Annotated in this window: 48 protein-coding genes and 2 pseudogenes (1 of these 50 running past the window's edge); 23 read left to right on the forward strand and 27 right to left on the reverse strand. The window is 57.3% G+C overall.

Features of this window, described 5'->3' with window-relative positions; genetic code table 11:
• Positions 1 to 317: 317 nt before the first annotated feature.
• The 3 genes and pseudogenes from HMPREF3148_RS14080 to HMPREF3148_RS14090 form a co-directional block, all read right to left on the reverse strand.
• Positions 318 to 467, reverse strand: coding sequence for a hypothetical protein (locus HMPREF3148_RS14080; protein WP_005528097.1), 150 nt, complete (start codon positions 465 to 467; stop codon positions 318 to 320).
• Between the two features lie 103 nt (positions 468 to 570).
• Positions 571 to 951: a hypothetical protein gene (locus HMPREF3148_RS14085; RefSeq protein ID WP_236081484.1), complete on the reverse strand. Its 381-nt coding sequence runs from the start codon at positions 949 to 951 to the stop codon at positions 571 to 573.
• A gap of 150 nt (positions 952 to 1,101) precedes the next feature.
• Positions 1,102 to 1,350: pseudogene (locus HMPREF3148_RS14090) on the reverse strand (class C sortase); the annotation flags it as partial.
• Between the two features lie 410 nt (positions 1,351 to 1,760).
• Here HMPREF3148_RS14090 and HMPREF3148_RS10905 point away from each other — a divergent pair.
• From HMPREF3148_RS10905 to HMPREF3148_RS13585, 5 genes are all read left to right on the forward strand, one after another.
• Positions 1,761 to 5,117, forward strand: a complete 3,357-nt coding sequence (locus HMPREF3148_RS10905) for an exonuclease domain-containing protein (protein ID WP_049192333.1) — start codon at positions 1,761 to 1,763, stop codon at positions 5,115 to 5,117.
• 141 nt (positions 5,118 to 5,258) lie between these two features.
• Complete coding sequence (locus tag HMPREF3148_RS10910; protein WP_049192335.1) at positions 5,259 to 6,530, forward strand: Fic family protein; 1,272 nt, start codon at positions 5,259 to 5,261, stop codon at positions 6,528 to 6,530.
• A 223-nt stretch (positions 6,531 to 6,753) separates the two neighbouring features.
• A complete protein-coding gene (locus HMPREF3148_RS10915) occupies positions 6,754 to 7,593 on the forward strand; it encodes a PTS sugar transporter subunit IIAB (RefSeq protein WP_049192337.1) in 840 nt (279 codons plus the stop codon).
• Between the two features lie 9 nt (positions 7,594 to 7,602).
• On the forward strand, positions 7,603 to 9,180 hold the full coding sequence (locus tag HMPREF3148_RS10920; protein ID WP_005528103.1) for a PTS ascorbate transporter subunit IIC: 1,578 nt from the start codon (positions 7,603 to 7,605) through the stop codon (positions 9,178 to 9,180).
• A gap of 39 nt (positions 9,181 to 9,219) precedes the next feature.
• A complete protein-coding gene (locus HMPREF3148_RS13585) occupies positions 9,220 to 9,471 on the forward strand; it encodes a hypothetical protein (RefSeq protein WP_034656564.1) in 252 nt (83 codons plus the stop codon).
• On the opposite strand, the gene HMPREF3148_RS10930 is transcribed toward HMPREF3148_RS13585, so the two are convergent.
• The 3 genes from HMPREF3148_RS10930 to HMPREF3148_RS10940 all read right to left on the reverse strand — a co-directional run bounded on the left by HMPREF3148_RS10930 (position 9,468) and on the right by HMPREF3148_RS10940 (position 13,455).
• The gene (locus HMPREF3148_RS10930; RefSeq protein WP_049064072.1) at positions 9,468 to 10,784 is read right to left on the reverse strand and encodes an SLC5/6 family protein; all 1,317 of its coding nucleotides are present in this window, start codon (positions 10,782 to 10,784) and stop codon (positions 9,468 to 9,470) included. The two genes, HMPREF3148_RS13585 and HMPREF3148_RS10930, sit on opposite strands and share 4 nt — an antisense overlap.
• A gap of 15 nt (positions 10,785 to 10,799) precedes the next feature.
• Complete coding sequence (locus HMPREF3148_RS10935; RefSeq protein WP_049192338.1) at positions 10,800 to 12,080, reverse strand: arginine deiminase; 1,281 nt, start codon at positions 12,078 to 12,080, stop codon at positions 10,800 to 10,802.
• Between the two features lie 247 nt (positions 12,081 to 12,327).
• The gene (locus HMPREF3148_RS10940; protein ID WP_034656565.1) at positions 12,328 to 13,455 is read right to left on the reverse strand and encodes a helix-turn-helix domain-containing protein; all 1,128 of its coding nucleotides are present in this window, start codon (positions 13,453 to 13,455) and stop codon (positions 12,328 to 12,330) included.
• A gap of 123 nt (positions 13,456 to 13,578) precedes the next feature.
• Between HMPREF3148_RS10940 and HMPREF3148_RS10945 the strand changes: the two genes are divergently transcribed.
• Complete coding sequence (locus tag HMPREF3148_RS10945) at positions 13,579 to 14,826, forward strand: M20 family metallo-hydrolase (RefSeq protein ID WP_070509125.1); 1,248 nt, start codon at positions 13,579 to 13,581, stop codon at positions 14,824 to 14,826.
• A gap of 147 nt (positions 14,827 to 14,973) precedes the next feature.
• On the opposite strand, the gene HMPREF3148_RS10950 is transcribed toward HMPREF3148_RS10945, so the two are convergent.
• Positions 14,974 to 15,276 (reverse strand): hypothetical protein, encoded by a 303-nt coding sequence (locus HMPREF3148_RS10950; protein WP_046645139.1) that lies wholly within the window; start codon positions 15,274 to 15,276, stop codon positions 14,974 to 14,976.
• A gap of 492 nt (positions 15,277 to 15,768) precedes the next feature.
• Between HMPREF3148_RS10950 and HMPREF3148_RS13365 the strand changes: the two are divergent.
• The 4 genes and pseudogenes from HMPREF3148_RS13365 to HMPREF3148_RS10970 all read left to right on the forward strand — a co-directional run.
• Positions 15,769 to 16,050 (forward strand): annotated as a pseudogene (locus HMPREF3148_RS13365) (transposase); the annotation flags it as partial.
• Between the two features lie 406 nt (positions 16,051 to 16,456).
• Positions 16,457 to 17,647, forward strand: a complete 1,191-nt coding sequence (locus tag HMPREF3148_RS10960; protein ID WP_070509128.1) for an NAD(P)/FAD-dependent oxidoreductase — start codon at positions 16,457 to 16,459, stop codon at positions 17,645 to 17,647.
• Between the two features lie 59 nt (positions 17,648 to 17,706).
• Positions 17,707 to 19,116 (forward strand): 2-oxoadipate dioxygenase/decarboxylase, encoded by a 1,410-nt coding sequence (locus HMPREF3148_RS10965; RefSeq protein ID WP_065420608.1) that lies wholly within the window; start codon positions 17,707 to 17,709, stop codon positions 19,114 to 19,116.
• 30 nt (positions 19,117 to 19,146) lie between these two features.
• The gene (locus HMPREF3148_RS10970; RefSeq protein WP_049166756.1) at positions 19,147 to 20,670 is read left to right on the forward strand and encodes an L-piperidine-6-carboxylate dehydrogenase; all 1,524 of its coding nucleotides are present in this window, start codon (positions 19,147 to 19,149) and stop codon (positions 20,668 to 20,670) included.
• A 61-nt stretch (positions 20,671 to 20,731) separates the two neighbouring features.
• Here HMPREF3148_RS10970 and HMPREF3148_RS10975 read toward each other — a convergent pair whose 3' ends face one another.
• Both HMPREF3148_RS10975 and HMPREF3148_RS10980 read right to left on the reverse strand, forming a co-directional pair.
• A complete protein-coding gene (locus HMPREF3148_RS10975) occupies positions 20,732 to 21,871 on the reverse strand; it encodes a pyridoxal phosphate-dependent aminotransferase (RefSeq protein ID WP_070509130.1) in 1,140 nt (379 codons plus the stop codon).
• 53 nt (positions 21,872 to 21,924) lie between these two features.
• Positions 21,925 to 23,448: an alanine/glycine:cation symporter family protein gene (locus HMPREF3148_RS10980; protein ID WP_070509132.1), complete on the reverse strand. Its 1,524-nt coding sequence runs from the start codon at positions 23,446 to 23,448 to the stop codon at positions 21,925 to 21,927.
• 223 nt (positions 23,449 to 23,671) lie between these two features.
• Between HMPREF3148_RS10980 and HMPREF3148_RS10985 the strand changes: the two genes are divergently transcribed.
• The gene (locus HMPREF3148_RS10985) at positions 23,672 to 24,421 is read left to right on the forward strand and encodes a GntR family transcriptional regulator (RefSeq protein WP_080969992.1); all 750 of its coding nucleotides are present in this window, start codon (positions 23,672 to 23,674) and stop codon (positions 24,419 to 24,421) included.
• 95 nt (positions 24,422 to 24,516) lie between these two features.
• On the opposite strand, the gene HMPREF3148_RS10990 is transcribed toward HMPREF3148_RS10985, so the two are convergent.
• Entirely contained in the window at positions 24,517 to 25,821 is a 1,305-nt protein-coding gene (locus HMPREF3148_RS10990) for an amino acid permease (RefSeq protein ID WP_049166692.1), read from the reverse strand.
• A 267-nt stretch (positions 25,822 to 26,088) separates the two neighbouring features.
• Here HMPREF3148_RS10990 and HMPREF3148_RS10995 point away from each other — a divergent pair, with 267 nt between their 5' ends.
• Positions 26,089 to 27,324, forward strand: coding sequence for a helix-turn-helix domain-containing protein (locus tag HMPREF3148_RS10995; protein ID WP_141276880.1), 1,236 nt, complete (start codon positions 26,089 to 26,091; stop codon positions 27,322 to 27,324).
• A 134-nt stretch (positions 27,325 to 27,458) separates the two neighbouring features.
• Here HMPREF3148_RS10995 and HMPREF3148_RS11000 read toward each other — a convergent pair whose 3' ends face one another.
• Positions 27,459 to 28,487 (reverse strand): ornithine cyclodeaminase, encoded by a 1,029-nt coding sequence (locus HMPREF3148_RS11000; protein WP_005528121.1) that lies wholly within the window; start codon positions 28,485 to 28,487, stop codon positions 27,459 to 27,461.
• A gap of 618 nt (positions 28,488 to 29,105) precedes the next feature.
• Between HMPREF3148_RS11000 and HMPREF3148_RS11010 the strand changes: the two genes are divergently transcribed.
• Positions 29,106 to 30,125 (forward strand): YbjN domain-containing protein, encoded by a 1,020-nt coding sequence (locus HMPREF3148_RS11010; RefSeq protein WP_049063921.1) that lies wholly within the window; start codon positions 29,106 to 29,108, stop codon positions 30,123 to 30,125.
• Between the two features lie 31 nt (positions 30,126 to 30,156).
• On the opposite strand, the gene HMPREF3148_RS13735 is transcribed toward HMPREF3148_RS11010, so the two are convergent.
• From HMPREF3148_RS13735 to HMPREF3148_RS11025, 3 genes are all read right to left on the reverse strand, one after another.
• Entirely contained in the window at positions 30,157 to 30,303 is a 147-nt protein-coding gene (locus tag HMPREF3148_RS13735; protein WP_153246200.1) for a hypothetical protein, read from the reverse strand.
• A gap of 263 nt (positions 30,304 to 30,566) precedes the next feature.
• Positions 30,567 to 31,655, reverse strand: coding sequence for a trypsin-like serine protease (locus HMPREF3148_RS11020; protein WP_005528125.1), 1,089 nt, complete (start codon positions 31,653 to 31,655; stop codon positions 30,567 to 30,569).
• Positions 31,656 to 31,657: 2 nt separating this feature from the next.
• Positions 31,658 to 32,614 carry a DUF418 domain-containing protein gene (locus HMPREF3148_RS11025; RefSeq protein ID WP_070509134.1) on the reverse strand — a complete coding sequence of 319 codons (957 nt, stop codon included), beginning with the start codon at positions 32,612 to 32,614 and terminating at the stop codon, positions 31,658 to 31,660.
• A 302-nt stretch (positions 32,615 to 32,916) separates the two neighbouring features.
• Here HMPREF3148_RS11025 and HMPREF3148_RS13740 point away from each other — a divergent pair, with 302 nt between their 5' ends.
• Complete coding sequence (locus HMPREF3148_RS13740) at positions 32,917 to 33,072, forward strand: hypothetical protein (RefSeq protein ID WP_153246201.1); 156 nt, start codon at positions 32,917 to 32,919, stop codon at positions 33,070 to 33,072.
• Between the two features lie 140 nt (positions 33,073 to 33,212).
• Here the strand turns inward: HMPREF3148_RS13740 and HMPREF3148_RS11030 are convergent, their stop codons facing one another.
• The 5 genes from HMPREF3148_RS11030 to HMPREF3148_RS11050 form a co-directional block, all read right to left on the reverse strand.
• Positions 33,213 to 34,292, reverse strand: coding sequence for an ABC transporter ATP-binding protein (locus HMPREF3148_RS11030; RefSeq protein ID WP_049158651.1), 1,080 nt, complete (start codon positions 34,290 to 34,292; stop codon positions 33,213 to 33,215).
• A 33-nt stretch (positions 34,293 to 34,325) separates the two neighbouring features.
• Positions 34,326 to 35,648: an ABC transporter substrate-binding protein gene (locus HMPREF3148_RS11035; protein ID WP_049158652.1), complete on the reverse strand. Its 1,323-nt coding sequence runs from the start codon at positions 35,646 to 35,648 to the stop codon at positions 34,326 to 34,328.
• 62 nt (positions 35,649 to 35,710) lie between these two features.
• The gene (locus HMPREF3148_RS11040) at positions 35,711 to 36,532 is read right to left on the reverse strand and encodes a carbohydrate ABC transporter permease (protein WP_049166689.1); all 822 of its coding nucleotides are present in this window, start codon (positions 36,530 to 36,532) and stop codon (positions 35,711 to 35,713) included.
• The gene (locus HMPREF3148_RS11045; RefSeq protein ID WP_371440712.1) at positions 36,532 to 37,380 is read right to left on the reverse strand and encodes a carbohydrate ABC transporter permease; all 849 of its coding nucleotides are present in this window, start codon (positions 37,378 to 37,380) and stop codon (positions 36,532 to 36,534) included. Before HMPREF3148_RS11045 ends, HMPREF3148_RS11040 begins: the two co-directional genes overlap by 1 nt.
• Positions 37,381 to 37,546: 166 nt before the next feature.
• Positions 37,547 to 39,055, reverse strand: coding sequence for a PucR family transcriptional regulator (locus HMPREF3148_RS11050; RefSeq protein WP_070509137.1), 1,509 nt, complete (start codon positions 39,053 to 39,055; stop codon positions 37,547 to 37,549).
• 144 nt (positions 39,056 to 39,199) lie between these two features.
• Between HMPREF3148_RS11050 and gabT the strand changes: the two genes are divergently transcribed.
• The 3 genes from gabT to HMPREF3148_RS11065 all read left to right on the forward strand — a co-directional run bounded on the left by gabT (position 39,200) and on the right by HMPREF3148_RS11065 (position 43,379).
• Positions 39,200 to 40,528: a 4-aminobutyrate--2-oxoglutarate transaminase gene (gene gabT, locus HMPREF3148_RS11055; RefSeq protein ID WP_049158660.1), complete on the forward strand. Its 1,329-nt coding sequence runs from the start codon at positions 39,200 to 39,202 to the stop codon at positions 40,526 to 40,528.
• A 31-nt stretch (positions 40,529 to 40,559) separates the two neighbouring features.
• Entirely contained in the window at positions 40,560 to 42,041 is a 1,482-nt protein-coding gene (locus tag HMPREF3148_RS11060; protein ID WP_049146868.1) for an NAD-dependent succinate-semialdehyde dehydrogenase, read from the forward strand.
• A 126-nt stretch (positions 42,042 to 42,167) separates the two neighbouring features.
• On the forward strand, positions 42,168 to 43,379 hold the full coding sequence (locus tag HMPREF3148_RS11065) for an aromatic amino acid transport family protein (protein WP_070509138.1): 1,212 nt from the start codon (positions 42,168 to 42,170) through the stop codon (positions 43,377 to 43,379).
• Positions 43,380 to 43,616: 237 nt separating this feature from the next.
• On the opposite strand, the gene HMPREF3148_RS11070 is transcribed toward HMPREF3148_RS11065, so the two are convergent.
• From HMPREF3148_RS11070 to HMPREF3148_RS11090, 5 genes are all read right to left on the reverse strand, one after another.
• Entirely contained in the window at positions 43,617 to 44,390 is a 774-nt protein-coding gene (locus HMPREF3148_RS11070) for a nuclear transport factor 2 family protein (protein WP_049146864.1), read from the reverse strand.
• Positions 44,391 to 44,399: 9 nt separating this feature from the next.
• Entirely contained in the window at positions 44,400 to 45,776 is a 1,377-nt protein-coding gene (locus HMPREF3148_RS11075) for an NAD-dependent succinate-semialdehyde dehydrogenase (protein ID WP_049146862.1), read from the reverse strand.
• Between the two features lie 144 nt (positions 45,777 to 45,920).
• Positions 45,921 to 46,961: a histidinol-phosphate transaminase gene (locus HMPREF3148_RS11080; protein WP_049146860.1), complete on the reverse strand. Its 1,041-nt coding sequence runs from the start codon at positions 46,959 to 46,961 to the stop codon at positions 45,921 to 45,923.
• Between the two features lie 54 nt (positions 46,962 to 47,015).
• Positions 47,016 to 48,293: an amino acid permease gene (locus HMPREF3148_RS11085; protein ID WP_049063895.1), complete on the reverse strand. Its 1,278-nt coding sequence runs from the start codon at positions 48,291 to 48,293 to the stop codon at positions 47,016 to 47,018.
• A gap of 26 nt (positions 48,294 to 48,319) precedes the next feature.
• A complete protein-coding gene (locus tag HMPREF3148_RS11090; RefSeq protein ID WP_005528139.1) occupies positions 48,320 to 49,978 on the reverse strand; it encodes a thiamine pyrophosphate-dependent enzyme in 1,659 nt (552 codons plus the stop codon).
• Between the two features lie 137 nt (positions 49,979 to 50,115).
• On the opposite strand from HMPREF3148_RS11090, the gene HMPREF3148_RS11095 reads away from it, so the two are divergent.
• On the forward strand, positions 50,116 to 51,009 hold the full coding sequence (locus HMPREF3148_RS11095; protein WP_049063893.1) for a LysR family transcriptional regulator: 894 nt from the start codon (positions 50,116 to 50,118) through the stop codon (positions 51,007 to 51,009).
• On the opposite strand, the gene HMPREF3148_RS11100 is transcribed toward HMPREF3148_RS11095, so the two are convergent.
• Both HMPREF3148_RS11100 and HMPREF3148_RS11105 read right to left on the reverse strand, forming a co-directional pair.
• The gene (locus HMPREF3148_RS11100; RefSeq protein WP_049063892.1) at positions 51,006 to 51,677 is read right to left on the reverse strand and encodes a TIGR03089 family protein; all 672 of its coding nucleotides are present in this window, start codon (positions 51,675 to 51,677) and stop codon (positions 51,006 to 51,008) included. The two genes, HMPREF3148_RS11095 and HMPREF3148_RS11100, sit on opposite strands and share 4 nt — an antisense overlap.
• Before the next feature lie 99 nt (positions 51,678 to 51,776).
• On the reverse strand, positions 51,777 to 53,420 hold the full coding sequence (locus tag HMPREF3148_RS11105) for an LCP family protein (protein WP_172953425.1): 1,644 nt from the start codon (positions 53,418 to 53,420) through the stop codon (positions 51,777 to 51,779).
• Positions 53,421 to 53,590: 170 nt separating this feature from the next.
• Here HMPREF3148_RS11105 and HMPREF3148_RS11110 point away from each other — a divergent pair, with 170 nt between their 5' ends.
• From HMPREF3148_RS11110 to HMPREF3148_RS11120, 3 genes are all read left to right on the forward strand, one after another.
• Positions 53,591 to 54,499, forward strand: coding sequence for a glycosyltransferase family 2 protein (locus HMPREF3148_RS11110; protein WP_049063890.1), 909 nt, complete (start codon positions 53,591 to 53,593; stop codon positions 54,497 to 54,499).
• An 87-nt stretch (positions 54,500 to 54,586) separates the two neighbouring features.
• Positions 54,587 to 55,681 (forward strand): mannose-1-phosphate guanylyltransferase, encoded by a 1,095-nt coding sequence (locus HMPREF3148_RS11115; protein ID WP_005528146.1) that lies wholly within the window; start codon positions 54,587 to 54,589, stop codon positions 55,679 to 55,681.
• 506 nt (positions 55,682 to 56,187) lie between these two features.
• Complete coding sequence (locus HMPREF3148_RS11120) at positions 56,188 to 56,436, forward strand: WhiB family transcriptional regulator (protein ID WP_005528147.1); 249 nt, start codon at positions 56,188 to 56,190, stop codon at positions 56,434 to 56,436.
• 86 nt (positions 56,437 to 56,522) lie between these two features.
• Here HMPREF3148_RS11120 and HMPREF3148_RS11125 read toward each other — a convergent pair whose 3' ends face one another.
• Positions 56,523 to 56,993 carry a metallopeptidase family protein gene (locus HMPREF3148_RS11125; protein WP_049063009.1) on the reverse strand — a complete coding sequence of 157 codons (471 nt, stop codon included), beginning with the start codon at positions 56,991 to 56,993 and terminating at the stop codon, positions 56,523 to 56,525.
• Between the two features lie 94 nt (positions 56,994 to 57,087).
• Between HMPREF3148_RS11125 and HMPREF3148_RS11130 the strand changes: the two genes are divergently transcribed.
• Both HMPREF3148_RS11130 and HMPREF3148_RS11135 read left to right on the forward strand, forming a co-directional pair.
• On the forward strand, positions 57,088 to 57,585 hold the full coding sequence (locus tag HMPREF3148_RS11130) for a DUF3499 domain-containing protein (protein WP_080548590.1): 498 nt from the start codon (positions 57,088 to 57,090) through the stop codon (positions 57,583 to 57,585).
• 77 nt (positions 57,586 to 57,662) lie between these two features.
• On the forward strand, positions 57,663 to 57,671 hold the start of the coding sequence (locus HMPREF3148_RS11135) for a phosphomannomutase/phosphoglucomutase (RefSeq protein ID WP_049063007.1). Its footprint extends 1,359 nt past the window's final position; only the first 9 of its 1,368 coding nucleotides appear in the window; its start codon is at positions 57,663 to 57,665; the stop codon falls past the right edge of the window.

Here is a 57,671-nt window from a genome sequence, read left to right on the forward strand (position 1 = left end):
CTTCCTTCGGCTGCGTGCCACGGGCACGATCTCGATGCCATGAACCGCTATTCCCGGTAGGCACGAATCGCTGCGGCGCGCCAGAAGCAGAAACAAGCGCTCAGAGGTGATGGACACCGGTTCGAGAGCAAGCAAGGAAAAACCCAGAGCGCGGGGGTCCGAACCCTGGGTTCAAACTAGGCCGCGTAGCGCTGGTTCAGAACGCGCATCACAGCAGCGATCACTGCAGTGATCAGGCCGATCGCCTCGAGCGCAATCAGCAGCTTGCGCAGAATAGAACCGTCCGCCGAGCCCACATCGGGGCCGTCCGAACCGCCCTAATCCTGATCGCCGTCGCCACCGTTATCGCCGTTGGCCCTATCGTTGCCGTCACCGGCGCCGGAGATGTCCTCAACCTCGACCTCGTGGGCCTTGACCTCCACGGTGAGCGCCTCGGAGGTGGAAAGCTTCAAAACATCCCTGACCACGCCCTCATCTTTAACAACCTCCTAGCCGCCGAAGACCGTGCGTACCTGATGTTGACCGCGGGTCGGGAGGCCGTACTCGAAGCGAGCCTCCCCGGTAGCCTGGTCAACCGGCGCGGCTCCCAGGAACTTCTCGCCGACGAAGAAGGAGACTGTGGCTCTCTCCGTGATATTTTTCTTCCCCTTGGACTGTCACCGTCGCGATGAACGCTACCGCATCGCCGGTCAGCGGGGTTGCGTCCAGGTCCACCGAGTCATTTTCGCGGGTTAGCGTAGTTCCGGTCTCTGCCTCGCCTGTGCTCAGAATCTCAAACGGTTCGGCCTCTGTCTCAGCCTTGCTGAAGATTCGTCCATCCGCTTCGCACTCCCGAACCTCCGCGGTGATCTTCTGCAGACTAGCCTGGTCGATGACGTGCTCCACGCTCGCGTTGTCCTCAGCGTCGGTCTGCGCGGTGCCCATGCGAACCCCATTGGCGCGGAAGATCACCTTAGCGTCCTTCGTTACCGTTGGTGCCGCAGTGAGTCCGGAACATTAGCCCGTGGCTGCCGGGCACCTACGCGATCGATACGCTCCGCAGTTCCATCGCCGGTATCTACGAGGCCGACTACTGGAAGCTGATGTTTATGTTGGCGCTGTTCATCGTCCCGTCGCTGATTCTGGCGCTGGGCCTTCCGGTTCAACCTTGTCGTCGCGCGAGAGCTTCCACCGCCCACAAATTAGCAGCGCCACAATCACCGCCGCTGCCTCCAGGATGGCCCACATCCACCACTGCCAGTGTCAACCACTGCCGTCGAACACGGCTTCCTCGCCAGGTTCCTTCGGCACCTGGTGCCCCGTTCCCAGCAGGCGGTGCGTATTAATGCCGCACGGAGTGCACGTAGTCAGGCGATCGGGTGCGCTGAGGAAACAACAGGTCTCATTGACCTTTCGGTTCACGGGTCGCAGTAGGTCAGTGTTGTCTGCAACGGGCGACTTGCCCGGTACGGGCTTGCTGCTTCCATCGGGATGGTTGGCGGCTTATAACTCAATGTGCTGGCGGAAACCGTTAACGGCTCCTACAGGAACGAGCTAGTCCCTACTCGCAGGTGGGATGACGGTGTCGAGGTAGAAATCAAGGCAAATGCCTTGGAACAAAACTTGGGCCACTTCAATCTGATTGGAATTCGAGGTACTTCTGGGCCAGGCCGACAGACTCGAGACATGTCGACACATATGATGTGGTGTGCAGCTGATGTGGTGTGCAGCGCAATTGTGTAGCCCAACGCATTGATCCAACAAGCTAGAAGGAAGGCCCCATGGTTGCCCCTAAGCGATACGCCGTTGTTGACTTCGAGACCACAGGTTTTGGCTCGACTGATCGAGTCATCGAGATAGGTGTGGTCCTGTTGGACCACAACCGGGAGGTGGAATCAACGTGGGAGACTTTGGTGCAGCCGCAGCGGGATATTCCGAACTCATTCGTTCACCACATCACACCGACTGACGTTGTGGATGCGCCACTTTTCGGCGAAGTCGCAGGGGAATTCTTCGACCTTCTCAACGGGCGCACGGTGGTCGCACACAATGCGCCTTTCGAGGTGCGGTTCTTGCAGAGGGAGTTTTCTAATTTAGGGGTGGCGTGGCCCAACTACGGGGCGTGGGTGGTTGATACCAAGCGGTTGTTCCAGCAGACGTATCCAGGTGAGGATACAACCCTTGAGCACGCCTTGAAAGTTGTTGGGATCACAAATGCCCGTCCGCACTCGGCACTGGCAGATGCACTGGCGACTGCAGAGCTGTTTGCCTGGCTGGTTAGCCAGGGGAATGACGTGGTGATAAGCAGCAGAGCAATTACCCTCCCGCCGCACGAGTTTCCTGCCCGCGGCGCGCTTCTACCACGCACCGCATTGGCAGAAGATTTAACGCACAAGCGTGGTGAATGGCTGGCCCGCCTGGTAGATACTGCAGCACCTGAAGGCTCCGGAGACGCGGAGAAGTACAAGAAACTGCTCGCGGCAGCGTTGGTAGATAAGGAACTTTCCAAGTCTGAAATTGCCCAGCTGCAGAACCAAGCACAGCAGGAGGGGCTCACCAGCAATGACGTGATGAGTATTCATGAAGAATTCATCCGGCAGCTCGCCGTGGAGGTTTGGCTTGATGGTGAGGTGACAGAGGAAGAACGTGACACGCTGCTGTTGCTCAACGAGCAGCTGGGGCTGCCTGCCGATACCGCCGAGGCACTCCTTGCGGCCCCACAGCTAGGGGAAAGCGAACTGGGTATCAGCCTGTCTGCTGGGGACAGAGTGACGTTTACGGGGCAGTTCGATCTTCCCCGAGAAGAATGGGAACGTCGCGCAATGGCAGTAGGGCTAAGCATCGGAGGCGTGACGAAGAAGTCCGTGCTACTCGTTGCTGCGAACCCTGACTCCATGAGTGGAAAGGCGCGCAAGGCCAGGGAGTACGGCGTCCCAATTATTGGTGAGACAGCCTTTGCTCGTCTGTTGAGCAATATGTCTGGGGGCGGGCAACTCGTGGAGCAGGACCTGTCGGCGCAGCCTGCTGAACTTGATCTGACAGAAACCTACGGGATCTTCCCGTGGAGCACTGGCGTTTCTGGCACAAGTGCGCACACTGGCACAAAGGCATTGGCGGTGGAGTGGTGCGCCAAGCACCCAAGACGGAAACTTCTGGAGCTCTCACCCCAGTTGACGCCGTTTAGTGAGATCGAGGTGCAAAGTTCTTACAAGAGCGGGTACACACAGTGGTTTGCGCGGTTCCCACAACCGCTGGAGGCAACCGTGGAGGACTTGCGTGATCTTCCAGGAGTAGGCGAACACAAGCTTGTAGCCATGGTGGAAGCTGTGGTTCTTGCAGCCAGTGACAGTGGAAATGCCGCGGTGATCGATAGTATTGGTGCAGCGGAAAACCCTTATGGTGACATCCCCATTGGTGACAATCCTTTTAGCGACGATGACTCCGCTGGGCGCGCTGCTGAATTTTTGGGTCGAACGTCCGAAGAAATCCGCGCGTTGGACCAAGTCGCGTTGTACATCGGGTGGGCACAGCTAAATGGCGCGGTTGTAGAGGTTGCGTCGTTACCAAGTGCCGTCGCAGCCGAGGTCCCCATAATTTCTGCACACCTTGAGCACCAATCCCCAGTGCGGGCTTTGTTCCAACGCGCCGTGGATGAGCTCGATCGAGCCATCGGCGGTGATGAACGCAAACGCGGAATCGCTAACAGCCGGTGGCTTGGTGAGGCGACGTTGGATTCCATCGGTACCGCGTTTGGTCTCACGCGCGAGAGGATCCGTCAGTTGGAGCGACAATTGGCGGAAGATTTTGAGAAGGATAGTGCTCTCTTTAAAGAAGTCGTGGCGGCTGTGGGTAAGCGTGCCCGTCCAATCTTGCCTGTGGATGAGCTCCGAAGGGAGCTACCTGATCTCGTACGAAAGCCAGCAGGGTTTGACGCAACGTTCGGTGAAATTTTCACGGGCATTGGCAAGCAATGGGAAGTTGTTAACGGCTGGTTGGTGTTCAATGGCTTCACTCAGGCCTTGTCAGAGAGGTTAACAACGCTGGCGGACGACCACGGTATTGTTCGGATTGATGAACTCGCCGTGGGCTTAGAAGTTACGCCGGAACGGCTGGAGCAGTACATCGTGACCAACGATGAACTTAAGGTCGCAGTCTTGGACAACTACGTGCTGACAAAGGTCGGCAGCTACCAAGACCGTGCTGTGAGCGTGCTTGCTATAAACGGTGAGCCGATGACTGCAGAGGCGATCATGGATACCCTCGGGGGCGGCAGCCCACGGTCTGCTTCTAATCAATTCTCCATTGACCCTCGTCTGACAAAAGTCTCTGCCGATCAATGGGCGCTGACGGAGTGGGGACACGAGGAATTCAAGAGTATTGCTAGCTGGATCTCTACGCGCCTGGCCGCTAGCACCCGAACTCATACGGTTGTCGATGCCGCAGGCTCCTCGCAGGAAGTCCCTGCGATTGCTTTGAATGAGCTGCTAGCGCAGGCAGAGAGATTGCGAATTTCAGAACTCTCGATCCGCCAATATGCGGCCAATGGAGATTTTGAGACTCGCGACGGCATGGTTATTGCACGAGTGGATGAGTCTGGAAACGTCATGGAGGGCGATATCGCAGATGCCCGCGATGCCTATCTCCGTGACGGCGAGTGGAACCTCTTGCTGACAGTTAACAAGCACCACCTGCGTGGCAGCGGCTTCGCTGTGCCCGCGCCCATTGCTGCGTACTACGGAGTAAAAGTGGGCGAGAGCTGTGCGCTGAGTAGCCGGTTAGGTGAGGAGTTTGTTCGTGTCAATCGTCTTAAGCAAGTCTCGTTGTCAACGATAAAGCGGTTCCTCGACGAGCTCGGTGTCCGCGAGGGCCAGCGGGTGTGGCTCAAGCTGGGCAAAGAAAGGACCTTTGATGTCTCGATCGCACCTGCTGTCCAGCATCATGAGGCTGGGTTGGCTCGCCTCTATGACTTCGTGGGACTTGACGGCACGCTGATGCAGCCTGGTGAATCGACGGAAGATTCGCTAGCTCGAGTTAACGAGATACTGGGACTGAGCCCGCAGGCGCCGCGCCGGCGAACGGTGGCGGTCTTCCGTCATCGCCACCAGGACGAGATCGCTGACCTTATTCAGGAGCTCTAGGGGATTTCATGGAGCAAGGGGGCTGAAATAACGCAGTCCCGTGCATTGCTTAAGATTAAAAAGGGCGAATTTTTCATTTTAGGCGAGTTTTTGGGGTAGCTTAATTACAAAAATCGCGATTTTTAACGTTTAGGCGGTGTAATGCCTGTGGAAAAATACGAACCACTGAAAAAGGTGTTTTATCGTGCTACGAGCGGTGGCAGGGAGCTTGTTGCTGAGCAGCTCCGTGTGCGGCGTTCAAGTCCTGCTGCTTTTACCTGGCCCTATGAGGTGGGCAAGCACGGAGTTTTCTATGTTCACACCCGTGGTCTCGCAGAAAGGGTGGAGCGCGTCTGGCGCCAAGAGATTCAGATTGCTGCGTTGTGGCAGAAACTTCCAGTGACGGCTAGGGAACACTATTTTCACGAGCTGGTGGTCGATGAAATAAAGGCGACCAACGATATTGAGAACATTTCCTCCACCCGCAAAGAAGTCGCCGCCGCGGTTGAGGCTGAACGCAGCATGGGAAAGGCGTCGGAAGGCGCGCCAGTGCGACGATTCCGGGAAATGGTGCGGCAATACCTGGCCCTCCCCAGCGAATTTTTGGGGCGAGATGACCTTCCACCATTGGGTTTCCCCTCAAACTTGTCTGAGATTCGCTCGCTGTACGACTCCCTCGTCGGCGAAGAAGTAGACAAAGCCGATGCGCCCGATGGCGAGCTTTTCCGAACTGGTGATGTTTCGCTAAACGATGGAGTGCGTGAGCTTCATGCGGGCGCACGGGGCGAGTCCGCCATTCGGGCGCGCCTCGAGGTGATGCTCGATTCTGTTCATGAGTCTCGCGGGGTTCAGCTCTTCGCGGCCTTTGTGGAGCACTTCATGTTTGAACATACCCATCCGTTCTACGACGGCAACGGACGCATGGGGCGATTCCTCCTGAGCATTCGGCTATCACGGCTGCTTTCTACCCCGACAGCGTTGTCGCTTTCGGCGGAAATCTTTAGGCAGAAGAGGCGCTACTACGATGCCTTCACTACGGCAGAAGACCCCATGAACTATGGTGAGCTGACTTTCTTTGTCGAGGATATGGCTGCGATGGTCAATGCTGCCCAGGCCCGTTTGTTGTCCTCCCTCGAGGAAAGAAGCGACCGACTGAATAGTCTGGAACAGAGCCTGCGTGCGCTAGAGAGCGAAGGAGCTGCAAGCGAGCTGGCATTGTCAATCGCATTCTTGCTTGGACAGGTCGCGCTTTTTGGTCCACGTGCTGGCCTGAGCTTGGACGAGGTAGCCGGCGTTGTCCGAGTGTCTAAGCAGACCGCGCGTAAAGGGATTGCCGAGCTCGAGCGCCTGGGTTACGTCGAGTTCTTGTCGCGGCGCCCGCTCGTTACGGCACTTAGCACGCCGGGGTTGACGTGGCTTGGGCTCGTAGAGTGACGAGCCCCGTGATCAGTGTGAGCTAGCGGAGCCGGAGGTAATCAAGTCCTTGCGAAGGCGGCTTCCATTCTCGGTTGCGTGATAAAGGCAGAAACGAGTGTTGAGTGGCATGTGTCTAAATATTCGTCGACGGCTAGGTAAACGTTTGCATACCTGTTAATACTTTAGTTAGGGCTGGTCATATCTTTCGTGGCCGGCAGAGAGTAAAGGTAGGAGGACACTTATGTCCATGCTCAATGCGCTGCTCGCAGAAGGTGCAGTTGACCTGCACGGCCGTGCGAGTGACTGGCGTGAGGCCATTGAATTGGCGGGCGGCTTGCTCGTTGCGGCGGGCAAGACGGGCCCGGCATACACCGAGGCCATGGTGCAGTCGGTGGAAGAAAACGGACCGTACATTGTGGTCGCGCCGGGCTTCGCTTTTGCCCACGCGCGGCCGTCGGAGGCAGTGCGCGAAACGGCGTTGTCGTGGGTGCGCTTGGATCGGCCAGTGGAGTTCGGTTCCAAAGCCAATGACCCCGTGACTCTTGTCGTAGCACTTGCGGCGAAGGATTCATCCGAGCACCTGAAGGCAATGAAGGAGCTGGCAGGGCTGCTGGGGAAGAAGGACGTGCGTACGCGTCTGGATTCTGTAGAAAGCGAAGCTGAGCTGCGCCAGGTGCTTGTGGATGTGGCGAACGGTGGGGCAGGGGCGGCGTCGGCAAGCGCGGCTCTTGCAGCTGATCACAGTGACGCGCGAGATGGCGCCGAGCACCAGACCGCGGCTGATTCGGTGGCCACAAAGGGCAAAATCTACACCGTGTGCGGCAATGGCCTGGGCACGTCGTTGTTCCTGAAGAACACGCTGGAGCAGGTCCTCGATGAATGGGGCTGGGGCAAGTACCTCACCGTCGAGGCAACAGACACGATTTCGGCCAAGGGGCGTGCGAAGGAAGCTGACTTCTTGCTGACGTCCGGGGAAATCGCTGCAACGCTTGGCGACGTCGGGGTGCCCGTCCACGTCATCGAAGACTTTACGAACATGTCCGAAATCGATTCTGCTCTGCGCGAGCTTTACGACGTCTAAGGAGCACTCATGGATGTCTTGTTGAACATTGCCAACTTCTTGGTCAATGAAATTCTTTCCGTGCCGGCGTTCCTAATCGGCATCATCACCGCGGTGGGTCTCGCCGCGATGGGCCGTGGCGTGGGCCAGGTCCTCGGCGGCGCCATCAAGGCCACACTCGGCTTCCTCCTGGTGGGCGCGGGTGCCGGCTTGGTTACCGCCTCCCTTGAGCCGCTCGGCGCCATGATCACCGGCGCCACCGGCGCGCAGGGCGTGGTGCCCACCAACGAGGCCATCGTGGGCATTGCCCAAGACCAGTTCGGCTCCCAAGTGGCCTGGATTATGATCCTGGGCTTCGTGGTCTCGCTGATTCTGGCCCGGTTTACCCCGATGAGCTACGTGTTCCTGACCGGCCACCACGTGTTGTTCATGGCCACCTTGCTGACCATGGTCCTTGCACCTGCTGGATACTCTTCCTGGATCGTGGTCGCCTTTGGCGCCGCGTTGCTGGGTATCTTGATGGTCTCCCTGCCTGCCATTGCTCACCCGTGGACGCGCCGCATCACCGGCGACGACTCCATCGCCATCGGCCACTTTGGCACCGCCGGCTACCTCGCTGCCGGTGCCGTGGGCAAGATGGTCGGCGGTAAGGGCGAGAAGATGTCCAAGTCCACGGAGGAGCTCAAGCTTCCCGAAGGCCTGCGCTTCCTGCGTGACTCCATGGTGGCTACCGCACTGTCCATGGCTCTCATGTACATCGTGCTCGCCGTCATGTTCATGGTGCGCGCTGGTACCGAGGAGGCCTTCACCGCATTCGAAGGCGGTGCCACCAACGTGGGTAACTACCTCATGCAGTCCTTTACTCAAGGCCTCCAATTCGGCGTGGCCGTGGCCGTGATCCTCTTCGGCGTGCGCACCATCCTGGGCGAACTCGTTCCTGCATTCCAGGGCATCGCCGCCAAGGTCGTCCCCGGTGCCATCCCGGCTCTGGACGCGCCTATCGTCTTCCCGTACGCACAAAATGCCGTGCTGGTGGGCTTCATCTTCTCCTTCATCGGCGGCCTCGTCGGCCTCGCTGCTCTAGCCGCATGGCTCGGTCCAACATTCGGCGTGGCGCTGATCCTGCCGGGCCTGGTTCCGCACTTCTTCACAGGTGGTGCAGCGGGCGTCTACGCCAACGCAACCGGTGGACGCCGCGGCGCCATCTTCGGTGCGTTTATTAACGGCCTCATCATCACCTTCCTGCCGGCCTTCCTCCTGGGTGTGCTCGGCTCCTTCGGCGATGCTAACACCACCTTCGGCGATGCCGACTTCGGCTGGTTCGGCCTGCTCTTGGGCTGGTCTTCCAAGGCCGGCGGAGCACTGGGCCTCGTTCTCATAGCAGTTCTTGGCTTGGCTGTCTTGGCACTTGGCTGGTTCTCCCAGCGCAAGCTCGTTGCCACCAATTGGGATCCCACCCCGTGGCGTGAGCAGCCGGGTGCTGCCGCTCCGAAGGGTGAGGCATCTGACGTTAAGCCGCTTGCTGCTGGCCAGACTGCAGCTTCGAAGAAGTATCCCAAGGTGCTTCCTCCGAAGGGTGCTCCGGTTCCGCCCAAGACGATTGCGTAGCAATTCTGGTTGGCTTGTTGGACAAGCGCGCGGATTTCCGTGCCATCACGATGGTGGCTGGCAACGCTGCCGCACCCAGATCTCATCCAAGAATCCGGGCGCTACAAGGCAGACGTGGTCACGGGTAACGGTATTACGCGAGGCTATGCGGCAATGGCCTGGGAGACCTTTGGCTTGGAAGCTAACGCGACGGTCATCGAAAAGGCGGACCGCGAAAGCTTCTTTGGCTTGCTTGGCGACGTCCTGGAAACCCAGACCACCCCAAACCGGCCGCTTCAGAAAGCGGACTAGAACAAGTCCCAGATGGTGATTGCCAGAATCACCGAACCAAAGAAGAACACAAAGTAGTTCCACGGGTCATGGCGGTAGGTTTTGTACTCCTTGACCCGGTGGAACATGTAGACCGGAAGCAGGAAGATAAGCACCGCATCGAAGACGCCACCAACCAAGTAGATGAGGCTGAGAATTGGTGGATTGAACACCGAGACCAGCGTGCCGGTGACAAAGATGAACGTGTAGACGATGGTGAGTAGGCCGCGGCGGTTCAGACGGTTCGCAGTGCGTGGCGCGATGAGGCGCACCATATAAGAGGTGCCTTCCTCAGCACCGAGCATGGTGCCGAAGTAAGAGGTAATAATCGCGAAGATAACGACCATCGGGGCCAGCCAGGCAAGCAGCGGCACGCCGGTGACGTTAGCGAAGTAGGAGAGCACTGGCAGGTTCTGCTCAGTTGCTTCCTTCATGCCATCCGCGCCAAGAGCCAGCACACAGGACCATACGAAGAACATGGTAAAGACGACCAGCAGTGCGGCAGTGTAGAGCTCAATGCGGGTAACGTGTTTTTCCGTCTTCTCGCCGTAGGTTGGCTGCATGTCCACGGAGAATTGGGAGAGGCCGGCCATGTGCGAGAAGGAGAAAGCAAGCACTGGCAGAATCAGCACGGAGCCCAGCAGAATATACTGCCAGCTGCCGTCTTGGTATTGCACTTCCATAAAGGAACGCAGGTCCCACTGAGGGATCAGATAAATCGAGGTCGCAGCCAGCGAGATGATGAGCGGATAAACCAGCGCTTGGGCCAGCCACAGCATGGGCTTGCGGCCGATGGCGAAGATTCCGGTCAGAATTCCCACGCATAGGACCGAAAGAACCCAACGGTTAATGGATGGGCCGTGCAACTGATTAACGATGAAACTGTCGATGGCGTTGGTCAACGAGATGGCGTAGATGAACACTGAGGGGATGTTCGCCAGCGAGTACATCAAGGCCACGAAGAGGCCGGTGTGCCGGCCCAAGTACTTGCGTACTAGCTCGAGGACGTCAAGTCCGTGGTCTTTGGTGGGAGCACCCGAGACGATGCGCGCGTAGGTGCGGTGGGAGAAGTAGACCACTGGGAAGATGATGGCCGTAGCAAAGGCCAGCGGCCAGAAGCCAAAGGTGCCGGCCTGTAGCGGAAGGAAGAGAATACCTGCGCCCATCGCGGTGCCGAAGAGCGCGAGTACCCAGCCCAGCGCAGTACCTTCGGTCTTCTTGCCCCCGCGACCTACTGGGGAGGCAGTAGATGCGATCTCGTCCGCGGCGGGCGCGGCAGTGTCATATGTTGTCAACGGCTAGTTCTTCCCTTAGTAGTCCACTGCATCGCGCACGATGGGGCAGGTCATGCAGTGTCCGCCACCGCGACCACGGCCGAGCTCGGCGGAACCGATCTCGATGACTTCGACGCCAGCGTCGCGAAGCTTGGCATTGGTGTGTTTATTGCGATCGTAAGCCACGACCACACCGGGCTCCAAGGCAACCACGTTGTTGGCGTCATCCCATTGCTCGCGGGCGGCGGTATAGGCGTTGCCGCCGGTCTCCACGATGTGGAGCTTATCTAGGCCGAGCGCTTCTTCGACCACCGTGGCGAAGTGCTTGTCCGGGTTTTCCAGTTCCAGTTTCGTGTGATCGTCGGAAGGGCGCAGAATCAGCGGACGGATGGTGTCCACCACGCGTGGATACGCGGTGGCCTTGTCGGCGTCGAGGAAGGTGAACACGGTATCCAGGTGCATCGATGCGCGCTCCGGGGCCATCGCCGCGATGATGACCTTTTCGGCCGCACCGGCCTTGAACAAGTTGCTAGCCAGACGGCTAACGCCCTGCCAAGTAGTGCGCTCGCCCATGCCCACTAGGACCGCACCATTGCCCACCGGCATGATGTCGCCGCCCTCGAGAGCGGCGAGGCCTGGGTCCTCGTCGGTGTCGCCGTACCAGAACTCAAAGGATGCGTTGGCAAAGCGCGGATGGTAGCGGTAGATAGCGCGCGTGAGCATCGTCTCCTGGTGACGGGCAGGAAGACGCATCGGGTTAAGAGAGACGCCGCCGTAAATCCAGGCGGAGTTATCGCGGGAGAACTGGCTATTGGGCAGGGGCCGCAGCGCGAACTCATCGGGCGCGTACACGTTGCGCATGGTGTCGATGACGCCGTGGCCAAGGCCCTTCGGGATCTCGTTGAAGGGCACGCCGCCGATGAGGAGCTCGGCCAGAGTCTTGTTGTCCAGCTCGCTAAACCACTCGCGCAATTCGCTGCCCACGCCCACGCCGACGTTCTTATCCAGGAGCTTGTTGCCGAGGATGAACGCGCGGCCTTCCTTGGTCGCCAGCGTTTCTTCCAGCAGAATTCGCATGTGCAGCACCTCGACGCCGCGCTCTTCCATGCGGGCTACGAACTCGTCGTGGTGGCGCTGTGCTTCCTCGACCCACAAGACGTCGTCGAAAAGCAGTTCCTTGCAGTTGTTCGGAGTGAGCCTCTCGTGTGCCAAGCCGGGGCGGCAGACCATTACCTGGCGGAGCTTGCCCACCTCTGACCAAGCACCGAGTTGCTGGCCGCCCTTGTTGCCGGAGGTGGTTTCAGCAAAGTCCATCATGTAAATCTGTGCCTTCCTTTTTCAAGTGTTTGGTGTTGGGGGCAACAGTAACTAAACCCTTATGAGTTATGGGTCACAGGGTGAAATGAATAGTAATTTGAATCATACATATCATTCATGCTGCTGGTAGCGCATAAGATTTGCATAATTCGCAAAAGATTCATGAGTTTTGCGTCGCACCCGTCTGGGGGTGGGATTCGCTTCGCGGACCAGGCGGCGCGCCAAGACAAGAGCGGAAGAAGTTAGTTCAGAGCTCACGGAGTTCGATATTAGTATTGAGCGCAAGAATAATTGCGGCGGCATCATAGGGGAGTGTTACTACGTAATCCGTGGCTTCGGCGAACTGGTGCAGCCGGTTGATGACAGTATTGCGGTGACAGAAACTCGCCTCTGCCGTTGCTTTGACAGAACCTGTGCGCAGGTAGGTTTCGACGGTTTCGACAATTAAGGGTTGTTCGGCGCGCAGCTTGGTGATTGCAGTACTCAACTTCTTGAGCCGGGTGCCGGGGAAATCCGCCAATGCTTGGCCAGCGATTGCCCACGCCAATTCTCCGACTGGTGTGGGGCGGGGCGCAAGGATAGCCGCTTCAAAAAGGGAAGGGGTAGCTAGTACAGCTTTTCGCACACCCACTAAGCCTTTTACCTTAGGGAAAATGACGCTGGGCAAATCGGGAAGCTCAGGTGCGGGATGTAGTTTATTTGGCCAGAACGCAGCGAAGAGTCCGTGATGAGCATGGCCAAATACATGGCCTTGCGCGGTAGCCGTGTCGAGTGCGTCGCGTGCTTCGAGTGAACTGCTTGCGTGAAATACGGCGACATCGAAAGTTTCTTGCGCGGCGCATCCTAGGGCAAGAGCTATTTCTTCAGCTCCGAGCGGGCTAATAGTTGCAGAAGAAAAGAGCTTGTCGATATAGCGACCATTAGCGAGGCGGAGGTCGCGGGCGAGGCGGGCATTTTCTCTACGGAAGCCGTCGCGGACAAAGAAGTTGTATTTGGCAACCACGTTGTGGAGCTCATCGACATGGGCTATGAGCACTTCCTGATTAGCATGTGCGGTGCGGCGAATGCGCTCCCAAATGACAAGAAAGTCAAGCTGGATGGCGTCGACAAGCGTCCCGATGGCAACTTCTTGCTGTGCGCGGCGCCGGCCTAGGTTATCGGCGTGCTGGCGAACCTTCTCTTCGGTGGCCTCACCGGAAAGTGAGTCCATAAGAATGCCAAGCACGGCGGTTGCGGTCTCTCGAAGCTCGTATTCGTCGATGCGAGAGGTACCGTAGCTTCCGGAATCGCGAAATTTCTGAATGAATTCTTCTGCCATGCTCGGTATGTCTGCACGAACTTCGGCGAGGATCTTTTTCCAATCGGAATTGTGCATATGCATAACCATAATCTGAATATGTGGGATATTGCCCCAGTTTTCTGAATCTGCCTGTGCACTTGTCGATTGGGCTCTAGTGTGACTTGGAACATGAATTAACAGATTCGGAGGGATAGAGGCATGCGAGCGACAACTGATGAACAGTACCTGGCGGACTTCCGCGAGATGTCGGCCAATGGTGCGACTGCGGGAGGCGGCGTCGAAAGGCAAGCTGCGAGCGAAGGAGACCGCGTTAATCGTGTGTGGTTTGCCCAGGTGCTGGAATCGATGGGTGCGCGTGTGCATTACGACGAGATTGGCAATCAGTATGGTCTTTTCGAGTTCGTTCCGGACGCGCCTTTTGTAGGCCTGGGTTCGCACCTCGATTCACAGCCTTTGGCCGGGCGCTATGACGGTGCATACGGTGTGCTGGCGGCAGCGCATGCGGCAAACCGGGTGGCCCGCCTTGCGGAAGAGGGGAAGATTTCGCCGCGTTATAACCTGGCCGTAATCAACTGGTTTAACGAGGAAGGCTCGCGTTTTTCCCCGTCGATGATGGGCAGCTCCGTGTTCACCGGAGTCATGCCGCTGGAAAAAGCGCTGGAATCGACGGATCTCGCAGGAACCACCGTGGCAGAGGCTTTTGAGGAAGAGAAGTGGACCCCGGTGGAGCAGGCCCCGAAAGTGGTTTCCTACGGCGAAATCCACGTTGAACAGGGCAAGGGTTTGGAGGCTGCTGGCAATACCATCGGCCTGGTTACCGCGACCTGGGGCGCGAAGAAGTTCCAGGCGGTAGTGCACGGTGAGCAGGGACATACCGGTTCGACCATGATGGCGGATCGTCGCGATGCGCTGTTTGGCGCCTCCCTCATCATCGCTGAGGTACAGCGTTTAACGCGAGAGTTCCCGGAGTTTGAGCTTCAGGCATCAGTGTCCCAGCTGACCCTGGAACCAAACTCGCCGGTGACCATTGCCCGTGAGGTGCGCTTCAACATTGACCTACGCTCGCCGAACAGTGAGACGCTGGAGACCGCGCAGAAGCGCGTTCGGGAGATTATTTCGGCAGCGGAAGAAGAGTCCTGTACCCGTGTTGAGCTGAACGTTACCCATGAGTGGGCACTCAACCCGTATCCAGAGGCCGGCGTGGAACTTGCACGTGAAGTGGTTGAAGAGCTGGGCTATTCGCACCAGGAGATCTTCACCGTGGCCGGGCACGACTCGACGAATATGAAGGAGCACGTACCGACCGTCATGCTCTTTATCCCAAGCGTTGACGGCGTCTCCCACAATGAGGCGGAATACACCAAGGATGAAGACTGCGTTGCAGGTCTTGATGTATTTACCCACGTGGCTATCCGACTTGTGGAAGGAGCGTTGTTAAAAGGTTAATCGCCTATCTTTCTTGTGCATTCTCTTAAACTCAGCAAGCTGATTATGCCCAAAGTGGCGCTAAAACTACTCGGCAGGATGCTGCGAGAAAGATGGTAGTTTTTCTGGCATTCACGGGGTGGCCGGGTAAAAGTTGCCTGCAGCCCCTTAGTCGCGGAAAGCGCCTAGTGCGAATAGAACGAACACGACTGAGGCGATGCCGATGGCCAGTGGCCACATCTGGATCGCGAGTGCGCCGATGAGCAGCACGGCGACAAGCGTGCCGAGGAACACCAGATCGAAGCCGTCGAGGAGCGTAGCCTGCTGTGCAGCCTTTTCTGCCTCGCGGGCCTTGGCGGCCATGATTGCGGCTTGCTCGCGACGATGACGGATATCGGCTAGGGCCGCAGCGCGGGCGCGCTTCTTTTCGGCTTCGGTGGCAGTGTCGGGCAGGAGATAGGCAGTAGGCACGGGCTTGGTCCTTTCTGACGGAGGAAGGAGCTTTGGGCTCCGGAGAGAAATCAATGTCTAGAAAGAAGTGTGGCCTAGCGGTGGGGTGAGGTGACGGAAAGTGGGGAGTGTTCCCTCGCGCCTGTGGGACACCAATTGGCTGGGGTCGAGAGGCGCAAAAACAACTTCAGCGCCCAGGCCTCACATGGGGCCGCAGGGCGCTGAAGTTGTCTCTATCTCTCTCATGCGCTCTCTCAAACGCATAATCATATTATGCGGCTTCGTGCTGGCATATCAATTAACGAAACCTTGAGTATTCCTGGCAGTTACTCGTCCAGCTCCAATTCGGGGTCCTCGGCCTGTGCGGCCTCGAGGACCTCTTTTGCTGCGCCGAGGTTGATGACGGCAACGACGAGGCCCACCACGATGTCCGGCCAGGGGTTAAACCACCAGATGGTGATGACGCCGGCGGCGAGGATGAGCAGATTGGCCGCAACGTCGTTGAGCTCTGCAGAGAAAAAGCTCGATGATGTTGCTGACTACCTCGCAGAAGCCCTTGACGACCTGCTGGCATCTACCCACGCGCCGAAGCTAGTGCGGACCAAAGTATGGTCGAATAACCCTACAGAGCGACTCAACCGGGAAATCCGCCGGCGCATCGACGTGGTAGGAATCTTCCCTGACCACAACGCCGTTACCTGGCTTGTCGGAGCGGTCCTTGCCGAACGGCATGATGACTGGATACAGCAAAAGCGCTACCTGCACGAGGTCAACCTCGCATCAGCCGAGCAGCTGGCAGGCACGCTGTCGCTCAACCTCGACGAAGTCTGTCTCGCCAACGAGAGCACCACCCCAGCCCAGGTGTTGCGCACAGCCTTGAAGCGCCGGTTCCCCAACGCCGACAACCCGCACGAATACCTCAAGAAGCAACTCGAACTACCCGCCGACGACATCGCCGAATACAACGAGCACACCGACAAAACAACTAAAGACTCGAAAGGTTCTTACACCAGATCGGCGGACTTGGCCGTAAAAGTTTCCTGCAGCTCTTTGATTAATGCAGCCAAAGGTGACGGATTTTAGAGATTTAGGTCAAACACCTTGACGCTTTGTGACCCATCGCATATTTTACTTTATAGGTTATCGATAAGCGGTAACTAAACACGGGTGGAAACCCAGCAGTTTGGAAGGAGGGAACACGATGGCCGACGTAAAGATTTCGCTTTCTTCGAACTATGCATGCGTACAGCCAGAGATTGCGAATGTAGTCATCATCGGAGGCGGTGTCATGGGAATGAGCGCCGCATGGAATCTCGCATCGCGAGGAGTCAAAGGAATCGTCGTGTTGGAACAGCACGAGCTGGGTTGTGGCTCTTCAGCAAAACCGATGGGCGGAGTCCGTGCAAACTTTTCAGACCCGAACAACATCATCCTCGGCAAGCGTTCTTTGGAAAAGTACGGGCGCTTCCACGAGGATTTTGGGGTCAACATTGAACTGAGCAAAGTGGGCTACCTGTTTCTTGCTCGTAACGAAGAAGAAGCGGCCAACCTCGAAGTCGCTACTCAAACGCAAAACGAACTTGGCGTGAACTCTTATATGGTTTCGCCGCAGCAAGTACACGAGCTCAATCCATTCATCGATCCCGCAAGCATCGTGGTGGGTGCGTATTCTCCGGATGATGGATATGCTTGCCCGGCCGCAGCCGTTGATGGCTATCGCCGTGCGTGCCAGTCCCTGGGGGTGACCATTCTTGATCACACAGAAGTCCGCGATATCACCACCGCGGGTGGCAAGATTGAAGCGGTCTTGACCAATCGCGGTGTCATTCGCGCCAACCAAGTCATTTGTGCAGCCGGCGCGTGGAGCAAGCGGATCGGCGAGATGGCTGGTCAAGAATTACCTGTAGAACCAGTACGCCGCATGATTGGTATTACAGCGCAGCGCCCACAAGCACATGCCACGGTGCCTTTCACTTTGGACCTTGGCACCACCTTCTACATGCACAATTACTACAACGCACTGTTGCTCGGCATCTCGCATAAGGAAGAGGTCGGATTCAACCGCGAATGGACCTATGAATGGCTGAATGATTTCAACGATGCCGCCCGCATCGTGGCTCCATCGCTGGTCGATCCGCAGCTGGAAGCAGGCTGGGCCGGGTTTTATGAAAACACCCCTGACCACAACGCCATCATCGGCGCATCGAACACGGTCGAAGGCTTTTACTACATCACTGGTTTCTCTGGACATGGATTCCTGCAGGGGCCAGCTGCGGGCGAGCTGATCGCAGACATCGTCACGAACAAAGAGTCCTTCCTCCCGCACGATGCATTCACCGTCGACCGCTTTGCGGTGCCGAATATCGGGCTGACTGAAAAGCACATCATTTAAGTGCTGCTTGTACTGGCTTAACAGTTGATTTACCACTTCGCAAAAGTAAAGGAAAAAGAATGGCGTTTAACGAGACATGGCAGCTGCGTGCTCGCTTTGCCAAGAGCTTGTCAGACATGTATGGCGAAGAAGTGCCCGCATACACCACCCTCGTTGAGGTTTCAGAAGAAGTAAATAAGCGCTACATGGAAAAGATGGGTGCTTCTGCTGAAAGGCTTGGTTCCATCGAACGAGTCACCGCAGAACGCCATGGCGCAATCCGCGTAGGCAGCCCGCGTGAGATGGGACAGGTAGCTCAAGTTTTCGCGGCTTTCGGCATGTATCCGGTTGGCTTTTACGATCTGCGCGAGGCTGCCAAGTCTTCGGTCCCGGTCGTCTCTACTGCGTTCCGTCCTACTGACAAGCAGGAGCTGGCAAAGAACCCTTTCCGCGTCTTCACCTCGATGCTCGCCACCGATGACCCGCGCTTTTTCTCTGACGACCTGCAAAAGCGTCTGCATGAGTTCATCGCTTCCCGCACCATCTTCGGTGAGGAACTGCTTGAGATGGCAGCTAAGGCCCAAGAACAGGGCGGGCTAGACGACGTCGATGCAGACAAATTCATCGAGTTGGCTACCGCGGCCTTCAAACTGAATGACGAGCCAATCGATGACGAATGGTACCGCGAGCTCGAGGCCATTTCTGCGGTTGCTTCCGACATCGGTGGTGTCCGTTATACCCACATCAATCACTTGACCCCACGTGTCCTCGACATCGATGACCTGTATTCCTCGATGGAATCGCGCGGTATCACGATGATTGATGAAATCCAGGGACCACCAGCTTGGAAGGGCCCAGACATTCTGCTGCGTCAGACTTCCTTCCGCGCCTTGGATGAAGAGCGCATCTTCCGCTTCGCGGACGGCAGCGTGGGCCCGGGTGCGCTGCGCGTGCGCTTCGGCGAGGTAGAACAGCGCGGTATCGCCTTGAGTCCGAAGGGGCGTGAGCTTTACGACGCCCTGATTGCCGAAACTGACAAGCGCCTCCAAGCGGGCGAAGCGCCAACTCGAGTGGAAGTAGCGCGCAAGGTCTGGGAGGAAAACCTGCCAGATAGCGAGCAAGGATTGCGTGAGCAGGGCCTTGCCTACTTCACTTACGAGGTAGCTCGGGGCGCCACCGTGGAACCCGGAACCTACAAGGTAGAAGAGCTCATCGCCGAAGGAATCGTCATCGCAGAGCCGATTGTTTACGAGGATTTTCTGCCACGTTCCGCGGCGGGAATCTTCCAGTCCAATCTGAAGGAGGCAGGTACCCGCGATAACGAACAACAAGGAACTGACTACGACATTGAGACTATGTCCAAGATTGTAGGCCGCGAGATCAAGGAACCCTTTGAGCTCTACCGTGCACAGGAAGAAGCTTCACTCGAAGAACTCGCTACCAACCTAAAGATCACCGTCCAGCCAACCGCGGCTGTTGCACAAGCCTAAAAGCAATACGTCCCTAGGAAAGGAAAAATAATGACCGTTCAGACCCACGACCAGTTGCTCGAAACCGTAAAATCCGCGCTAAATGCCTGCGGCTCTACTATCACGGTTGGAGAAGGCGACCTCATGTCGCGCACTCCGCTGACTGGCGCTGAGCTTTTGGCCGTAGAGTCCACTTCGAAGGAAGGCGTCGATAAGGCAATTGCGGCCGCCGATGAGGCTTTCAAGTCCTGGCGCAACGTGCCGGCACCGCAGCGCGGCAATGTGGTTAAGCGCTGGGGTGAGCTGCTTGCAGAGCACAAGCGTGACCTTGCGACTCTCGTACAGATTGAAGCGGGCAAGTCCATGTCTGAAGCGGAGGGTGAGGTGCAGGAGATGATTGACATCTGCGACTACGCTCTCGGTCAGTCCCGAATGCTCTTCGGCAAGACCATGCCTTCTGAGCGTCCAGGCCACCGCTTGATGGAGACCTGGCATCCAATCGGCGTCGTCGGTGTTATCTCTGCGTTCAACTTCCCGGTAGCGGTCTATTCCTGGAACACCGCCATCGCGTTGGTCTGCGGCGACACCGTCGTCTGGAAGCCTTCCGAAATCTGTGTTCTCTCCGCCATCGGCGCGCACTCGCTGCTGCGCAAGGCAGTAGAGGAGTGCGGCGAGGATCCAAACATCCACCAGCTGGTTCTGGGTGACCGCGAAATCGGTGAGGTGCTGGTTGATGACAAGCGTGTCGCTTTGGTTTCCGCCACCGGTTCTACCCGCATGGGTCACGAAATTGCGCCTCGTGTTGCCTCTCGCTTTGGCCGCTACCTCCTTGAGCTCGGCGGCAACAACGCCGGTATCGCAACTCCTTCTGCAGACATCGATCTCGCACTGCGCGGTATCGTCTTCGCAGCCGCTGGTACCGCAGGACAGCGTTGCACCACTATGCGCCGCCTCATCGTGCACGAGTCCATTGCTGATGAACTCACTAGCAAAGTGGTCGCAGCGTACAAGACTCTGACCATTGGTGACCCGCGCGATGAGTCCGTCCTGGTTGGCCCGCTGGTTCATCAGAAGGCTTACGAGGATATGCAGGATGCGCTGCAGCGCGCGCAGGAGCAGGGCGGCGAGCTTTTGGTCGGCGGCGAGCGAGTCATTGTCGATGACAACGAAGACTCCTTCTACGTTCAGCCTGCCGTAGTGAAGATGCCTTCCCAGACCGAAGTCGTTCACAACGAGACCTTTGCCCCGATTCTCTATGTGATTACCTACAAGGACCTGGAAGAAGCAATCGAGCTGCACAATGCTGTGCCGCAGGGTCTGTCTTCTGCAATCTTCACCCAGGACCAGTCTGAGGCAGAGCTCTTCCTTTCCGCTTCCGGTTCGGATTGCGGTATCGCCAACGTCAACATCGGTACCTCCGGAGCCGAAATCGGCGGTGCCTTCGGAGGTGAGAAGGAGACCGGCGGTGGCCGTGAGTCCGGTTCCGACGCATGGAAGGCCTACATGCGCCGTGCAACCAATACCGTTAACTACTCCGGTGAGCTTCCACTCGCACAGGGCGTTAAGTTCCTGTAAAGCGATATAAAAATATCCCGCCTCGTAAGTTATCTACGAGGCGGGATATTTTTGTCTTTATTTACTGGGAAGCGAAGTAATCGCGGATGATGCTAAAGCCACGGCGGATTTCTTCCTGCGAGGCCGCGAAAGAAATACGGATGTGGTGCTCGGCGCTCGGGCCATACTCGGCGCCGGCGCGGACGATGACCCCGGCGTCGCCAAGCTCACGCGCCACCTGCACAGAGGGCTTGTCTACCTCGTAGTGGATGAAGGAATAGAAAGCGCCCTCCGGCTCGACTGTCTCAATGCCAGGGACCTCGTTGAGCAACTCAACCATCAACTCGCGCCGGGCGGCGTATTCATCGAGCATCGGCTGCAGCGCTGAATCCGGCAGATCGAGCGCAGCCTCTGCAGCAATCTGTGCCGCATTGTTCAGCGAGCCGTTGAAGGTGCGGTGGAATTGTGCGATAGCGGCGATGAGCTCCTTATCGCCAGCGACATAACCGACGCGCCAGCCGGTCATGGCGTATTTCTTGGAGAAGGTCTGTACATAAAGCGTGCGCGGCGCTAGGGATTCGACTTCCAAAGCCGAGGTGAAGTCATGGCCTGAGTACGTCAGAGAGGAGTATGCTTCGTCAGAAATAACTAGGGTAGAGCGTCCTTCGAGTAGCTTGCCCAGTTCCTCCAACTCGTGCTTGGTGTGCACAATGCCATTCGGGTTTGAGGGGTTAGAAAAGACGATAGCCTTGGCGCCCGGAAGCTTTTCCTTTAATTCTTCGATGTCGAAGTGTAGGTCTTTGCCCAGTTTTGCATAGACGACTTCTCCGCCAGCGAGGGTGACAAGGTCCGCGTAGAGGGAATAGGCCGGTTCAGGGATGACCACCTTGTCCCCGGGGCTTAAGAGGGCGAAGAAGATCGCTCCCAGTGCGGCCGTGGCGCCATGCGTGACCACGACGTTATCAGCATCCCAGTCCTTATTCGCGGGGCCCGAAGGCAGTGCAGACACCAGCTTTTCGCGCAAAGAACGCAGGCCGTGCTGATCGGTATAACGGGTATTTCCTTCGCTTACTGCCTTGTTGCCGGCGTTCGCGATGGGTTCTGGGGTGGGAAAGTCTGGTTCTCCTAGCGCAAGGGAAATTGCGCCCGCCGGAACAACTCCGAGTGGCGGACGCAAAGAGCTCGCGCGCTGGTCGAGAATGCGCTGAGCAATGTGGCTCACAGAAACTCCTTAATTAAACGGGAAAATTATGCGGGGAGGCAGGGGAGAGAGGTTTACGAGTCTGCAACAGTCTTTTCGAGCTTTGGAAACATCTTGACTTGTTCGTGTTCTGGGACAACATCGATAGTTCCGTTGTCCACCGACGCGCGATACTCTGTGATTTCTTTCCGCAGTGGCTTAGCCAGCAAATAGATGCCTAGAAGATTAGGGATAGATACCAAGAAGAAGGTGGCATCAGAGAAACGCACCACAGTATCCAGCGATACTGCTGCGCCAACGATGATCATCAACAAGTAGACGACCTTGTATCCCAATTCGGCGATCTTGTTTTCCTTGAAGACATAACCGGCTGCCTTTTCTCCATAGAAGCAATAAGACAAGACTGTGGAGAAGGCAAAGAGGATGATGCACAAGGAAAGTAGCCAAGGGAACACACCATTAACCGTGGCAAAAGCGTTGGAGGCGAGGGTTACGCCTTCTTCGCCCTGGTTTAGATACTGACCGGTAACGATGATTGAAAGGGCTGTAAGCGTACATACGACAACGGAATCGAAGAAAGGCTCCCAAGCTGCGGTAAAGCCTTCCTCAGCCGGGCGGCGGTTCTTCGTTACCGAGTGCGCAAGACCGGCCGTACCGACACCGGCGACGTTGGAGAACAGGGCGCGTTGGATACCGATGATCATGACACCGATGACACCGCCACTGATGCTGTCGGGATTAAAAGCACCGCTAACAATGAGCGAAGCCGCGTGCGGAATATCGGTGAAGTTGGCACCGAGTACGGCGAGGACGCCCACAGCATAAATAACGGACATCAGCGGCACCATGCGAGAAGTCCATTGTGCGATGGCACTGATTCCGCCGAGAATGACGAGGGCTGCTGGGATGGCGAGGAAAACGCCGATGAGCCATGCCTTATTGGCGAAGAAGCTGTCTGTTCCTCCGGTGATATCGATGACGTGTAACGCCACCTGGTTGGCTTGGAAGATGTTGCCTGCGCCGAAAGCGGAAAGAGCAAAGCCAATTGCATAGAACCTTCCGAGGAAGGACCCGAGCTTTGGCTTGCCTACTGAGGTGAGCCCGTCTTTCAAGTAATACATCGGACCGCCCGAAATGCTGCCGTCTGAATTAACACGGCGGAACATCTGGGAGAGGGTTGCCTCTGCCAGCTTCAAGGCCATTCCTAACAGGCCGGCGATGATGATCCATAGCGAAGCGCCTGGTCCACCGAGGGAAATCGCGACAGCAACGCCGGCAATGTTGCCGAGGCCGATGGTGCCGGCCAGCTCGGTGGCGAAGGCTTGGAAGCTTGTTACTTCGCCGGGATCTGACTTTCGAGCAAGCATGCCGCGTACTACGCGGAAGGTTTGCTTGGCATCTTTGAATGGGCGAACACGAAGATAAAACGTGCAAAATAGTCCGCCCATGAGTAGCCAAATCACCACGAGGGGGAGCTCGGCTTCACCGATTGGTATTGCGAAGAACACGACTTTTTCTAAAACGTCAACGAAGGGGCCAAAGACGTTTTGAATTGTTTGATCGACTGCACCTTGTGCAAGCACTGTCTTAGTTTCCATGACAGGAGCCTTTCTTGTTCTCAACGTCGTTAATTTCAGCGCGAAGCGTATAAAGTGACGTAAGTCGCATTGTATGTTATATATAACCGTTAATAAAGAGGTTTGGGAAAGTAATTGTGCTCTCGGGCACTTAAATGGGAAGTTGCTTCTGCTTGAGACGGCTGGCTTCTCTAGGGCTTGCGGGCGAGGGATAAACCTCGCTTCAAAAGGAAGAAGGTGGGCGATGGCTACCGACGGCTTGGCTGCGGCAATCCAGATCGCTGGTATGGGGCGGACTAGTAAGGTTAATTACGTGATTGACTTGGAGATGTATGGAATGGAGTCCTCTTTGAATCGGAGGACTTTAAAGGATTCCACAGAATATCTCATTCGCAGCATGCTCTTGCGCGGTGAGATGAAGGTCGGTGAAATCTACTCTGCAAACGCGTTGGCTAAAGAATTAAACATTTCAAATAGCCCAGTGCGTGAGGCCATGATGTCTTTGGTTGATCGCGGGCTTTTGGAAAACGTTCGAAATCGCGGTTTTCGAGTGGTTGAGCTTTCCGATGCAGATAACCAGGAAATTTATGACCTGCGCCTTCTGATTGAGGTCGAAGCTGTTCGGAGGGTCGCGGCGATGGAGCTGGATGAGGCTCAAAGTGAGCGACTCCGTAGCTTGGCTAAAAAGACTGATGAATTGCACGGCGCTGTGACTGGCGAAGATATGTTCCGCTACCTAGAGGCGGATCAGCAATTCCATCTTTATTTGGTCTCTCTTACAGGGAATGGTCGCTGGGTTCAGATCGTGGAAAGACTGCGCGATCAGTCCCGCGCAAATGGTTACTATCTCGACCTCATGACGAGTGGAAAGGTGCGCCAGACTGCAACGGAGCATCTAGAAATTGTGGAAGCAGTCCTGGCGCAGGATGACGATGCTGCAGAGGGGCTGATGGTGCGTCATCTTGACTATGCATGCCCGAAGGGCAAGAAATAGTCGTGATAAGGATGGGGGAATAAAGGTTAAAAGCCCCTGGTGGTGGGGGCTTGATTTAGATCGAGCTTTAGACACCTGGGGCTTTTTGTTTTGCCTTAGAAGAGGTCCAAAATGGTAGTGATGATAACGATGATTGCTGCGGTGAATACGAAGTAGTTGGACCAGATGCCGCGGAACTTGGCGTAATTCTCGTGGGTTCGGAATAGGAACAGCGGCATTACATAGACCGTGAGGGCGACGAATACGCCACCTACCAGCGAAATAAGGTCAAGGACCGACGGGTTGAAGATGGAGACGAGCGTTGCGGTGATGAAGACGAAGATGTAGGTGGCTATATCGAGCTGCTTATCAGTGAAACGGTTCGCGGTCTTCGGAGCAATGCGTCGTGCTAGGAATTTGGTGCCTTCTTCGGTACCAAGCATGTGGCCGAAGTATGAGGTGATGATGGCGCAAAGGACGATGATTGGGGAAATCCAGACCATGAACGGGGCGTTCGCGGTGTTTGCAAAGTAGGACAGAACTGGGATGTTCTGCTCGGTTGCGGTCTTAATTCCGTCGGCGCCCATCGAAAGCACGCAAGACCAGACGAAGAACATCGTGAAAAAGACGAGCAGGAATACTGTGATTCGGCCGACTCGGCTTACCTGCTTCTCGGCATTGGCTCCGTAGGATTTTTTCATGTCCAAGGAGAATTGGGACATTGCTGCCTCATGGCTAAAGGAGAAGATAAGCACTGGCATGATCAGGAACAGCGACTTTAAGAAGTCCCAAGGGTGGAAGGTTGAAGTCTCATAGAATCCGGAAAAATCCCAATGCGGAATCAGGTAGATGGATACCGTCGCTAGCGAGATGATGAGTGGATAGACCAGTGCGTTGGACAGCCACAACATTGGCTTGCGGCCTAGGGCGAAAGCACCGGTAAGGATTCCGACGCACACGATAGAAAGAATCGTGCGGTTGATTTCCGGTCCATTTAGCTGGTTGACGATAAAGCTATCTACCGTGTTGGTAATCGAAATGGCGTAGATGAGCACGACCGGATAGATGCCCATCCAGTAGGAAATGGCCAATAATGTGCCGGGCGTTTTTCCTAGGAGCTGGCTTACAACTTGGAGAACGTCTTTGTCCTTGAATGGGGAGGCACTGGTGACGCGGGAAAACATTCGGTGCGAATAAAAGACCAGTGGACCAATGATGATGGTGCCAGCAAGCAGTGGCCAGAAACCGAAACTGCCGGCGTCCATGGGTAGGAATAGGATTCCCGCGCCGACTGCGGTGCCGAAGAGCGTGATTACCCAGGTCCATGTTGAGCCGTCAGATTTTTTGGTTTTGCCTTTGACTGGCTTGGCTGTAGTGGGCGGCTGTGCTGCATGGGCAGATTCTGTCTTCAGGGTAGTCATTGAGCCTCCAAGGATGATGTCAATTTTCGGTTGTGCGCTTTCCGGGGAAAGCTGTGGCAAAACGTCTAGGGGTGTTGCCCGCTGCTGGCCTAAAAGTGAGTTGGGATACTATGTATTTATTAATGTATCCTGAATCACAATTTAGTGACGTGGGGTCAAAGTGAGAAGAGACAGTCCCGATATTTGTGGAACGACACCATGATTAGCGCCTGGGTTTGTGCACCTGCATAACTTTGTGCTCGGTCTTGGGTAAAAGTCACAGATATATTGACACTGCTCATTGGGTTAAAACCGATGAAGATGAGGATGGCAATGGAAGAAGCGCTGTTATGGAAAGAGATGCTCTTAGCTTTGGAAAAGGAGCTCGAAGCACTTTCACAAGCACATCTCGAAGAGGTTCGACGGCGCAAGTTATACATCGGAACTCGGGTAAGCGAGCGGGAGCTACATCAAGCCTCTGCCGTCCTTTTTCGGACGATCCTTCATCGGCTTTTAAACGGAAGGGATTCGCAAGCTTCCTATGCGCAGAAGCTCAATGCGGCGCTTTGTAAGATAGCGCGAACACGTGCGCGCCAGGGGGTAAATCTCGAAGAGCTTTCGGTAGTAGTCCGTGCAAATTTCATTGTCTTGTGGCGAGCTCTTAATGAGAGGGCGGAGGATGGCCAAATTTTGGTGCAGTTCCTGGAAGAGCTCTACGAGGAGGTCGAGGTTGCGGCTCTCGAAATTCGCACAGAGTATATGGCTGAACGAGCGCTGATTGAAGGGGACAATAACCTCATCGTGCGGCGTATTCTCGATGAGCTCTTCGCATCCGAGGATCTTGATGAATCGCAGATTGGGCGGCTGGCTGAAGCGATAGGTACGGAAATTCAGCGCGAGTATTGCGTGCTCATTGCGCCGATGTCGGCAGCCACTAAGGCTGAAGACATTGCAGAAGAACTAATGACGGAAGGGCGTGCTTTCTGGCTTTATTTCAATAATTCTTTCTGTATTTTTTGGGCAAAGGCTTTTGGGGCTACTCCGGAAGCTATGGTTTCCATGCTACATCTTGAGAATGAGTGGTGTTTGGTTAATGCCCACGTCTATGGCTTGCAGAACCTGCGTAAGCAGGCGATTGGGCTTACTCGTATTGCCGCAGCGACGAAGTTTGGACAAGGAGCTCATGCTGCTGGTGCGAAACGATTGTCATTCGTAGAAGATCTTCTCCCAGTTGTTTTGGCGCGCTACGCCGAAGAAGTATTACCTGGATATCTTTCCGTACCTTTGGAAGAGCTTTTAGGGGTGGGCGAGAAGGAACGTGATCAACTGGTCGAAACCGTTGATGCTTATTTGCGAACTGGCTCAGTGAAGGCAACTTCTGAGCAAACCTATTGCCACCGCAACACCGTAATTAATCGTTTAAAGTCTTTCGAAAGTTGCACTGGACTTTCGCCGCTGACTATTGAGGATGCAGGCAGGATCAGGATGTTGCTTGCCATTCTTCCGCTGCATTTGGAGGCTTAAGGCCTTGGTGTTGGAGGGGTAGCAGAGAGCTTAACTTTCAAGCTGAGCTCATTCTTCCTCCCAAAACAGCGACTCCCTTCCTGCCTTTGGGCGAGCAGGAAGGGAATCTAAGGAGCTTAACGAGAACGGCTGGATTAGAAGACGGCCGGAACGTTGGCGACCATCGAGAAAAGGTCCTTTGGGTCATCTGGTTCTGCAAAGAGCTCGATGTCGACCTCAAGATCGGTGCCGGCGACACTGTCACGGAGATAGCGCAGCGCGGAGTAATCGTTGATGGCAAATCCGACGTCGTCGAAAAGCGTGATCTGCTCTACGGAATCGCGACCAGTTTCCTTGCCTGCGAGAACCTTCCAGAATTCAACAACTGGGAAGTCTTCAGGCTTCTGCTGGATTTCGCCCTCGATGCGGGTTTGCTCAGGATATTCAACGAAGACTTTTGCCTTGTCGAGGATGCGCTCATCAAGCTCAGTCTTGCCCTCGCAGTCGCCACCAACGGCATTGAGGTGAACGCCAGGCTTGACGTGCTCGAGCTGCAGGACATGGTTCTGCGCTTGGTCCGCTGTACAGGTCGTAATGATGTCGGCGCCTTCGACTGCTTCCTCGGTGGTTTGTGCGATAGTGATGTGGAAACCCAATGGCTCGAGGTTGCGCTTAAACTTTTCGAGCGATTTTGGATCTACGTCGTAGATGCTGATGTCTTCGATGCCGAGCATGCCGCGGAAAGCAAGAGCCTGGAATTCGGACTGAGAACCGGCGCCGATCATGGCCATCTTCTTCGAATCCGGGCGTGCAAGGTGCTTTGCCACCATTGCGGAAACGGCTGCAGTGCGCAAAGCGGTAAGCAGTGTCATCTCAGACTGGAAAGTCGGGTAGCCAGTGTCGACGTCGGCTAGCATGCCAAAAGCCGTAACGGTTTGGTAGCCGCGCAGTGGGTTCGCGGGATAGCCGCTGACGTATTTGAACGCGAACTCTTCGGTGTTTGCAGTCGGCATAAGCTCCATGACTCCGAATGGGGAGTGGAAACCGAAACGAGGTGCCTTCTGGAAGCGCTCCCAACGCTTGTAGTCTTCTTCGAGATATCCGGCCATGCCGGTGACGATGTTCTCTACGCCTTCGCGTTGGACCCAGCGAGCGATGTTCGTAACGTCGACAAACTTAACCATGTCAGGACCTTTCTAAATGAGTCTAGGATCTCCTTTGACCAGTAGATATGCGCCTTTATGCGGACGGGACATATTTGGTTCTGGTCTGTAGTGGCGGTAGCTATTCCGCTAGAAATGACGATAAGGCGTTGGGTGCAATATGTGAGCCGGGATACAAAAATTGGTGCTTTAAGGCACTGATTCCTGTTCAGATGCACAATCCTTTAGGCATGGTTTTCGACATCGTTGCCGAGTTATTTCAAGAGCTATGCAAGACAGCGATAGCGCCCGGGCTCTCACGTGGGGCCCTAGGCGCTGACGCTGTCTCTCTCTAAACACTCCCGATTATCAGCCAAGGCTGCCCTCCGGAAGCTGAGGGGTTCTCTCTATCTCTCTCATGCGCTCTCTCAAACGCACAACAAAAGTATGGGGCACGCAGCTGGCACAGCCATGATTCGCGGCTGATAGTCCACTGGAACTTCCTGTCATTTCACTGGCTATTTGGCCCGGATGTTCGAATCTTGCGGCTTTGCGGGGGCGGACGTGTCCGGTGCGGTTTCTAGGGTGTGTGGTGTGTTGAAAACAGTTCCCTAAACATCCAGCTAACTAGCTGGCTTTCTCGTCCGTGAAGGAGCCATTATGTGCAACAGTTGCGAGAACAAGTCCCTTTCCCGCTTTGGCGATGACGCCCGCCCCGTCACTTTGACCCGCATCATGGGTGCACTTCGCGAGGTCGGCATTGACTTCCATGTCGAAGGAAGCGAATCAGACATCCTCGTTGTGGAATTTTCCCGGTTTACCGTCTTGATTGCCCTAGACGGCGCCTACGGCCAGCTTTTCTCTCTCAAGGCTGTACCCAAGGTGAATGTGCATTCGAGTCGCGCAGCGGATCTTGCATTCGCCGTGTCCGAGTCCAACAACCGGTTGCTTTGGCCGGCCTCCTCTTTCACTGAGAAGGAAGACGGGTACCTCGAAGTAGCCATCACTATCCGTTATGAACTGCGTGCAGGCTTAAGCGACACGCAATTGGAGGACATGATCGATATCAGCATGTGTAGCGTCCAAACGGCGCTGGAGATTCTCAGCGAGCATGTTCCTGAGCTCGCGGGAGTACCCGATGGGTTCACGGAGCGTTTCGGGGAATCCAACACGGGAACACTGGTACCTGTGACCTTGGAACGTGTGCAGTGCGTTCTCGCTGCGGAAGGTATCGAGAATGTGGAGATGGAGCCGGAAGAGCAAGCCATTTACGCGTTTATCAACGGCTATTATTTCGTATTCCGCATGGATGGGCGGCGCTGGATGTCCGTCCGCGCCTACTTCGACTCTGATACCGCGAAGTTCAATTATGGTGAACTCCTCCAGGTGCTCAACGACTTTAACGCGGGTGAGCATGAGTCTATGGCTCACGCGGCGAGCTCAGATGATCATATAGGAATCGCGCTTGAGCAGCACTTCCTTGTCGATAGGGGGATGTCCGCGGGGCAGATTGGCTGTGCTATTCATGGGGCCATCTTTGGGCACCTCGACGCAATCAGTGAGCTAGAGCCGGTGGTCAAGCACCTTGCGCGGGAGGACACGGAAATCGAGCGGCCTTACCTCGACTTCGATTGGGAAGACGAAGCAGACCCCGAGCAACTAGAAACTCCGGACAACTAGAACTGAGCGGGGCGCTTTGCGATGAAGGCTGCTACGCCTTTCTTGTGCTCGTCGGAGGCGAGTAGGCGGTATTGGGATCTTCTTCCCACACCAAGCGGTCGGGAAGGGCGCCGAGGGCCTCTCCGCGGGCCCCCTGCTTGGCGACGACCCCCGCACCCACCGCTTCTTCTACGCTCATGCGGTCCTGGAGCAGCGCGAGCTGAAGCGCGCGGTGACGCCCCAACGACATCGCAAGCAAATGCAATTGAAGCGTCTGCGCAGGCAGTTGCACCTTCGCATGTGGCAAACACGGGAACAGGAGAGGCCTGAATACCTGAAACCAGTGCATTGAGCTGCGGGAGCATGGTGGTTTCAGTCACGATTAAGTTCCTCGCATGCACGATAAAAGCCGCCTTCCCAGTACTTGCTGGGGAGGCGGCTTGTGGTTGTGGTTAGACGGTTCTACTTTCGGCCATTCCTAACGCGCGACCAGGCTGCTGCGATAACCAGGCCAACGCACGCGATGGCGAGGTAGCTCCACATGTGATCGGCGCTGGTCTGAATGGTCTTTGGTGGAGCAGGAGTGTTTGCTGCGGTTAGGACGCTTTTGGTGTCGCGACCAGAGGTGACACCGTCAATCCAGTCGGCGGTTCCTGCGAGGGTAGTGATTGCCGCGCTGGGAGAGGGCAGGTCAGGATCGCCATTCGCAGTTTGGGCGGTAGCGAGACCAGCGAGCTCTCCGTCAACGAAGAATGGTCCGCCGGAGTCGCCGCCCTGCATACCTGCGCCAGATACGGAATGTGCGTCCAGGATGGCGCTTTGGATCAGCGGCATCATGGAACCGTCGGCTGGGATGCTTTCGGTTCCAGCAGGGATGGACTCGGTTTTGGAATCATCTGGCTTGACCGCATCTGGCTTAGCTGCATCTGGCTTAGCTGCATTTGGCATTGCTGTACCTGGCATGACGGCGTCTGGCTGCATTTCCATTGATGTCATGGCACCGCCTGGAATAGCCTCACCTGGAGTAGCTTCACCAGGCGCAGCCTCGTCTGGAGTACCTCCAGAGGGGCCTCCGCCCAGCAGCTCATTGACCACCATCTTGGTCATCGGAAGCTGCCCGGAGCGTGCCATAGACGAGCTGCTGCTCCAGCCGTAGAGAGTACCCGTCTGCCCAGGTGCCGGAATATTGCGGGAAACCTTCGCCGGGGTTGCGTCAGTGACTTTCTCGGTCAAGTGAAGCAATCCTGCATCAGACACTGGAGACAGTGCCCAAGAATCGGCATCGTAGACTTTCCCGCCGATGCGGGCCTGGGTTCCTTCGTTGTTTACAGACTCCAGGCAGTGGCGTGCTGTGAGCACCCACTGATCTGCAACCAGCGTTCCGGTGCAGTCACCAAAATTGCCGATTTTACCCATCTTTAGCGCGGCCACAGAACCGCTTTCAGCATTTGCAGGTGCGGGTTCGCCGTTTTCCAATGCAAGAGCCGGGCCGGCAGATAGAAGCAGAGTGCTGCTAACAAGTGCTGCGATGGAAAAAGATGTTTTCTTCACGGTTATTTCCCTTTCCCAGAAGGAACAATGGCCTTGATCACGGTGGCAACAAGCTTTTCAGCAGGGCCCTGTCCCACAAACTTCTTCCAGAGGCTTGCGATGACAAGGAAGAATACGATGAATCCTGCTGCGGACAACGTGGAATGCAAAGACACATTCTGCTGCCAATAAAACGCGGTGAGAACGTGCAGGATGTAAATGGTCAGCGACATTGTTCCCATGGCCGCGAATGGGTAAAGCGCGGTCGCGAAGCGGTCGCCGACGAACAGGCACAAATGCAGCACAATAGCGGCAACGGCGACGGAGAGAATGATTTCGCCGAAGACACCGGTATGTCCGGTAAATCGGAGCCAGCCAGCAATCTCCGGATCAAATCGGAAGTACATGCCGACGGCTGCGATGACAACGCTGACAGCGGTAACAATCCAGCTCAACCGAGTATTAGCGCTGGTCTCGGAGGTGGAGGCGCCTTGCAGACGACCGCGTAGGTAGACGTCGTAAAGCAGCATGCCGCCGATGAAATATGCGATCCACGCCAGAAGCGGATAAATCTGTGGCAGCGTCATGGGCGCGTACTTAATTGTTGCGGCGATAGTTGCGGCGATGAAGAAGCCGACTCGCCACCAGGTTCCGAGTGCTGGCATCCAGGAAACCAACATCATTACCAGGCCCATGACAATGAGGACTACTTGAATTTGCCCACCGACCGGCAACAAGGCCATGCCGATGAGGATAATCAGAGCGCCGCGAGTGATGAGGCGCAAGAAAGTGGTGCTGCTGTAGTTTCGGCCGATAATCATCATGGTGGCGCCGGCAATAATGGCGAACAATGATGAAGGCAGGCCGGAGAGCACAACCTTTGTGCTCCAAAGCAGTGAGGCCATATGGATAATGATCATGCCGATGATGGCGAGGGAGCGCGCTATATCAAGCCCCACAATTCGTGAAGGTTTATTCACCCCAGTATTCTCCTTATATTACAACTTATCGGGAGGTGCTCTTTAGTAAGAGCATCCCTACAAACGTCGTACGACCTGTAAACGTCTTAATTGAAACGACTTCCTATTTGTAGCAACCGAATCTGGCAATACACAAAGTGATTATGTGTAAAACACAGTGTTTCATCTGTGTATTCTCTGGGAAGCTAGCATGCTCAAAGAGCCCAGGGGCACGCGTAACCTTGTGGCATGAGACCAATGCTGACGAGTTTCATCTGGTCCGAGGTGCCAGGACTTGACCATGTCTACAGTTAGCACCGGACTTGAGAGCCTCAGGAGTCAAGCCCACGGTGGAGACTTTTGTTGCCTACCAAGGCGATATTGATGGCGGTGGCACTGGCTTTACAGGCCAGACCGTGGTCTACGACCAAGACAGCACGCCGCAGGAGGTGCTGCCCATCGCTGAAGGGCTCCGGTGACTATACGTGAGACGGCTCCACCCTCACCGCTGTGGACGGGCCGTACATTTCCTAGTAGCGGCGTCGCCCAACGCAGGCCCGTTAAAGAAAGAAACCCGCACCTGGCACAAGGCCAAGATACGGGTGGGAGAGCGCGGAGCTTAGTCGAGACGCTCGCCGGAGTCCCTGTCGAACAAGTGAATCCGTTCTGCATCTGGCTTTATCCACATCGTGGATCCAACGGTTTGCCGGTTTCGCGGCTCGACGCGAACGCCGGTATTGCCGCCGAGGCGTGTGGTCGAGGCAATCACGCTGTCATCAGCATCGAGTAGGTCGCCATAGATATAGGATTCGTGGCCGAGCTCTTCGATGTGGTGCACCACGAACTTGACGCCGCCTTCGCCTTCGGAGCTCAGCTTCCAGTCTTCAGGCCTGATGCCCACGCAAACTGGGCCGTTGGGTGAGTTCGGGATGCTCAGACCTGCGAGCGAATTATTTTCTAGGTCGTAGAGGTTCATCGCTGGCGAGCCGATGAACCCAGCCACGAAGGTGTTTGCTGGTTTGTCGTATACCTCGCGGGTAAGGGCTACCTGCTGGAGAACGCCCTCCTTCAGCACGGCGACTCGATCGCCCATGGTCATGGCTTCAGTCTGGTCATGCGTGACATAAACGGTGGTGGTGCCCAGCCTGCGCTGCAGCTCGGAAATCTGTGCGCGGGTGGAAACACGCAGCTTAGCGTCGAGGTTAGACAGTGGCTCATCCATGCAGAACACGGCGGGCTCACGCACTATGGCACGCCCCATTGCGACGCGCTGACGCTGGCCACCAGATAGGTTTGCCGGCTTGCGGTTAAGCAGATCCTCCATCTGCAGGATCTTGGCTGCTTCCGCGACGCGCTTGCGAATGGTTTCCTTATCCACCTTCCGGTTTTCCAGAGCGAAGCTCATGTTCTGAGCAACAGTCATGTTTGGATAGAGAGCGTAGTTTTGGAAGACCATCGCAACGTCACGGTCTGATGGGCTGACCCCAGTGACGTCCTTGCCATCGATGAGAATCGAGCCGATGTCGGTGGGTTCCAAGCCCGCCAGCATGCGCAGGCTTGTGGACTTGCCACAGCCAGACGGGCCGACGAGTACAAGGAACTCTCCGTCGGCGATTTCCAGGTTCAAGTTGTCTACTGCTGGGCGCTGCGCGTCCTTGGAATAGATGCGAGAGACTCCATCAAAAGTGACGGTTGCCATGGTTTCCTTTCTCGAGAGCTAGGGGAGTGCGAACTAGCTCTTTGCTACGGGCTTGACCTGGTTGTCGTAAATCGACTGCAAGGTCTTTTGCAGGTCGGTGAGTGTCTTCGTGACGTCGTCACGGTTGGTGACGATCTTCTCGAACGCGCCACCGATTTCTTGGTCGGCACCTGGCAGGAATACGCGTGCGTAGTCCTGCGGGCGGGTGTCTGGAAGCTGTTCGATAGCGGTCTTGAAGTTCGGGTTCTCCTCCATGAACTTCTTCTGCTCGTCGAGTTCGACAGCGGTGGAGCGAACCGGCATGTAGCCCACGTTCTGGGACCAGTACGAGGTGTTCTGGTCGTTGGTGATGAAGTCGATGAGCTTGATGGCTGCAAGCTGGCGGTTCTTATCGATGCCAGCGGGGATTGCAAGGCCAGCGCCACCGGTAGGGCAAGCGCCGTCGCCGTTTGGATTCGGAAGGAATGCAGTGCCCAGCTCGAACTTTGCGTTCTCGTTGATGCCCGAGAGATCGCCGGTGGAAAGAACCGTTGCGGCAGCGCGGCCGGTGGAGAACTCCATGGCCATGTCGTTGCCCACGTAGGAGTAACCTTCCTTTTCATCGGTGACCTTCTTGAGCCACTCGACAGCATCGATCGTCTTTTTGTCGGTGAACTTCAGCTCCCACTCATCGGAGTAAGCGCCGCCCTTGGACCACAGTGGACCCTGGAAGATCCAGCCCAAGTAGTCCACGGCGTCGCCCCAACCGAAGGCCTTCATGCCTGGGTTGGCTTCCGCGAGTTTCGGCGCCCACTCGTCCATCTCGTCCCAGGACTTAGGTCCGCGATCTGGCAGCCCAGCCTTCTTCCAGGCTTCCTTGTTGTAGTAGAACAGCGGGGTAGAGCGCGCGAAAGGCAAAGCGAAGTGACCGCCGTCGTAAGCGTAATCCTCGTACAGCGGTTGCACGTAGGAGGAAAGGTCGACGCCTGCTTCCTTAGCCAGGTCATCGACGTTAGCGATCTGACCGTTAATAGCGAAGTTGTACCACCAGACGTCGGAAAGCACCACGATGTCCGGAAGGTCGCTGCCGGTCAGCGCCGCGTTGAACTTCTGCGCAGCTTCCTCGTAGTTCTTGCCAGCATCAATGAGTTTGACCTTGATGTCTGGGTTTTCCTTCTCGAAGCGGGAGATGATTTCGGTTTCTACGTCCTTGGAGGAACCAGGGTGGTTGGACCACCAGGTCAGCTCCGTGACTTTGCCATCACCGGAAGAATCCTTAGCTGCCTGTGGGTCTGTGCTGGAAGTACCAGCGCAAGCCGCGAGGGTGACGGACGCGGAAGCAAGAGTCAACGTAGAGAGGAATGAACGACGGTCCATGAGGAACTCCTTAGAGATTTGTTTGCGATAACGGCGAGCGTGAATCGGGAAAGCCAGCTCGGCTAGCCCTTGACGGCGCCAGTGGTCAGGCCTTTGATCATGTATTTCTGAAGAGCCAGGAAGATGATGAGGATCGGGATGATGGTGAGGATGGTGGCGGCCATAACGGGGCCCCAGTTGGTGACGCCGTCATTGTTCTGCAGCATTGTCAGGCCCACCTGGAGTGGCGCCACGTCTGCGGTGTCCGACATCAGGAATGGCCACAGGTACTGATTCCACTCGTTGACGATGGTGATAACCGCGAAGGCAGTAAGCGTTGGCCATGAGATAGGCAGAAGGACTTTGGTGAGCAAACGGATTGGGCCGGCGCCATCCATGCGGGCTGCTTCCACGAGCTCAAAGGGCAAAGACAGGAAGTGGTTGCGCATCAGGAAGGTTCCAAAAGCCACGCCCGCTAGCGGCACGATGATGCCGGCGAAGGTGTTACGCCATCCCCACGCATTGATGAGGGCGTAGTTGGAGATGACGGTAATTTCGGAGGGCACCATCAGCGCCGAAATGACGACGAGGAAGACCAGATTGCGGCCAGGGAAGCGCAGGATTGCCAGCGCATAGGCGGAAACCACGCCCAAGGTGATCTTCACTATGGCCAGGGCAGCAGTGATGAGAACCGAGTTGCGTAGGTATAGCCAGAACGGCACACGTGTGGTGGCGTCCGCGTAGTTGGCGGTTTCCCACGTGGGTGGCAGCCACGTGACCGGATCCGTGTAGATGTCGCCCTTCGCTTTGAAGGAGGTCATCAAAATCCAAAACAACGGCAGGCCGACGAGAACGAGGACGGCGACGATGCCGACGTACCCGAAGAATTTCTTCGCTGAGTGCATTAGTGATCTCGCTTGTCCATAATTCGTACCTGGATGAGAGTGATAATCAGCAGGATGAGGAACATGATCGTCGCTGCTGTGGCACCGTAACCCGCGCGGAAATTCACGAAGGTCTCCTGGTAAATCTGGAAAACCAGGGTCGTGGTGCCGTTGCCCTGGGGGCCGCCACGCGTCATCACGTTGATGATGTCGAAGACCTGCACAGAGTTCAGCGTCACCGTGATGGACAGGAAGAAAGTGGTGGGGCGTAGCTGCGGCAGGGTGACACGGCGGAAACGCGTCCATGTTGAGGCGCCGTCGATGGCTGCAGCTTCCTCCAAGTCCTTCGACAAACCTTGGAGCGCAGCTAGATAGATAACGAAGGTATAGCCCAGGTTCTTCCAGACAAACGTAAAAGTCACCATGAACAGCGCCCAGCCCGGAACGGCGTAGAAGTTGGGACTATCGACGCCGAACCAGCCCAGCATTTCTTGGATCAGACCGAAGTTCGGATCGAAGATGAACTGGAAGGCGATGCCGATGGCAGCACCGGAGATGGCATAGGGAGCGAACACCACGGAACGGGTGAAGTTGCGTCCCCGCAGCTTCTGATTTAGGAGCAAGGCCAGAGCCAAGCCAAGGATGAGAGAGCCAATAACGGCGAAGAAGGTAAAAATGACCGTGTTGGACACGATGACCTTTGTGTCATCGCGGCTAACCCATTCGGCGTAGTTTTGAAAGCCCACAAAAGTGGAGGTGGGGCTTGAGATATTCCAATTAAACAACGAGAGGCGGATGTTATCGAGGAGAGGGCGATAAGTAAAAATCGCTAAGAGGAGGAGGTTTGGTGCGAGAAGCACCGCTGCCAGCCACCACTCTTGGCGTTTCTTGGCTTGGGCCTTCTTCCGTAGAGAATCCGTGTCGGTTCTCTGCGCAGATTGCTTAATTACCACTTGGAGGAAGCTAGGCGGCATAGGTTAAGCAAGCGCGGCCTAAGGGTGAATGCTTGGCTAAATGAAAGTGAATTCAAAGACTCTAGTCGCTCAAACAAAGCAAAAGTACCTCGGCGCGCGTTACGGGGTTACTGAGGTCGAATCCGCATAAGGACTGGATCTTTTCGATACGGGCTCGCACGGTGTGGCGATGCACGCTGAGCTCGGTGGCGGCAGCGGCGAGTTGGGAGTCTGCAAGCAAGTAAGCCCGCAGCGTGCGCAATAGCTCGGTGTTGTGTGCGGCGTCGTAAAGCGAAAGGCGCCCAATGGTGGCTTCGCGGCGCTTGCCTAACGCGGCGTGGACAGCTGATTCCCCGAGCCAGGCGGGCGCGTCGGAGCTGAATTCCGCGAGGGTGCCCAGCGGCAGGCTACGCGCGTGCGCGGTGAGCGCCTTGACGCGGTCGCCGCTGATGTCGCCCCACTCCACGCCTCTAAGCAGGGAAAACCGCAGGTGGTTGGCGTAGCGGCCGAACAGGGTCTGCATAGCGATGGGCTCAGGGGGCAGAGCAATGAGCGCGCTTTCCGACGCCGTCCCCTCCAACGGCAGCACAAAGCACGCAAAGCCGCCGTCGTTGGCGGCGTGGTGGACGAGCCCCAGCGCGCGGCTGAGCCGGGCCGGGGAGTCGGCCTGTACGAGATAGACATCTACCTTGCCGTGCGAGGCGACCGAATTAAACGCCGCCTCCATCGCCGGCGTTGCCAGGGCAGTGGCAGTGCCGGAGACCTGCGTGGCCAGTGCCAATGCGCCCAAAATTACGCGCGCGGAGGAATCCCGGTTTTGTAGCAGCAGTTCGGCAAGACCCGCGAGGTGGCGGATGAGGGCGCGGGCATAAGAGTCGAACTTCTCCTCGCGCGAGACCGCCAACGCGATGCGATTGCGGCCGTGGCTGTTGAACACGTTGCTAATCGCGGCAATCGTGGTCCCGTCCCTCGTCGTGTTGGAACGCGCGCCCGAGGTGCGCCCTGAGCTCTGGCTGGCGGCGGCAAGCGCGAAGTCCGCTGCGTTGAGTCCACGGAAATCGTGGCGTGCGATGACCACTCCGGAGTCGTTTGCAATGGCAACCGCTGCGCCGAGCTCTTTCGACGCGCGCTCGAGCAAAACCTCGATGCCATCCGAGGCCGCCTGGTTGAGACGCTCTTGCTGCCGATGTAGTGCGAATTGCAGATTGTTCTCAATACGAGTTTGCTCCGTGGTGACTGTATTGATGATCGAGATGAAAGGCGTGGCGCGCGGGACCTCGAAGAGGGTGAGGTGGTGGCGCGCCGCGGCGTTGATAAGCTCCTGCGGAACCTCCGCAAAGGTCAGACCCGTGCCGAAGCCGATGGCCCCCACTCCCGCCGCCGCCAGGGTGCGCGCATAGACGGAAAAGTCGCTGGGCGAGTGCTCGAAGGCCAGTCCCAAGGTCAAGATGATGGCGCCCTGAGTGGTGAACTCGCTGGGATCGCGCAACTCGCTGGCTTGGATGGTGGTGAACTCACGCGGGCCTTCGAGAATCGGGCGCAGGTTTAGTTTGCGCTGGTTAAACAGCCATTGAAAGCGAAGCTCGCTCATTGCCCGGTCCTTCTTACAGCAACTCGTCGATAGACATAGTGAATAGTCTTTTGCCTCAAATATATACGCCATGTCCATGGCCTGTGACTAGTCGTGGCATCCACAATGATTCACATCACAAAGCAAGACGATTGAAGGAGAATCATGCAGGAACTTGAATACCGCATCGAGCAGACCCGCCACCTCGCCGAGCAGGTCCCCGGACCAGTCAGCGCCGCACTGGATGAGCGCCGCAAGAACGCCATCCCAGCTGGCATGGCGCCTTCGCTGCCGGGCTACGTCGTCGACGCTGACGGCGGCATCCTCGCCGACGCTGACGGCAACCGCTTCATCGACCTGGCCTCCGGCATCGCCGTGACCTCCGCCGGTGCCTCCAACCCAGCCGTGGTGAAGGCCGTCCAGGAAGCAGTCGCACACTTCACCCACACCTCCTTCACCATCTCCCCGTACGAGTCCTACGTCGAGGTCGCTGAAAAGCTCAACGAGGTCACTCCGGGCGATCACCCAAAGAAGACCGCGCTGTTTAACTCCGGCGCGGAGGCCGTTGAGAACGCCGTCAAGATTGCCCGCAACTACACCGGCAAGCGCGGCGTTGTAGTCATGGACCGCGCCTTCCACGGCCGCACCAACCTCACCATGGCTATGACCGCGAAGCAGTCCCCGTACAAGAACGGTTTCGGCCCGTTCGCGCCGGAAATCTACCGCGCACCGATGTCTTACCCGCTGCGCGACCAACTCAGTGGCGAGGAAGCAGCCAAGAAGACTCTGACCATGATTGAACAGGAAGTCGGCGCTGCCAACCTGGCTTGCGTTGTGGTCGAGCCGATTCAGGGTGAGGGCGGCTTCGTGGTCCCAGCTGAGGGCTACCTGCCAGCTATCCAGAAGTGGTGCAACGACAACGACGTCGTCTTCATCGTCGACGAGATCCAGGCCGGCATGATGCGCACTGGTTCCTGGTTCGCTTCCGACCACGAGGGCATCGTTCCTGACTTGGTCACCATCGCTAAGGGCATCGCCTCCGGCATGCCGCTTTCCGCAGTCACCGGCCGTGCAGAGATCATGGACGCACCGCAGCCAGGCGGCCTGGGCGGCACCTACACCGGTAACCCAGTTTCCTGTGCAGCAGCGCTGGCTACCCTCAAGGAATTTGAGGACAAGGACTTTGGCGCCCGCGCGCTGAACCTGGAAAAGATTGCCCGCGAGGAGCTGGAGCCAATCTTGGGTGACGAACGCGTGGCAGAGTTCCGCGGCCGTGGCGCCATGCTGGCGCTCGAGTTCGTCACCGCTGATGGCGAGCCGGACGCTGAGCTCGTCCACAAGATCGCTGACGCTGCCAAGGCCGAGGGCGTCCTCATCCTCACCTGCGGCCTTGACCACAACGTTATCCGCTTCCTGCCTTCCCTGGCCATTCCGGAGGATCTGTGGCGCGAGGCCCTGCAGGTAGTAGTCAAGCAGTTCAACGAGTACAAGTAAGTCCGGGCTGCAGCCAAAAGGATAGAAGCAAATGACAAACTTTGATTATTCGCAGGTTTCTGAGCTGTTGGATTCTCTGCCAACTGGCCTTTGGCTGGAGGGCAAGAACGTCGCAGCCACCGGCGGCGCCACTTTCGAGGTCCTCGACCCAGCAACGGAAGAAGTCATTGCCAACGTTGCAGATGGCACCTCCGCTGACTGGATGCGCGCGCTGGAGCTTGCCGACGCCGCGCAAAAGGAGTGGGCGGGTTTTGCACCGCGTACCCGCTCCATCATCCTCACCGACATCTTCAATGCAATCAACGAGCGCAAGGAAGACTTCGCTCGCGTGATGACCCTGGAGATGGGAAAGCCTTACGCGGAAGCGCTGGGTGAGGTGGCCTATGGTGCTGAGTACATGCGCTGGTTTGCCGAGGAAGCAGTGCGCATCCCAGGCCGTTACTCCCAGTCCCCGGCAGGTAATGGTTCCATCACCGTTTCGCACACCCCGGTTGGTCCGGTTCTAGCGATTACCCCATGGAACTTCCCGCTGGCCATGGCCACCCGCAAGATTGCCCCGGCCTTCGCCGCTGGCTGCCCGGTCGTGGTGAAGCCTGCTGCGGAGACTCCGCTGACCATGCTCCTGCTGGGTGAGGTTATTGCTGAGGTATTCGCCCGCCACGAGGTACCGGCAGGTATGTTCTCCATCGTGAGCACCACGCAGTCTAGCGCGCTGTCTTCCGAGCTCATGGCGGATCCGCGCCTGCGCAAGGTGACGTTTACCGGCTCGACCGGCGTGGGCAAGATTCTGGTGCGCCAGTCTGCCGATAACCTGCAGCGGACCTCCATGGAGCTCGGTGGCAATGCCCCGTTCCTGGTCCACGAGGACGCCAACCTCGACCTAGTGCTGGACTGCGCGATGCAGGCGAAGATGCGCAATGGCGGCGAGGCCTGCATTGCAGCCAACCGCTTCATCGTGCACGAGGCAGTGGCGGAGGAGTTTACCCAGCGCCTGACCGAGAAGATGGCTGCTTTCCAGACGGGCCACGGCTTGTCTGAGGGCACCGCGCTCGGCCCGCTGATTAGCGCAAAGCAGCGCGATGCGGTGGCCGACTTGGTAGCGAAGGCTCTGGAGCAGGGTGCTGTTGCCACGACCGGCGGCTCCAAGCCGGAGGGCAAGGGCTTCTTCTACCCGGCAACGGTCTTGGCGCAGCTGCCTGACGACGCCGAGATTCTCCGCCAGGAGATCTTCGGTCCCGTTGCGACTGTGACCACCTATTCCGACTTGGCGGAGGGCGTGGCTAAAGCCAACGACACCGAGTTTGGCCTGGCAGCTTATGCTTTCACGGAGAACTTCCACACCGCGGAGTACCTGGCACACGCGCTGGAGTCCGGAATGGTTGGCATCAACCGCGCTGCGATTTCCGACGCCGCCGCTCCATTCGGTGGCATCAAAGAGTCTGGCTTCGGCCGCGAGGGCGGCGCAGAGGGCATCGAGGAGTACATCTCGGTGCGCTACATCGCGAAGCCTTAATACCTTGCACCGTTCCTGACACGTTTGGCTTTCAAACCCGCTTCGGCGGGGCCTTCCGTGTCTGGAACGGTGCGTTTTATATAGAGCGGCGTCGGCAAGCAGCCGGCGCCTTAAACGGAGGAAACGATGACAACTTCAACGTGCAGCAACGCGGCACCTAAGCCAGCGCTGTCATTTATTCAAGGCATTGCCCTGATCTTCGGCACTAACATTGGCGCCGGCATTCTGTCGATTCCATATGCAGCGCGTAACGGTGGCTTCCTTGCGCTCGTCATTGCGCTGCTGGTGGCCGGAACGCTGACCACTATCTCGATGCTCTATGTGGCCGAAACCGCGATGCGCACGAGGGCGCCTCTGCAGGTCTCTGGTCTTGCTGAGCACTATCTGGGGCAGTGGGGCCGCTGGCTGGTCTTCGTGGCGATTATCGTCAACGGCGTCGGCGCGCTCATCGCCTACGCCTCCGGCTCCGGCGACCTCATCAATAATATTTTCGGCCTGCCGCCGCTGGCAGGAACGTTGATCTTCTTCGGCTTTGGGTCTTGGGTGATGTACCGCGGCTTGCACACCACCGGTGCCACGGAAGGCGCCATTACCGCAGGTATGGCCATCATCATTGCCGTGCTGTGCGGCTGGACCCTTCTGGGACCTGGAATCGAGGCCGAGAACCTGTTGGTGCTCCACCCGTTCTTCATCGTTCCTATTTTGAACCTGGCTGTCTTCTCGTTCTTGGCTCAGTACGTGGTGCCGGAGCTAGTACAGGGCATGGACCCAGCGAAGCCGCAGGAGACAGCTCGCGCCATCGTGCTCGGCATGGTGATTACCGGCTTTACGCTGGCACTTGTGCCGTTTGCGGCTCTGGGTCTGTTGGGAATGAACGTTACTGAGGTTGTTACCATCGCCTGGGGCGAGGCGCTTGGACCGGTCGCGTACTACTTGGCCAATATCTTCGCGTTGGCAGCGATGCTGACCTCCTTCCTCGCGATTGGATTTACCACCATGCGCAACGTGCTCGACATTTTGCACTGGGAGGGCAACAACGCGCAGCGTGGCATTGCCGTGGCGCTGACCGTTGTACCGCCGCTGGCTATCTCCATCGCGGGTCTTGGCGGTTTCGTCGCAGCGCTGTCCTACGCGGGCGGCTTTGCGGGTGCAATCATGTCGATCATTCCGGTGATGTTGCTGCATGCCTCCCGCAAGAAGGGCGATCGTGACCCCGGCTGGAGCGTCGGTGCGCTGGCAAACCCGGTGATTCAGGGGACCATCATCGTGGTCTACTTCCTAGCATTCATCTATTCGATCATCTCGATCGTCGGGCTGGTGCCGGCGGGTTGGGCTTAAACTCTGCAGACAGTGGCATTGAACATCGTGCTGGGATTAGGTCTTAGAGATGACACTGCCAAAGTTGCCAAAGTTCCGGCCAGATCTTGAGGCGATAACTTTGGCAGATAGGGCAGTTGCGGCCTCAACTCGGTTCTAGAGCTACTGGGCGTCGGGCTTATGTGGAAAACGTGAAAGGCTGGGCCACTCCCGTATCAAGGAGTGGCCCAGCCTTTGGCGTGCAACCTAGGTTATGGCTTAGAAGATGCCGTGGCTATGAAGCGCCTCATTATCGGAGGGGACCTCAGAAATGGCATCCCACATTTCGACGAGCTTGCCGTCTTCAACGCGCCACAGCTCGCAGTAGGAGTGGCGCGCACCAGCGATGCTTCCTTCGGAATGCGTCAGAACGAACTGTCCCTGCGCAATCGTGCGGTGGATGCGCTCGTACTCCAGTCCTTCGCCGTCCTCCTTCAGCTTGGTGAGGAAATCGACGCAGTTTTGGGCGCCGTCGGCGATATCGGGGGAGTGCTGGGCAAACTGATCATCGCGTGTGTTGTCGATGAAGCCGGAGTAGTCACTGCCGATGAGCGAGCGCTCGAAGAATTTGATGACGAACTTACGGTTCTCCTCGGTAAGGCTCTCATCTCCCACATCGGTGGTGCCATCGAGCTGCGTGCGGCCGCTTTCATTCGGCTCTGCCTTAGGAACGAGGTTGTCCCAGTGCTCGACAATTTTGTCACCTTCGACGCGATAAATGTCGAAGCCGACGAAGGGCTCATCTTCGATACCGTCAAAACGACCGTGCAGTGCGACGAGGTTGTTTGCTTCATCGGCAATCACTCGGGCGTTGGTGTACTTTAATCCCTCGCCCAGATCCGTGACGAACTTCTTAAGGCCTTCTGCATCGTTAGCGATGAGGGGAGAGTGCTCCACGAAGTTATCGGCGAAGTGCTTGTCTAGGACGGAGGTATCGTGGCTGTCGAAAAGCGCGGTGTGTACCTCGAGGACAAAGTTTCCTAGTGAAGTCATGGAATCTCCTTAGTTGGCCACAAAGTAGGTGCGCTTGTTGACGAACTCATCCATGCCGTAGGGGCCCAGCTCGCGGCCATAGCCGGAGTTCTTGACGCCACCGAACGGCACCTCGGCGCCCTCAGCCGCGTAGGTGTTGACGTTGGACATGCCAACCTCCAAGCGCTGAGCAACCTTTTCTGCTCGCTCGACGTCCTTGGAGAAGACGCAACCACCGAGACCGTACTGGGTATCGTTGGCCAGCTTCAGTGCCTCTTCATCGCTGCTGACCTTGTATACGGTGGCGACGGGGCCGAAGAGCTCCTCGTAGTAGATGTCCGAGCCAACAGGGACGTCACTCAGCACGGCGGGGCTGAAGTAGGAGGACTTCTCATCAACGAGCTCACCGCCGACGTGAAGGGTGGCACCGGCTGCCACGGCGCGGTCGATCTGATCCTTGAGGTTCTCCGCAGCGCCGCGTGAGGACAGTGGGGTGTAGACGGTCTCGGAAGCCTCTTGCGGTGTGCCCGGCTTCATGGCCTTAGCCAGCTCAACCAGCTCTGCAAGGAACTCGTCATAGATGTCATCCATGACGATGAGGCGCTTGTTGGAGTTACAAGCCTGACCGGTGTTGTAGATGCGGGTTTCCCACGCATCCTTGGCGGCTTGTTTGACGTCATCCGTGTCGAGCACGATGTAAGGATCAGAACCGCCCAGCTCCAGTACGGCCTTCTTGAGGTTCTTCGCGGCGATAGCACCCACCGCGGCACCGGCGCGCTCGGAACCGGTGAGCGAAACACCACGCAGCTCCTTGTGCTCGATGATCTTCTCTACCTGCTCGTGGGTTGCGAAAAGGTTGGTATAGACGCCCTTGGGTACGCTGGCATCATCCATGATCTTCTGGATGGCGAGTGCGGAGCGTGGGCAAATCTCTGCGTGCTTCAGGATGATGGTGTTGCCCAACATGAGGTTGGGGGCGGCGAAACGCGCTACCTGGTAGTAGGGGAAATTCCACGGCATGATGCCAAGCAAGACGCCAATGGGGAGGCGCTGGATATAGCCCTTTCCATCCATTTCCACCGGGATTTCCTCATCGGCGGCGAACTTCGGGCCGTTATCTGCGTAGTAGCCAAAGATGGCACTGCTGAACTCGGCCTCCTCAAGGCCCTCGGAGATCGGCTTTCCCATTTCGGTAGCAATGACTTCTGCCAACTCGTCCTTGCGCTCTTCGAAAAGCTCAGCAACGCGGGTAACTACTTTGGCGCGCTCCTCAATAGGGGTCTCGCGCCAGCTGAGGAATGCCTCATGTGAGGTATCTACAGCGGCAAGGGCTTCCTGCTCGGTGACGTGGTCAAAGGTTTCGAGCACCTCGCCAGTTGCAGGGTTTTCTACGCGAATTCCGGACATTGTTCATCCTCCAGTTTGTAGTGTGCGTATAAGAACACGTCCCATTATGTGGACGGTTGTGATGTATGTCAATAATTATTCAATCTATGGAGCGCATCTCAATTTCAAGATGGTTTTTAGCGAGAGTTGTTGCGGAAACCCTGGCTAGCCCCGCCAAGGCTCAATGCCCGCGCGCTCCCAGGCGGCCAAGAAGATGTTTGTTTCTTCCTCGGTGGTAATGGAAACGCGTACGCCCTCATCCAGGTAGCGGCGGATGATGACGCCTTCGTCGGAAAGCTTGCGTTCAACCTCTTCGGCGTCGCCGCGTGGAATCCAAACGAAGTTGCCCTTGGAAGGGCGCGCGCCAATAGCCTCAGCTACGCGCTCGCGCTGCACCTTGGTCTCTTTGACGCGGGCAAGCAGCTCCTCTGCCGAGTTAAGCGCTGCGATGGCAGCCTTTTCTGCCATGTAGGTAACCGTCAGCGGCATGGTCATTAGCTTGAGGCCGTGGATGAGCTCCGGGGAGGCGATTCCGTAACCCACGCGTGCACCGGCAAGGCCGAAGGCCTTGGAGAAGGTGCGGGCGCCCACCAGGTTCGGGTAGTTGAAAATCTCCTCGGCAGAGTTCGGGGTATCCTCCGCGTCGTTGTACTCCCAGTAAGCCTCATCGAGGATAACCACGATGTCCTTCGGAACCTGCTCCATGAAGTCGCGGAACTCGCCCTTGGTGATGGTGGTGCCGGTTGGGTTATTTGGGTTGCAGAGGATGATGGCGCGGGTCTTGTCCGTGATGGCCTCGATCACGGCATCCAAGCCCAAGCGGTCGTCCTCGGTGAGCGGAGTCATCACTGGTTCCGCGCCGGCCATGCGCACGTAGAGCGGGTAAGCCTCGAAGCTGCGCCACGGAAAGATTACTTCGTCACCAGTGTGGCAGGACATTCCGATGGCCTGCTGAACGATGGCCGAGGCGCCCGCCGCGATGGCGAGGTGATCTTCAGGAACGCCTAGGTACTTAGAAAGCTCGGTGGTCAGTTCTGGGCAGCCATTGATCTGGTAGCGGTTGGTCTCCGCTGCCGCCCGCGTCATTGCCTCGAGTATGGAGGGAAGCGGCGGGTTAGGGATTTCGTTGGAGGAGAGCTTCAGCTTGTCGCCGTCGGACTTGCCGGGCTTGTAATCAGGGAACTTGTTGAGATCAGGGCGAAGCATATGGTTTTAAAACTCCTTACTTTAAAGCGACTTTTAAGAAGTGATTGATAAGACTTAGAACATGTTCCACACGGTAACCGCCATGATGACGATTCCCATGCCAAATACGAAGTAGTTCCACGGGTCATTTTTGAACTTGGAATAAGCGTCGAGCTTCTTGAACATGTAGACCGGGACCAGGTAAACGAGGAAAGCCACGAAGATGCCACCGACGACCGAAATCATCGACACGATGGATGGGTTATAGACCGCCACCAGGGTAGTGCCAACGAAGGTGATGAGATAGACGATGTTGAGCAGGCTGCGGTGCGAGATTCGCTCCGCCAGCTTTGGCGCTGCTAGGCGCAGCAGGTACTCTGTGCCTTCCTCGGTGCCCAGCATGTGGCCGAAGTAGGAGGAGATGATGGCGCACATGACCACAACGGGTGCCATGTAGGCCATGAACGGGGTGCCGGTGACGTTAGCGAAGTAGGACAGTACCGGAATGTTTTGTTCCAGCGCCTCGTTCATTCCATCGGCCCCCAAAGCCAGGACGCATGACCAAACGAAGAACATGGTAAAGACCACTAGCAAGATGGCGGTAAGTATCTCCGTGCGGTCAACGCGCTTGGCGGTCTTCTCGCCATAGGCCGGCTGCATGTCTAGTGCGAACTGAGACAGCGCCGCCATGTGGGAAAAGGAAAATACAAGCACCGGCAGAATCAGCAGGATTCCCTTGAGGATTCCAAAGTCGCCTTCCCCGTTGTCGTAGTGCAGGAAGCTCTGAAAATCCCAGCGTGGGATGAGGTAGATGGACGTTGCCGCCAAAGCGAAGATGAGCGGATACACCAGCACCTGGGCCAGCCAAATCATGGGTTTGCGGCCCACCGCGAACGCGCCGGTCATAATGCCCACGCAGAGGATGGCGAGTACCCACCGGTTGATGGAAGGTCCACCCAGTTGGTTGACGATGAAGCTATCGACCGAGTTGGTGATGCTGATGCCGTAAATCAGCACTGTGGGAAAGATAGCGAGCCAGTACAAAATGGCGATAACGATGCCGGAAGGGCGGCCTAAATATTGCGTGGCCAGTTCCAGGACGTCCTTGCCGTGGTCACGGATGGGCGCGCCACTGACTATTCGGACATAGGTGCGGTGCGAGAAATAGACCAGTGGCAGGATGAAGACCGTGGCAAAGACCAGTGGCCAGAAGCCAAATCCACCAGCGTTAAGTGGGAGGAACAAAATTCCTGCGCCGACGGCAGTGCCGAACAGGGTGATGACCCAATTCATGGTTGAGCCAGCAGGTTTGGCCTCCGCACGCTCAACAGTGGTAGCAACGGTATTGCTCATTGAAAATCCTTTGTTTGGGGACAGGTCTAGTCGTTGTCAGGCAGCGACAGAGCTTGATCCACAATCACGTTGATGACTGCTGGAATCTGCTTCTCGCGCATAGCCTGCAGTGCGCGCTCGACGGCAGGTGCTGCCTCGGCGTCGGAAGTGACAAGCTCGCCGTGTGCGCCGAAGCCACGGGCGACGGCGGCGAAATCCGGGTTGGAAAGCTGGGTGCCGGAAACGCGATCAGGGAAGTGGTTCTTTTGGTGATCGCGGATGGTGCCGAACTCACCGTTGGACAGCACGACGGTCAGATAAGGAGCGCCATACTGCAGGGCGGTAGCCAGCTCTTGGCCGTTCATCAGGTACTCGCCGTCGCCAGCAATGGCGATGACGGTGCGCTCAGGAAACTCCAGCTTGGTGGAGACTGCACCTGGAACGGAGTAGCCCATCGAGCCATTGCGCACGCTGAACTGGGAGGGGTAGACGTTGGTGTGCATAAACTGCTGCGCCCAGATGCAGTGGTTGCCGGCGCCGAAGGTGTAGATGGAATCCTCTGGGGCCTGCTCTTGAATGGCGCGCATGAGTGATTCGATGTGTGCGGTTCCTTCAGGAGCCGGGCGCCAGTCGGCTTCGTCCTGAACCGTTGAGAAAGCCACCTGCGCCGCGTGCGCATCCGCGAACCACTGCTGCTGGGCAGCAGAGACCTCGCCCGCATCGATCTCAGACAGCGCTTCGGCGAAGGCTACCGGGCTGGCCAGGATGTGGCGGGTGACGGCTGCGGAGTTGCCACGCAGGCTGGAATCGATGTTGATGAAGAAGTTGCGGTCATTTGCGCCTTGACGCAGCTTGTAGCCGTCAGTCGAGACGTCGCCAAGCACTGCTCCAACGGCGAGTACGAGGTCGGAATCCTGGAGCAGCGCAGCTGCCTTCTCATCACGGCCGTAGCCCAGCCAGCCGGCGTTGGCCGGGGAAGAAAAAGGGACGCGGTCGCTGGCGCGGAAATCGTGGACCACCGGAATCTGGTTGGTCTCTGCAAACTCGGTGATTTGGCGTGCGGACTCTGGGGTCCAGCGTGGGCCGCCGGCGAAGATGAGTGGGCGCTCGGCGCAGCGTAGGGCCTCGGAAAGCGCGGTGATATCGCTTGGGGATACCGCGCCGTCTGTCACGTTGATTGGCTGGACAATCTCCCCGTCGAAGTCCAAGTGGAGAATGTCCTCCGGCAGGCCCACCACTACTGGGCCTGGGCGGCCCTGCTTGGCCTGGAAGAACGCCTCGGCCACCACGTGGGAAGCACGGGATGGGTCATCGAGGATGAAGACCTGCTTGGTCTGGGTGCCAAACCAAGCCTTTGGGTCGAACTCCTGGAAAGACTCACGGTCACGGTCGGGGAAGGGGATAAGGCCCACGAAGAGGACCAGCGGGGTGGAATCCTGCCAGGCGGTGTGGATACCAACGAAGGCATTGGAAGCACCTGGGCCGCGGGTGACCATTGCGACGCCCGGCTCACCGGTCGCCTTGCCGTGTGCCTCTGCCATGTAGGAAGCGCCGCCTTCCTGGCGGGTAACGATGGCTTCGATGGGGCTGTCATAGAGTCCATCAAGCACTGGCAGGAAGCTTTCGCCTGGGACGAGGTATGCGCGCTTGACGTTGTGCGCTGCGAGGGATTCAGCGATGGCGGTGCCAACATGGCGACGAGTCATAGTTTTTAAACAATCCTTCTTCTGTGATTGGTGCAATATTTTCACCTTATTGTGAGGGACTTTTGATCATGTTGTCTAATGTCTAAGGATTTTGAAATCCATGCCCATTGGTAATAGCTCGTGTTAAATGAAGCTTTATGGACTACACGAGGGCGAAATATTTCTTGGCGCTCGCGCGCACCGGTTCCGTGACTACCGCGGCAGAGCAATTGAGCATCACCCAGCCGGCGCTAAGCCGCCAGCTGCGGCGCTTTGAGGAGGAGCTGGGGCTCGAGCTTTTCGAACGCGCAGCTGGGGTGCTGCGTCTCAACGAGGCGGGCAAGGCATTGATTCCTGTGTGCCAGCAATTGGTGGCAGATAATAACAGGGCTACGCAGGCGGTTTCAGCGCTGCAACGCGGCGAAATGCGAGCCTTGCAGGTGGCCGCAACGCCGACGACCATCTCGACGATTTTGGCGCCTTTCATCGCTGATGCGCGCGGGGCAATTCCGCTTCTGACCACACTGGCGGTCGAGCACTACGAGGTGTACCAAGCGCTAGATACCACCGCGGATGTGGTGGTGACGCCAATTCCAGTAAAGGAGGGGCTCGATTCCGTTCCGCTGGGGGAGGCCACTATCCGAGCTTGGGTAAACGAGGAGCACCCTCTAGCAGGCCAAGACAGCATTGATGTGGAGGACTTGGTCACTCATCGTCTCGCCATGTCAGGCCGGCGCAGCGTCTCGCGCGGGCTCTTCGATGCCTTCGTAGGGCGCAGCCACGCTGTGCTTGGCGACGTCGTCGAGTGCGAGGACACCGTTACGCTCATCGCCCTCGCGCGAGCCGGGCGTGCAATCGCCATCTCCAGTGCTCTGCAGGACCACGGCGCGGTAGGCCTGCGCATCTGCAACAAGGAGGAGATGCTAGGCGGTGTGCCCCTGCATGCGGCTTGGCGTAGCGGGCACTTTGCCGCCGCGGAAATCCATGCCGTGGGCACGCGCCTCCAGGAGTTTCTGGGAATTAACACCGCCGATGGCGTTCGTGCCAGCTAAAGACGCAGATCCACCTTCTCGTTGGCGGCGATTTCTTCTAAACGCTCGGCAGTGCACATGCCGGCGACAATAACGGCGGAGCCTCCACATGCGAGCGGTTCGAGAATCAACTTCTTAAAGGAATCCTTGTCCTTCCACCCCGCGGACATCACGCGTTGGGCAGGGCCGGCGGCCGAATAAAGCTCCGGCAAAGCGGTGGTGGGGCCATAGAACTGATCGCCGTAGAAACGCACGGTGGGCCCAAAGTCGATGGCGCCCGCGGGCAATTCGCCGCCAGATTCGATGACGCCGCGCCCGAATGGATCATCGGTAACGAGCACAACATCGGCGCCTGTGAATTCCTCAGTCAACTCTGCAAAGCCCTCGGGCGCGGCAAAAATAACATCGGGGCTTGCGCCGTCTAGCTCAGCGCGCGTGAACGCTGTGTCGACGCCGGCAGCAAGGGCGCCCAAAGCGATAACCGCGGGCTGCCAGGAAACAGGGAGGTCGAAGAAAATGAGGGAATCGGAATCGAGCTCAAGCTCTTCTAAGAGCATGTTGGCAATCTTGGAAACCCAGTTATCCAAGGTCTGCGCGGAAAAATCCATGCGCGCGCCGGTGGCTTCGTTGTAGAAAGTCAGGCGCGGCGCTGCGGCATCTGCGGAAAGTAGGTGCTGAAGCATATCCATGTCCGACCATCGTAGGTGACTTAGCCTTAGCGTGGCAGGGAGTGCTTTCGCGCGATGGCCCTAGGCCCCGGCTTGAGAATTACTTAGTTTGTGTGGCGTTTAGTTCACGCAGCGCGGGCCGTCGCCACCGGCGTCGATCTCCGGCGAAACCATAGCCGTTCCGAGGTCACTGCCTGGGGTTCCTACCTGGTCGCTGGCAGCGGATTCAGCCGGTTCAGCGGCTTGGGCGGCCTCATCGGATGGGCCGGTGTAGTCGTCGTATGCAACGACCACGAAGGTGTTTTCATCCAAGGAAGGGTTCGAGGTCACGGGCAGGCCACCGAGCTGCTCCGCGAGGTCCTTGGCGCGCTGGTCATTCTCGTCGGCGGCGACAATCTGCGACTGCGCGTACAAGCCTGGCTCGGCGTTGCTCGTGCGTTCGACCGTGTAGCCCACGCCGGTGAGCCACTTGCCGATGCCTGACGCGAGACCGTCAATGGAGCCCGCGTTGAGAACGTTAAGCTCGATGCCATCCGCGACTGGCTGCTCCGAAGGGTTGGAGCCTTCTTCAGCGCTTGCCGACGCCGCGGCTGCTTCATCCTGTTCCGCAGTTCTTGCGAGGTCATCCATGAACTTGTGGACTTCAGCCTTATCGATGGTCACCACGGACTCGCCATAGTCGCCGACACCGTCGATGGAGGTCACTGGAATGGTGGTGAAGGTGACATTTCCGCCGGCCAGGCCAGACAGCTGGGTGACTAAGCCCATGACGTCCCAGCCCTCATCGATGACGACGGAACGTTCAATCGCCTCGGTGATCTTAGAGAGTTTATTCGGATTAGCCAGGGTTCCTGAGGACAGCACCTTCGAGACTAACGAAGCCATGTAGGCCTGCTGGCGAACAATACGGTCGAGGTCGCCGCGTGGCAGCCCGTAGCGCTGGCGGACGAAGGACAGGCCTTGGGCGCCATGGAGAGTCTGCCTTCCCTTCTGGAAGTCGGCGCCGGACATCTCGTCCTTGACGTCGTTGTTCAAGCACACGTCGACGCCATCGACGGCGTCGGTAAGCAGCACAAAGCCCAAGAGTCCGACCTCTGCATAGTGATCGATATCGATGTCCGTAAGGGAACGGACCATATCGATAAGTCCCTGGCGGCCGGCCTCGACGCCCTTCTGCTCAATCTCCTTGTCGGAGTACGGCTTCTTATCGCCTTGGGCCTCCGCTACCGCATTCTCCTCTTCGAGTTCCTTGAGTTTATCTGCCTTGTGCGCTGCGAAGACCGCGTTGATCTTGGTGTTGCCGTACTCGCCGTCGTCGACGTAGGTATCGCGGGGAATGGACACCGCGGTTGCGCGTGAGCCATCATCCGGAATACGGATGATCATGATGGTGTCTGTGTTCTCCTCGCCCTCAGCGACACCTGCGTGCAGATCCGCCAGTTCCTTTTCAGAGAGGGGATTGCCCTGTGCATCGGTACGCGAATCCTTGCCCACCAAGAGGATGTCCACTGCGCCGTCCTGGGTGTTAGCTTTGAAACCGCCCTGGTTGCCGAGCGCCAAATTTCCCACTGAGGCCACTCCGTCGCCCACGCGGCCCACGGTGGCATAACCCACGCCAGAGAAGACAAGAATCGCGGCCGACAAGAAAGTAAGGATCGCCTTTAACGGCTTGGAACCCTGCTGCTTGACGTTCGACGCCGAAGATGGCGCGGGCTGGATGGCACGAGCGCGGCGCTGCTTGTCCGATCTTTTCTCAAGTGACACAGTGGGAGGACTTTCTATTTTGGAGTTCTTCACCTGTAGGTATCGGTGGTGATTCCGATGCCTAATTTGTTTTAGTCTTGTGACAGTTTAGGCGAGGTAAGCGCGAAATCGTGATCTGCGTATGATTTTCTTCTAGCTCGCAGTGTCTTGGCAGCATCCTCCCGTCAAGTATGGGTACGCTATGGACCATCGTGAACACAGAAAATAACGCTCCCCTTGCAGTGGTGACGGTGACCTATTCGCCGGGCCACTACCTTGGGGATTTCCTCGATTCGCTGGAGAATGCCACCCAGCAACCCACCACGGTGGTCTTAGCCGATAACGGCTCCACCGATGGGGTCCCGCAGGCGGCCGCGGAAAGCCACGCCAACGTTGTGTTTTTAGACACGGGTGGAAACATCGGCTACGGCGGCGGAATGAACGCGGGAGCACGCCTCATCAAGAGCGGTGCTTTGGGGGAGGTCGACGATGAGTTCTTCCTCATTAGCAACCCAGATGTCACCTTCACGCCAGGGGCTCTGGACACCATGCTCGAGTGCGCGCGCCGCAACCCACAGGCCGCGGCTGTGGGCCCGCGCATCGTAGAGCCGGACGGGTCCAACTATCCTTCAGCTCGTGCTGTGCCGACGCTGGTGACCGGGATTGGACACGCCCTCTTTGGCTCAATCTGGCCGGGCAACCCATGGTCCCGCGCGTACCGAGATGATAAAGACATGTCAGTAGAGCGTGTAGCTGGCTGGCTATCAGGCTCCTGCCTCCTGGTGCGCTGGGAAGCTTTTGAACAGATTGGCGGCTTTGACGAGCGCTATTTCATGTACATGGAGGACGTCGACCTGGGTGACCGTTTTAGCCGCGCTGGCTGGAACAACGTCTTCTGCCCAGATGCCATAATTACCCACGCTAAGGGCCACTCGACGCAGGCTCACGCCGGCGCGATGTTACACGCCCACCATGATTCTGCGTATCGCTTCCAGGCCGACCGTCACCCTCACTGGTGGCAAGCGCCAATTCGGCTCGTGTTAAGAGCTGGCCTGACGCTGCGTGCCTATGCGGTTACGGCACTTGCGTGCCGTAGTTAATACTCACGCCTTTTGCCTTATAAACTTAGCCCGATACAACATCTGCCGATATAACACGTCGATTAATTCGAATAAGGAATCCTCGTTATGACTGAAGCAGCTACCCAATGGGGTGCCTCCGCCGACGCCGTCATCCTTGTAGGCGGCCGCGGCACGCGTTTGCGTCCGCTGACCATCGGTACTCCAAAGCCGATGCTGCCGACTGCAAATTACCCGTTCTTGCAGCACTTGCTGGCACGTATTAAGGCTGCTGGCATCGACCACGTGGTGATGTCGACTTCCTTTAAAGCGGAGGTTTTTGAGGAGTACTTCGGTGACGGCTCTGACTTGGGTCTAGAGATCGAGTACGTGGTGGAAGAGACCGCGCTGGGAACCGGTGGTGGCATTCGCAACGTGTATGACAAGCTGCGCCACGACACGGTGATGGTCTTCAACGGTGACGTGCTCTCCGGCATGGACCTCAACGGCATCCTGCAGACTCACCATGAGAAGAACGCCGACGTGACAATGCACCTGCTCAACGTGGCGGATCCGCGTGCGTTTGGCTGCGTGCCGACGGACAGCAATGGCCGCGTGACGGCGTTCCTGGAGAAGACCGAGGATCCACCAACCAACCAGATCAACGCTGGTTGCTACATCTTCAAGCGCGAAGTTATCGAGAGCATTCCGGCTGACCGTGTGGTTTCGGTCGAGCGTGAGACCTTCCCTAATCTGCTGGAGGAAGGCCGCTTGGTAGTGGGCCACGTGGACAACTCCTACTGGCGCGATATGGGCCGCCCGGATGACTTTGTACGCGGTTCCTCGGACTTGGTGCGTGGTATTGCGCACTCGCCGTTGCTGGAGGGCCGCACGGGTGAATCCGTGGTGGATGATTCCGCGGGTATTGCTGGCGGCGTCCTGCTGCTTTCGGGTACGGCAGTGGGCCGTGGCTCTGAGGTGGGGGCCGGTTCGCGTTTGGACGGCACAGTGGTCTTTGACGGCGTGACAATCGAACCTGGCGTAGTAATCAGCAATTCGATTATCGCCTCTGGTGCTCACATCGGGGCGAATGCGCACATTGATAACTGCGTTATAGGCGAAGGCGCTGTGATTGGTGCGCGCTGTGAGCTCAAGGGCGGCATGCGCGTCTTCCCGGGCGTGCAGATTCCTGACGCGGGCGTGCGCTTTAGCTCAGACGCCTAAAGCTCGAGCTGGAGGGTTTCCCTCACCATTGTCTCTATTGACACTGGTGGGGGATATTTTTATGGGCTTGCGTAACCGCTGGGTGCTACATGGGATCAAAGTGGCCAAAGTGTTTTTTGAGATCCACTAGAAAATTCAGAGTGGTGGCGACACGCCGATCAAACCTGGGAATTGTTTACAGGATCATGAGGCACCACTATATGTAGTACCCCCACACCTTACCCCCATGGGGGGATCTGTGTGACGGATGTGAAAGTTGAGGATCGTGTGCTGCGTTTTTGGCGAATTTGGGCAAAATGGACTCTGGTCAGGTTGACGATATTTAGTGATCCGGTGTGAAATAACATCAGTGTAATCAAACGCATCGGCGGTGCCGGACTGGCTTTGTTGGTCCTGGTGTACAGTCGGTGCCACTAAGTAAGAACAACCCAACCTCGGAGAAAGGAAGTAGCGTGGAGAAAAACTCGAATAATGGCGCTATTCTCCGTGGCGGTGCTGCCGCAGAGATGTCGCTTGACGAGCTTTTTGGCGCCGTCGAGCAGGAGTGGCAAGACCAGGCACTGTGCGCGCAGACCGATCCTGAAGCCTTCTTTCCAGAAAAAGGAGGCTCCACCCGTGAGGCTAAGCGCATCTGCCAGGCCTGCGCGGTGCGTGATGAGTGCCTCGAGTATGCCCTTGAGCATGACGAGCGCTTCGGAATCTGGGGCGGCCTGTCTGATCGTGAGCGTCGCCGCCTCAAGCGTGAGATTGGCTAGTTAGCTAAAGCCGACTTAGCTCAAGTCCCCCGTTTAGTTCTGTTCAACTTTTTCGGTTGAGCGTCTGCTAGGTGGGGGATTTTTCTTTAACAACTAAACCTTGGGTCGACGTCTTCGGGGTCAAGATTTAGATAGTTCGCCACTAGTGCGGTGAGGACTGTCCCCAAGAGTTCTTCCCGCTCTCCAGGATTCTGTGCGCGTTCCTCGATGGGCATGCGGAAGATCACCATTCGTGCGCGGGTAGGACGGCCGGCCGAATCCACACCGGCGGGAACTACGCGTCCGAGAGGGACCGGGCCATCGGCAATGATTTCTTCAGGCAGCACGGTCATGTCTGCTGAAAGGCGCATGCGGGGAACTGTGTCCACAGCTAGGTCGAGGCCCGCGAGCTGCTCCGCGAAGGCGTTTTGAATCGGGGCGTAGGCCTCGAGGACTGCCATGTCGAAGCGCTCGCTGTTGCTGCGGAAACGCGGTGTCGTCTGTGGCAGGAGTGGGCCGCGCATGCCGCGTCCACGGCGATTGCGGAACGGGCGTACATGTGGGCGGCGCATGGTCATGAGCGTGATCTTAGGACTCCGCAGGTGCTTTTCGGTGCGGGGCGCGCCGAGTTCCGACTATTCAAATCTCAAGTAAGGGTTTAGACTCATTGCCGTGAATCATTCTCGTCATTGCTCTCGCCCAGGCTGCGGCCGACCTGCCGTGGCAACATTGACCTACGCATATTCACAGCAGACGGCCGTCGTTGGCCCGCTTGCGGAGGAGACTGACCCGCATAGCTGGGACCTGTGCGAGAAGCATAGCTCCCGCATCACCGCCCCCATCGGCTGGGAGATGGTGCGCGTGGATCGCATCGAGCTGGACGAGGAAGATGACCTCATGGCACTCGCTGAGGCCGTGCGTGAGGCTGGCCGTGTGACCACCGGCCTGGTGGACGATGGTGCTGGCTCCGGTTCTGACCCCATCGACTACGCCGCGAACTTCGATGGTGCAGATCCGGATAGCTCAAATCACCCGGTTTTTCGCACTCGACGTGTCAGTGAGGCGAAGCAACACCGTCGCGCCCACCTGACGGTTGTGCGGGACGAGAGTGAGGAAGCCGCGCTTAGCGACGTCGACCGCGGCAATCATCATCGCGTCAGAGAAGATTAAAAATAGAGAAGATTAAAAATCCTGTTCCTAGGCCGCTGTCCGTTCTTGCATATGCAAAAGGGGTAGTATTGCAGGTTATGCGTACT

This window comes from Corynebacterium sp. HMSC05D08 (genome assembly GCF_001807215.1).
Classification (GTDB): domain Bacteria; phylum Actinomycetota; class Actinomycetes; order Mycobacteriales; family Mycobacteriaceae; genus Corynebacterium; species Corynebacterium striatum.

Bases quoted from the DNA above. Each gene is read 5' to 3' on its own strand.
- HMPREF3148_RS10905 (WP_049192333.1), top strand. From the start codon at position 1,761: ATGGTTGCCCCTAAGCGATACGCCGTTGTTGACTTCGAGACCACAGGT.
- HMPREF3148_RS10910 (WP_049192335.1), top strand. From the start codon at position 5,259: ATGCCTGTGGAAAAATACGAACCACTGAAAAAGGTGTTTTATCGTGCT.
- HMPREF3148_RS10915 (WP_049192337.1), top strand. From the start codon at position 6,754: ATGTCCATGCTCAATGCGCTGCTCGCAGAAGGTGCAGTTGACCTGCAC.
- HMPREF3148_RS10920 (WP_005528103.1), top strand. From the start codon at position 7,603: ATGGATGTCTTGTTGAACATTGCCAACTTCTTGGTCAATGAAATTCTT.
- HMPREF3148_RS10935 (WP_049192338.1), bottom strand. From the start codon at position 12,080: ATGATGGACTTTGCTGAAACCACCTCCGGCAACAAGGGCGGCCAGCAA.
- HMPREF3148_RS10940 (WP_034656565.1), bottom strand. From the start codon at position 13,455: ATGCACAATTCCGATTGGAAAAAGATCCTCGCCGAAGTTCGTGCAGAC.
- HMPREF3148_RS10945 (WP_070509125.1), top strand. From the start codon at position 13,579: ATGCGAGCGACAACTGATGAACAGTACCTGGCGGACTTCCGCGAGATG.
- HMPREF3148_RS10960 (WP_070509128.1), top strand. From the start codon at position 16,457: ATGGCCGACGTAAAGATTTCGCTTTCTTCGAACTATGCATGCGTACAG.
- HMPREF3148_RS10965 (WP_065420608.1), top strand. From the start codon at position 17,707: ATGGCGTTTAACGAGACATGGCAGCTGCGTGCTCGCTTTGCCAAGAGC.
- HMPREF3148_RS10970 (WP_049166756.1), top strand. From the start codon at position 19,147: ATGACCGTTCAGACCCACGACCAGTTGCTCGAAACCGTAAAATCCGCG.
- HMPREF3148_RS10980 (WP_070509132.1), bottom strand. From the start codon at position 23,448: ATGGAAACTAAGACAGTGCTTGCACAAGGTGCAGTCGATCAAACAATT.
- HMPREF3148_RS10985 (WP_080969992.1), top strand. From the start codon at position 23,672: ATGGCTACCGACGGCTTGGCTGCGGCAATCCAGATCGCTGGTATGGGG.
- HMPREF3148_RS10990 (WP_049166692.1), bottom strand. From the start codon at position 25,821: ATGACTACCCTGAAGACAGAATCTGCCCATGCAGCACAGCCGCCCACT.
- HMPREF3148_RS11000 (WP_005528121.1), bottom strand. From the start codon at position 28,487: ATGGTTAAGTTTGTCGACGTTACGAACATCGCTCGCTGGGTCCAACGC.
- HMPREF3148_RS11010 (WP_049063921.1), top strand. From the start codon at position 29,106: ATGTGCAACAGTTGCGAGAACAAGTCCCTTTCCCGCTTTGGCGATGAC.
- HMPREF3148_RS13735 (WP_153246200.1), bottom strand. From the start codon at position 30,303: ATGAGCGTAGAAGAAGCGGTGGGTGCGGGGGTCGTCGCCAAGCAGGGG.
- HMPREF3148_RS11030 (WP_049158651.1), bottom strand. From the start codon at position 34,292: ATGGCAACCGTCACTTTTGATGGAGTCTCTCGCATCTATTCCAAGGAC.
- HMPREF3148_RS11035 (WP_049158652.1), bottom strand. From the start codon at position 35,648: ATGGACCGTCGTTCATTCCTCTCTACGTTGACTCTTGCTTCCGCGTCC.
- HMPREF3148_RS11040 (WP_049166689.1), bottom strand. From the start codon at position 36,532: ATGCACTCAGCGAAGAAATTCTTCGGGTACGTCGGCATCGTCGCCGTC.
- HMPREF3148_RS11050 (WP_070509137.1), bottom strand. From the start codon at position 39,055: ATGAGCGAGCTTCGCTTTCAATGGCTGTTTAACCAGCGCAAACTAAAC.
- gabT (WP_049158660.1), top strand. From the start codon at position 39,200: ATGCAGGAACTTGAATACCGCATCGAGCAGACCCGCCACCTCGCCGAG.
- HMPREF3148_RS11060 (WP_049146868.1), top strand. From the start codon at position 40,560: ATGACAAACTTTGATTATTCGCAGGTTTCTGAGCTGTTGGATTCTCTG.
- HMPREF3148_RS11065 (WP_070509138.1), top strand. From the start codon at position 42,168: ATGACAACTTCAACGTGCAGCAACGCGGCACCTAAGCCAGCGCTGTCA.
- HMPREF3148_RS11070 (WP_049146864.1), bottom strand. From the start codon at position 44,390: ATGACTTCACTAGGAAACTTTGTCCTCGAGGTACACACCGCGCTTTTC.
- HMPREF3148_RS11075 (WP_049146862.1), bottom strand. From the start codon at position 45,776: ATGTCCGGAATTCGCGTAGAAAACCCTGCAACTGGCGAGGTGCTCGAA.
- HMPREF3148_RS11080 (WP_049146860.1), bottom strand. From the start codon at position 46,961: ATGCTTCGCCCTGATCTCAACAAGTTCCCTGATTACAAGCCCGGCAAG.
- HMPREF3148_RS11085 (WP_049063895.1), bottom strand. From the start codon at position 48,293: ATGAGCAATACCGTTGCTACCACTGTTGAGCGTGCGGAGGCCAAACCT.
- HMPREF3148_RS11090 (WP_005528139.1), bottom strand. From the start codon at position 49,978: ATGACTCGTCGCCATGTTGGCACCGCCATCGCTGAATCCCTCGCAGCG.
- HMPREF3148_RS11095 (WP_049063893.1), top strand. From the start codon at position 50,116: ATGGACTACACGAGGGCGAAATATTTCTTGGCGCTCGCGCGCACCGGT.
- HMPREF3148_RS11100 (WP_049063892.1), bottom strand. From the start codon at position 51,677: ATGGATATGCTTCAGCACCTACTTTCCGCAGATGCCGCAGCGCCGCGC.
- HMPREF3148_RS11110 (WP_049063890.1), top strand. From the start codon at position 53,591: ATGGGTACGCTATGGACCATCGTGAACACAGAAAATAACGCTCCCCTT.
- HMPREF3148_RS11115 (WP_005528146.1), top strand. From the start codon at position 54,587: ATGACTGAAGCAGCTACCCAATGGGGTGCCTCCGCCGACGCCGTCATC.
- HMPREF3148_RS11120 (WP_005528147.1), top strand. From the start codon at position 56,188: ATGTCGCTTGACGAGCTTTTTGGCGCCGTCGAGCAGGAGTGGCAAGAC.
- HMPREF3148_RS11125 (WP_049063009.1), bottom strand. From the start codon at position 56,993: ATGACCATGCGCCGCCCACATGTACGCCCGTTCCGCAATCGCCGTGGA.